This window comes from Sporosarcina sp. P32b (assembly GCF_002743335.1).
Taxonomy (GTDB): Bacteria; Bacillota; Bacilli; order Bacillales_A; family Planococcaceae; genus Sporosarcina.
The window spans coordinates 1-57,671 of record NZ_PDZB01000012.1; the positions used below are offsets into that span (position 1 = coordinate 1).

General features: G+C 42.4%; 56 protein-coding genes and 2 riboswitches (1 of these 58 running past the window's edge). Of the genes, 20 read left to right on the forward strand and 36 right to left on the reverse strand.

Going from position 1 to position 57,671, the window contains the following annotated elements; translation table 11 throughout:
* Positions 1–182: hypothetical protein (locus CSV64_RS16860; protein WP_233191838.1), on the forward strand; the 182-nt coding region annotated here is incomplete at its 5' end.
* A gap of 339 nt (positions 183–521) precedes the next feature.
* On the opposite strand, the gene CSV64_RS09595 is transcribed toward CSV64_RS16860, so the two are convergent.
* The 4 genes from CSV64_RS09595 to CSV64_RS09615 form a co-directional block, all read right to left on the reverse strand.
* On the reverse strand, positions 522–983 hold the full coding sequence (locus CSV64_RS09595; protein ID WP_099634232.1) for a DinB family protein: 462 nt from the start codon (positions 981–983) through the stop codon (positions 522–524).
* A 55-nt stretch (positions 984–1,038) separates the two neighbouring features.
* Positions 1,039–1,401: a hypothetical protein gene (locus tag CSV64_RS09600; protein ID WP_099634233.1), complete on the reverse strand. Its 363-nt coding sequence runs from the start codon at positions 1,399–1,401 to the stop codon at positions 1,039–1,041.
* Positions 1,402–1,548: 147 nt separating this feature from the next.
* Entirely contained in the window at positions 1,549–3,747 is a 2,199-nt protein-coding gene (locus CSV64_RS09605) for a sensor histidine kinase (protein WP_099634234.1), read from the reverse strand.
* A gap of 156 nt (positions 3,748–3,903) precedes the next feature.
* Entirely contained in the window at positions 3,904–4,593 is a 690-nt protein-coding gene (locus CSV64_RS09615; RefSeq protein ID WP_099634236.1) for a response regulator transcription factor, read from the reverse strand.
* A 296-nt stretch (positions 4,594–4,889) separates the two neighbouring features.
* On the opposite strand from CSV64_RS09615, the gene CSV64_RS09620 reads away from it, so the two are divergent.
* Positions 4,890–5,069 (forward strand): hypothetical protein, encoded by a 180-nt coding sequence (locus tag CSV64_RS09620; protein WP_233190429.1) that lies wholly within the window; start codon positions 4,890–4,892, stop codon positions 5,067–5,069.
* Positions 5,070–5,180: 111 nt separating this feature from the next.
* Here CSV64_RS09620 and CSV64_RS09625 read toward each other — a convergent pair whose 3' ends face one another.
* The 6 genes from CSV64_RS09625 to CSV64_RS16745 form a co-directional block, all read right to left on the reverse strand.
* Complete coding sequence (locus CSV64_RS09625) at positions 5,181–5,879, reverse strand: ECF transporter S component (protein WP_099634238.1); 699 nt, start codon at positions 5,877–5,879, stop codon at positions 5,181–5,183.
* Positions 5,855–7,525, reverse strand: a complete 1,671-nt coding sequence (locus CSV64_RS09630; protein ID WP_099634239.1) for an ABC transporter ATP-binding protein — start codon at positions 7,523–7,525, stop codon at positions 5,855–5,857. Before CSV64_RS09630 ends, CSV64_RS09625 begins: the two co-directional genes overlap by 25 nt.
* Entirely contained in the window at positions 7,507–8,385 is an 879-nt protein-coding gene (locus tag CSV64_RS09635; RefSeq protein ID WP_099634240.1) for an energy-coupling factor transporter transmembrane component T, read from the reverse strand. Before CSV64_RS09635 ends, CSV64_RS09630 begins: the two co-directional genes overlap by 19 nt.
* 82 nt (positions 8,386–8,467) lie before the next feature.
* The gene (locus CSV64_RS09640) at positions 8,468–10,822 is read right to left on the reverse strand and encodes an S-layer homology domain-containing protein (RefSeq protein ID WP_099634241.1); all 2,355 of its coding nucleotides are present in this window, start codon (positions 10,820–10,822) and stop codon (positions 8,468–8,470) included.
* 79 nt (positions 10,823–10,901) lie between these two features.
* Positions 10,902–13,010 carry a DUF4430 domain-containing protein gene (locus tag CSV64_RS09645; protein WP_099634242.1) on the reverse strand — a complete coding sequence of 703 codons (2,109 nt, stop codon included), beginning with the start codon at positions 13,008–13,010 and terminating at the stop codon, positions 10,902–10,904.
* 143 nt (positions 13,011–13,153) lie between these two features.
* Positions 13,154–13,338: riboswitch (cobalamin riboswitch) on the reverse strand.
* Between the two features lie 140 nt (positions 13,339–13,478).
* Positions 13,479–13,655: a hypothetical protein gene (locus tag CSV64_RS16745; protein WP_099625366.1), complete on the reverse strand. Its 177-nt coding sequence runs from the start codon at positions 13,653–13,655 to the stop codon at positions 13,479–13,481.
* Between the two features lie 369 nt (positions 13,656–14,024).
* On the opposite strand from CSV64_RS16745, the gene CSV64_RS09655 reads away from it, so the two are divergent.
* Positions 14,025–15,515, forward strand: a complete 1,491-nt coding sequence (locus CSV64_RS09655; RefSeq protein ID WP_099634243.1) for a glycine betaine uptake BCCT transporter — start codon at positions 14,025–14,027, stop codon at positions 15,513–15,515.
* A gap of 40 nt (positions 15,516–15,555) precedes the next feature.
* On the opposite strand, the gene CSV64_RS09660 is transcribed toward CSV64_RS09655, so the two are convergent.
* The 7 genes from CSV64_RS09660 to CSV64_RS09690 all read right to left on the reverse strand — a co-directional run bounded on the left by CSV64_RS09660 (position 15,556) and on the right by CSV64_RS09690 (position 21,043).
* The gene (locus CSV64_RS09660; protein WP_099634244.1) at positions 15,556–16,836 is read right to left on the reverse strand and encodes an O-acetylhomoserine aminocarboxypropyltransferase/cysteine synthase family protein; all 1,281 of its coding nucleotides are present in this window, start codon (positions 16,834–16,836) and stop codon (positions 15,556–15,558) included.
* Positions 16,837–16,995: 159 nt separating this feature from the next.
* Positions 16,996–17,099: riboswitch (SAM riboswitch) on the reverse strand.
* 248 nt (positions 17,100–17,347) lie between these two features.
* Complete coding sequence (locus CSV64_RS09665) at positions 17,348–18,124, reverse strand: sulfite exporter TauE/SafE family protein (protein ID WP_099634245.1); 777 nt, start codon at positions 18,122–18,124, stop codon at positions 17,348–17,350.
* Between the two features lie 57 nt (positions 18,125–18,181).
* Positions 18,182–18,409, reverse strand: a complete 228-nt coding sequence (locus CSV64_RS09670; protein WP_085427863.1) for a sulfurtransferase TusA family protein — start codon at positions 18,407–18,409, stop codon at positions 18,182–18,184.
* Positions 18,410–18,466: 57 nt separating this feature from the next.
* Positions 18,467–19,588, reverse strand: coding sequence for an MBL fold metallo-hydrolase (locus CSV64_RS09675; RefSeq protein ID WP_099634246.1), 1,122 nt, complete (start codon positions 19,586–19,588; stop codon positions 18,467–18,469).
* Positions 19,585–20,163: a sulfurtransferase TusA family protein gene (locus CSV64_RS09680; RefSeq protein ID WP_099634247.1), complete on the reverse strand. Its 579-nt coding sequence runs from the start codon at positions 20,161–20,163 to the stop codon at positions 19,585–19,587. The genes CSV64_RS09675 and CSV64_RS09680 overlap by 4 nt, the downstream gene beginning before the upstream one ends.
* 45 nt (positions 20,164–20,208) lie before the next feature.
* A complete protein-coding gene (locus tag CSV64_RS09685; protein WP_099634248.1) occupies positions 20,209–20,688 on the reverse strand; it encodes a DsrE/DsrF/DrsH-like family protein in 480 nt (159 codons plus the stop codon).
* Positions 20,689–20,779: 91 nt separating this feature from the next.
* Positions 20,780–21,043: a metal-sensitive transcriptional regulator gene (locus CSV64_RS09690; protein WP_085427859.1), complete on the reverse strand. Its 264-nt coding sequence runs from the start codon at positions 21,041–21,043 to the stop codon at positions 20,780–20,782.
* Between the two features lie 287 nt (positions 21,044–21,330).
* Between CSV64_RS09690 and CSV64_RS09695 the strand changes: the two genes are divergently transcribed.
* Together CSV64_RS09695 and CSV64_RS09700 are read left to right on the forward strand one after the other, a co-directional pair.
* A complete protein-coding gene (locus tag CSV64_RS09695; protein ID WP_099631988.1) occupies positions 21,331–21,552 on the forward strand; it encodes a DUF2187 family protein in 222 nt (73 codons plus the stop codon).
* A gap of 107 nt (positions 21,553–21,659) precedes the next feature.
* Positions 21,660–22,316, forward strand: coding sequence for a substrate-binding domain-containing protein (locus CSV64_RS09700; protein ID WP_158233025.1), 657 nt, complete (start codon positions 21,660–21,662; stop codon positions 22,314–22,316).
* Here CSV64_RS09700 and CSV64_RS09705 read toward each other — a convergent pair.
* Together CSV64_RS09705 and CSV64_RS09710 are read right to left on the reverse strand one after the other, a co-directional pair.
* Complete coding sequence (locus tag CSV64_RS09705; protein ID WP_099634250.1) at positions 22,299–23,186, reverse strand: DMT family transporter; 888 nt, start codon at positions 23,184–23,186, stop codon at positions 22,299–22,301. The two genes, CSV64_RS09700 and CSV64_RS09705, sit on opposite strands and share 18 nt — an antisense overlap.
* Complete coding sequence (locus CSV64_RS09710; protein ID WP_099634251.1) at positions 23,183–24,100, reverse strand: LysR family transcriptional regulator; 918 nt, start codon at positions 24,098–24,100, stop codon at positions 23,183–23,185. The genes CSV64_RS09705 and CSV64_RS09710 overlap by 4 nt, the downstream gene beginning before the upstream one ends.
* A gap of 113 nt (positions 24,101–24,213) precedes the next feature.
* Between CSV64_RS09710 and hutG the strand changes: the two genes are divergently transcribed.
* From hutG to CSV64_RS09730, 4 genes are all read left to right on the forward strand, one after another.
* The gene (hutG, locus tag CSV64_RS09715) at positions 24,214–25,173 is read left to right on the forward strand and encodes a formimidoylglutamase (RefSeq protein WP_099634252.1); all 960 of its coding nucleotides are present in this window, start codon (positions 24,214–24,216) and stop codon (positions 25,171–25,173) included.
* Entirely contained in the window at positions 25,170–26,360 is a 1,191-nt protein-coding gene (gltS, locus tag CSV64_RS09720; protein ID WP_099634253.1) for a sodium/glutamate symporter, read from the forward strand. The genes hutG and gltS overlap by 4 nt, the downstream gene beginning before the upstream one ends.
* Positions 26,361–26,989: 629 nt before the next feature.
* Positions 26,990–28,216 (forward strand): peptidase T, encoded by a 1,227-nt coding sequence (gene pepT / locus CSV64_RS09725; protein WP_099634254.1) that lies wholly within the window; start codon positions 26,990–26,992, stop codon positions 28,214–28,216.
* Between the two features lie 4 nt (positions 28,217–28,220).
* Entirely contained in the window at positions 28,221–29,174 is a 954-nt protein-coding gene (locus tag CSV64_RS09730) for a DMT family transporter (protein ID WP_099634255.1), read from the forward strand.
* 49 nt (positions 29,175–29,223) lie between these two features.
* On the opposite strand, the gene CSV64_RS09735 is transcribed toward CSV64_RS09730, so the two are convergent.
* From CSV64_RS09735 to CSV64_RS09750, 4 genes are all read right to left on the reverse strand, one after another.
* The gene (locus CSV64_RS09735; protein WP_099634256.1) at positions 29,224–30,117 is read right to left on the reverse strand and encodes a DMT family transporter; all 894 of its coding nucleotides are present in this window, start codon (positions 30,115–30,117) and stop codon (positions 29,224–29,226) included.
* A 250-nt stretch (positions 30,118–30,367) separates the two neighbouring features.
* Positions 30,368–31,396: an ABC transporter substrate-binding protein gene (locus CSV64_RS09740; protein WP_199168492.1), complete on the reverse strand. Its 1,029-nt coding sequence runs from the start codon at positions 31,394–31,396 to the stop codon at positions 30,368–30,370.
* A 74-nt stretch (positions 31,397–31,470) separates the two neighbouring features.
* On the reverse strand, positions 31,471–32,250 hold the full coding sequence (locus CSV64_RS09745) for an ABC transporter ATP-binding protein (protein WP_099634257.1): 780 nt from the start codon (positions 32,248–32,250) through the stop codon (positions 31,471–31,473).
* A 5-nt stretch (positions 32,251–32,255) separates the two neighbouring features.
* Positions 32,256–33,074 carry an ABC transporter permease gene (locus CSV64_RS09750; RefSeq protein WP_099634258.1) on the reverse strand — a complete coding sequence of 273 codons (819 nt, stop codon included), beginning with the start codon at positions 33,072–33,074 and terminating at the stop codon, positions 32,256–32,258.
* 107 nt (positions 33,075–33,181) lie between these two features.
* Here CSV64_RS09750 and CSV64_RS09755 point away from each other — a divergent pair, with 107 nt between their 5' ends.
* Entirely contained in the window at positions 33,182–33,889 is a 708-nt protein-coding gene (locus tag CSV64_RS09755; RefSeq protein ID WP_099634259.1) for a hypothetical protein, read from the forward strand.
* Positions 33,890–33,926: 37 nt separating this feature from the next.
* Here CSV64_RS09755 and CSV64_RS09760 read toward each other — a convergent pair whose 3' ends face one another.
* Positions 33,927–34,205 carry a hypothetical protein gene (locus CSV64_RS09760; RefSeq protein WP_099634260.1) on the reverse strand — a complete coding sequence of 93 codons (279 nt, stop codon included), beginning with the start codon at positions 34,203–34,205 and terminating at the stop codon, positions 33,927–33,929.
* Positions 34,206–34,302: 97 nt separating this feature from the next.
* On the reverse strand, positions 34,303–35,382 hold the full coding sequence (locus tag CSV64_RS09765) for an AI-2E family transporter (RefSeq protein ID WP_099634261.1): 1,080 nt from the start codon (positions 35,380–35,382) through the stop codon (positions 34,303–34,305).
* Between the two features lie 255 nt (positions 35,383–35,637).
* Between CSV64_RS09765 and CSV64_RS09770 the strand changes: the two genes are divergently transcribed.
* Complete coding sequence (locus CSV64_RS09770; protein WP_099634262.1) at positions 35,638–37,287, forward strand: SLC13 family permease; 1,650 nt, start codon at positions 35,638–35,640, stop codon at positions 37,285–37,287.
* A 48-nt stretch (positions 37,288–37,335) separates the two neighbouring features.
* On the opposite strand, the gene CSV64_RS09775 is transcribed toward CSV64_RS09770, so the two are convergent.
* Positions 37,336–38,532, reverse strand: coding sequence for an MFS transporter (locus tag CSV64_RS09775; protein WP_099634263.1), 1,197 nt, complete (start codon positions 38,530–38,532; stop codon positions 37,336–37,338).
* A gap of 145 nt (positions 38,533–38,677) precedes the next feature.
* Between CSV64_RS09775 and CSV64_RS16970 the strand changes: the two genes are divergently transcribed.
* Entirely contained in the window at positions 38,678–38,800 is a 123-nt protein-coding gene (locus tag CSV64_RS16970; RefSeq protein WP_255397532.1) for a hypothetical protein, read from the forward strand.
* 153 nt (positions 38,801–38,953) lie between these two features.
* Complete coding sequence (locus CSV64_RS09780) at positions 38,954–39,163, forward strand: CsbD family protein (RefSeq protein ID WP_099634264.1); 210 nt, start codon at positions 38,954–38,956, stop codon at positions 39,161–39,163.
* Between the two features lie 98 nt (positions 39,164–39,261).
* Here the strand turns inward: CSV64_RS09780 and CSV64_RS09785 are convergent, their stop codons facing one another.
* Positions 39,262–39,732, reverse strand: a complete 471-nt coding sequence (locus tag CSV64_RS09785; RefSeq protein ID WP_099634265.1) for a YflT domain-containing protein — start codon at positions 39,730–39,732, stop codon at positions 39,262–39,264.
* A 157-nt stretch (positions 39,733–39,889) separates the two neighbouring features.
* Between CSV64_RS09785 and CSV64_RS09790 the strand changes: the two genes are divergently transcribed.
* The 3 genes from CSV64_RS09790 (at position 39,890) to CSV64_RS09800 (ending at position 41,518) form a co-directional block, all read left to right on the forward strand.
* On the forward strand, positions 39,890–40,195 hold the full coding sequence (locus CSV64_RS09790; protein ID WP_369823515.1) for a DUF3243 domain-containing protein: 306 nt from the start codon (positions 39,890–39,892) through the stop codon (positions 40,193–40,195).
* Positions 40,196–40,211: 16 nt separating this feature from the next.
* Positions 40,212–40,451 (forward strand): hypothetical protein, encoded by a 240-nt coding sequence (locus CSV64_RS09795; protein WP_099634266.1) that lies wholly within the window; start codon positions 40,212–40,214, stop codon positions 40,449–40,451.
* Between the two features lie 155 nt (positions 40,452–40,606).
* Positions 40,607–41,518 carry an EamA family transporter gene (locus CSV64_RS09800; protein ID WP_369823516.1) on the forward strand — a complete coding sequence of 304 codons (912 nt, stop codon included), beginning with the start codon at positions 40,607–40,609 and terminating at the stop codon, positions 41,516–41,518.
* A 76-nt stretch (positions 41,519–41,594) separates the two neighbouring features.
* Here the strand turns inward: CSV64_RS09800 and CSV64_RS09805 are convergent, their stop codons facing one another.
* The 3 genes from CSV64_RS09805 to CSV64_RS09815 all read right to left on the reverse strand — a co-directional run bounded on the left by CSV64_RS09805 (position 41,595) and on the right by CSV64_RS09815 (position 44,106).
* Positions 41,595–42,224, reverse strand: a complete 630-nt coding sequence (locus CSV64_RS09805) for an alpha/beta hydrolase (RefSeq protein WP_099634307.1) — start codon at positions 42,222–42,224, stop codon at positions 41,595–41,597.
* Between the two features lie 171 nt (positions 42,225–42,395).
* On the reverse strand, positions 42,396–43,073 hold the full coding sequence (locus tag CSV64_RS09810) for an ABC transporter ATP-binding protein (protein WP_099634268.1): 678 nt from the start codon (positions 43,071–43,073) through the stop codon (positions 42,396–42,398).
* 1 nt (position 43,074) lies between these two features.
* Positions 43,075–44,106, reverse strand: coding sequence for an ABC transporter permease (locus CSV64_RS09815; protein WP_099634269.1), 1,032 nt, complete (start codon positions 44,104–44,106; stop codon positions 43,075–43,077).
* Between the two features lie 168 nt (positions 44,107–44,274).
* Between CSV64_RS09815 and CSV64_RS09820 the strand changes: the two genes are divergently transcribed.
* Positions 44,275–45,225 carry an ABC transporter ATP-binding protein gene (locus CSV64_RS09820; RefSeq protein ID WP_099634270.1) on the forward strand — a complete coding sequence of 317 codons (951 nt, stop codon included), beginning with the start codon at positions 44,275–44,277 and terminating at the stop codon, positions 45,223–45,225.
* On the forward strand, positions 45,218–46,735 hold the full coding sequence (locus CSV64_RS09825) for an ABC transporter permease/substrate-binding protein (RefSeq protein WP_099634271.1): 1,518 nt from the start codon (positions 45,218–45,220) through the stop codon (positions 46,733–46,735). Before CSV64_RS09820 ends, CSV64_RS09825 begins: the two co-directional genes overlap by 8 nt.
* A gap of 261 nt (positions 46,736–46,996) precedes the next feature.
* On the opposite strand, the gene CSV64_RS09830 is transcribed toward CSV64_RS09825, so the two are convergent.
* Complete coding sequence (locus CSV64_RS09830) at positions 46,997–48,238, reverse strand: acyl-CoA dehydrogenase family protein (protein WP_369823517.1); 1,242 nt, start codon at positions 48,236–48,238, stop codon at positions 46,997–46,999.
* Between the two features lie 404 nt (positions 48,239–48,642).
* Here CSV64_RS09830 and CSV64_RS09835 point away from each other — a divergent pair, with 404 nt between their 5' ends.
* The gene (locus tag CSV64_RS09835) at positions 48,643–49,245 is read left to right on the forward strand and encodes a hypothetical protein (RefSeq protein ID WP_099634272.1); all 603 of its coding nucleotides are present in this window, start codon (positions 48,643–48,645) and stop codon (positions 49,243–49,245) included.
* Between the two features lie 51 nt (positions 49,246–49,296).
* Here CSV64_RS09835 and CSV64_RS09840 read toward each other — a convergent pair whose 3' ends face one another.
* A complete protein-coding gene (locus CSV64_RS09840; protein WP_099634273.1) occupies positions 49,297–49,734 on the reverse strand; it encodes a GatB/YqeY domain-containing protein in 438 nt (145 codons plus the stop codon).
* A 297-nt stretch (positions 49,735–50,031) separates the two neighbouring features.
* On the opposite strand from CSV64_RS09840, the gene CSV64_RS09845 reads away from it, so the two are divergent.
* Complete coding sequence (locus CSV64_RS09845; protein WP_099634274.1) at positions 50,032–52,224, forward strand: DNA topoisomerase III; 2,193 nt, start codon at positions 50,032–50,034, stop codon at positions 52,222–52,224.
* A 416-nt stretch (positions 52,225–52,640) separates the two neighbouring features.
* On the opposite strand, the gene proS is transcribed toward CSV64_RS09845, so the two are convergent.
* From proS to CSV64_RS09865, 4 genes are all read right to left on the reverse strand, one after another.
* Positions 52,641–54,077: a proline--tRNA ligase gene (gene proS / locus CSV64_RS09850; RefSeq protein ID WP_099634275.1), complete on the reverse strand. Its 1,437-nt coding sequence runs from the start codon at positions 54,075–54,077 to the stop codon at positions 52,641–52,643.
* A 159-nt stretch (positions 54,078–54,236) separates the two neighbouring features.
* Entirely contained in the window at positions 54,237–55,526 is a 1,290-nt protein-coding gene (locus CSV64_RS09855) for a cation:dicarboxylate symporter family transporter (protein WP_099634276.1), read from the reverse strand.
* A 98-nt stretch (positions 55,527–55,624) separates the two neighbouring features.
* Positions 55,625–56,500, reverse strand: a complete 876-nt coding sequence (locus CSV64_RS09860; RefSeq protein ID WP_099634277.1) for a response regulator — start codon at positions 56,498–56,500, stop codon at positions 55,625–55,627.
* Positions 56,497–57,671, reverse strand: partial view of a sensor histidine kinase gene (locus CSV64_RS09865; protein WP_233190431.1) — the 3' portion only. 100 nt of this gene lie beyond the right edge of the window; 1,175 of the gene's 1,275 nt are visible here — the last part of the coding sequence; the start codon falls outside the window, past its right edge; the stop codon is at positions 56,497–56,499. The genes CSV64_RS09860 and CSV64_RS09865 overlap by 4 nt, the downstream gene beginning before the upstream one ends.

Here is a 57,671-nt window from a genome sequence, read left to right on the forward strand (position 1 = left end):
CTGCTGTGGTAGGCGTAGCGAGGAGACAAAGACAGGCGAACTTCCTGTCTCTGGCTCCTCGCGAAAGCCATCCACCAGCGCCGAAGTGGGGACAATGGACTCGCCACTTACATAGGCAGCTAAACCACAACCTCCAGATTAAACACGAAACGAAAAATGCATGTGCAAGAACCACAACTTAATGCCGCTTATTACGCACTCTAAACAGAAACGTAATCTGATAGCACTTCAACGAGTAACAACAACTACCCGAACTGCCCTACCCACAATCCAACGAAGGCGACTGCTGTGGTAGGCGTAGCGAGGAGCCATCCACCAGCGCCAAAGTGGCGACAATGAACTCACCACTTACATTGCCAGCTAAACCACAACCTCCTGGATGAACAGGAAAAAGAAAAGCACCTGCAAGAACCACAACCCAACGCCGCTTCTTACTTACCACCTAAATAAAATCCCTATTCCAACACAAAAAAAGCCGCTCAAGAAATCCATTATGATCTCCTGAACAGCCATATTCGAATTTATTTATTCACCTTAAGTAAACCATCTATCAAACCAGCATGCATACCTTCATGCCATGTCAGAAGCTGAAGAACTTCTTCGACAGTTTCCATCGTAAGGAACTTGCCAATAGAAATAGGCGTACTCAATCGATGCGCAAGCTGTTGTTCAGTCAGTTGCGAAATGCGCTTGCCTTGATCTTTCATCGCAGCAAATAACTCCTCTTCTGCTGGCGGAATGCTCGGCCAAGTAGATGGACTCGTACCCGGTGCAAAGAATTCTGCCCATTCCAACTTGTCGACTGGGTAGTCATTCATTGCACGGTTAAGAAGATCTTCAGTCAAAGAATAAATATGTCCTACATTCCATCGGATGGTATTAGAAAAGCCTTCAGGTTGAACGTCCCACGCATGTTCATCTGCTCGTTTAATGAGGCCTAACGTATAACCTCTTGCCATTGAAAACTGTTGCAACGTACCCATTCATTCCACCCTTTCTTCTAATCTAAAAACAGCCTTGCACTTAGGCAGGCTGACTTTACGATGGATTTTCTTCTTGCTTTTTAATATTCTTATGCTCATTCCATTGGTCATGCGCTTCGTGGTTGTATTCACGATTATATTCTTCCTGATCACCATACGGGAACTTTTCACCGGGTGTTAGATCATGATAGTTTTGGCTGGGTGATTTATTTTGACTGTAAGCGGAGGGTTTATGTTCTCCTGTTTCATCTTGAGCATTTTCTCTAAATGCTACACTTGAATCAGAATCTGCAGGATCGGCGAGAGGTAGTTCATCTGGTACTACTACATCTTCTACCACACACTGTTCCTCATTAATTTCTTCTAATTTCGGAGTTAAATCTTTTTTGTTTGGATACTTCCCGTCAACGATTGTCATATAACCATTCCTCCCTTTCATGCAATCTAGAATCAATAGACCGCACTCTCTATACATACCCTTATTCGCCATAAACTAAACTAATTCCTTTTTTAAATAAAAAAAAGAGTAAGACAGGTATTTTATCCCATCCTACTCCGCGCCAATTTACCCACCTACGACATCAATCGTCACTTTGAATAAATCCCCATCGACTTCCACTTCCATTCGACCGCCATGTAGCTCGACAATAGACTGAGCAATAGCCAATCCTAAACCGGAACCTTCCGTCTGTCTGGATGCATCCCCTCGCTTAAAGCGTTCGAATAACTCATCCGTAGTGTCACCAAGTTCATATCGCGCAACGTTTTTCAACACGATACGCGCATTCGATCCCACTTGCTGAAGATTGACGTATACTCTCGTACCTGGCAATGAATATTTCCACACATTGATCAGCAAATTATCGAGTACTCTCCACCATTTTTGTCCATCGACCAGCGCGTAGACTGGCTCTTCAGGTAAAGTAGTCCGAACATGCAAATCTTGTTCAACAAATTCTTCCGCATGTTCTGCCAACGCTTGTTGAATCAATTGATTTAAATCCACACGCTGCTTCACCATTTCTAAATTGCCACTTGCCATTTTTGACACTTCGAATAAATCTTCAATGAGCGTTTTCAAGCGCTGTGATTTCTGATCTAAAATGCCCACGTATTTCGCACGTTCTTCTGCAGTTAACGACTCATCTTTCAATAAATCTGTATACGTAATAATGGAAGTGAGCGGCGTCCGTAAGTCATGGCTAACATTTGTGATCAACTCTGTTTTCAATCGCTCGCTTTTCGCTTGTTCATTGATTGACACACGAACACCTTCGCGAAGATTATTCAAATTCGTTGCATGTTTTGCAAGCTGTGATTTCCCTTTCACGGGTATCGCCTGCGTCAGATGTCCCGCTGCCATATCGTTCGTTGCAGCCAATATACGATTCAAATAGGCTGTTTTTTTCACGTAAATGAATAATGCAGGTAGCAAGACAAATAATATACAGAAAGCGTAAATCACGAGAAGCTCCGGTTGCATGAATCCACCCACCAAGCCTACACCGGCAAGGAAAAAGATCATGAGCAACAACGATAACTGTACACCGATTGTACGATTATTGAATGTGTCTCGAACATCTTGCGTAAATTGCATCGTAAAACTTTCACGCCAATCCTTCATCAGCCGCCCAGGTTCGCGGTATAGCATAAATAAGTGAACAGCCTGAAACACCAACAGTGCGGTAAACAGTACACCAATCAGGAAGAAGCTGACCGCCATATTACTGATAGTCCCCAAGTTTAGATACATAAACTGATTAAAGATATTGAATATAGTCGATTCGAAATAAAGAGTTAGAATAAATGCGGTTAGTAGCAAAAGAGCTACTTTCACATCTATTTTCCAGCGTGAATACGTAGCAGCAAATCTTGGCTGAAGCACCCATTCTTTCTGGAACTTTATAATTGTAAACAATGCCGCGAGCGCTAGCACACCGAGAACCCACAATCCATAGATCATATACTTCCCACGGATGAATTGATCGTTTTCCTTAGCCATTGCCCCTGACACTGCAGCATCTGAGGGAATAATAACCGTACCTTCAAAATATTGTGGAGGATTGCTAATGCCCTCTACACCATCATCTGTGAACATCGATGGTTGTTCCATGGAATAGTCATCGTACCCATTGTCATACACGGCCGAATTCGCCTTGAAATATCCTGTAGCATCTGTAAATTGTTGTTGGAAGAGGGACGTGACCTCGACATCTCCACGCGTAAATCGCTCACCTGTTTCAACATTCACGAGATCATAGGAAATGGGAATATTCATTTCTTGATTATTTTCTGTCTCCCTAATCTGACTAGCTAAAGCTTTTGCCTTTTCCGAGCGGATTTTGTCTTCTACATAACTATCGCTATCAAAATTCTTTTGGATTTCTTCTAGTTTCGTATTTCGCTCTTTAACTAAAGCCAATAGCAACGTTTCATTTTTCTCGCTTTTCGCATCCGCAATTCGTTCTGCATATTGTTGCTGGATATTATCAAGCTGTTCAGAAAGTGTACCGTATCGCTGTCGGTATTCTTCAATTTCATCAGGTGAAACCGTTAATTCCTTCTCTGCTTTTTTCAAGTCGATGGGATTGAGTACAGTAGAAGACAGATTATCGTATACCTGTTCCATTCTATAGGTGAAATCTTCTTGGTCGGTAAACGATTTACCAACAAGCTGCGGTGCGTACTGAATGATGGACGGCAACGCAATCAATACAAGTGTCACGAGCGCGGACCAGATGACCAATTTTATATTTTTATTCATCACACGGTTCCTCCTCTAATAATTCGGCCAAAGTAATGGGTTGCCAAGTGTAATCGTTCCCAGCCGTCTAGGAATAGATCAACCGCAAAAGAAGCGCAATACAGTAGACTTCCGAAAGCTAACGCAATAGCAATAAGTGACCCAACTAAGCCGTTTCTATTTTTCGATTTTATAGCCAACGCCCCACACCACTTTCACATACCGCGGATTTTTTGGATCCGCTTCGATTTTTTCTCGGATTTTTCGTATATGCACCGCTACGATATTCTCCGCGTTATATGCTTGTTCATTCCACACGCGTTCATAAATTTCGTTGATTGAAAATACGCGTCCTGGATGTTTCATCAGTAGCTCTGTTATTTTAAATTCAATTGGAGTTAGCCGAACAGGCGTCCCTTCTACCGTCAGTTCTTTCTCTTCTTCATTTAAGACAAGACCATTTACTTCAATGACTTTTTGCCCTTCATACGTCCCTAACTGCACATACCGGCGAAGCTGAGACTTCACACGAGCCATCAACTCAAGCGGATGGAATGGCTTCGTGACATAGTCGTCCGCCCCCACTGACAAGCCGTGGATTTTATCCGAATCTTCCACTTTCGCACTCAACATAATAATGGGGATATTTTGCACTTCCCGTATCTTGAATGTAGCCGTAATTCCATCCATATTTGGCATCATAATATCCAAAATCAATAAATGGATTTCATTCAACGAAAGCAACTCTAACGCTTCTTGACCATCTTTCGCCTTCAGTACACGATATCCTTCATTTTTCAAATAAATCTCAATTCCCTCGCGAATTTCTTTGTCGTCATCCGCTACAAGCACTGTAAACTCTGCCATGTACGTCACCCCGTCTCACTAATAACTTCATTCTATCACCCCACTCTTAACAAAGACTGAGGATAAATATGAAGAAATTCTTAAGATGTTTTCGAATGAATTCTTTTGCGCTCATTAAACTGCCTTAACCGCTCTTAAAAATCCACAAGTGCTCATAGAACACGGCCAAGCGCTCTATCATGCCACACAAGTGCTCATAGAACACATCCAGCCGCTCTATGCACCGTCAAAACCGCTCATAACTGATGTATAATCCTCAATAAGAATGCCACACTCATATAATGGAGGTGGCGAATATGCCTAATAAGAAGAACAAGAAGAAAAATGAGCAGATGCGCGAGGAGTATGGCGCAGGTTATGATCTGAGTCCTGATGATTTTGATGTAATTGGACAGAATGATGCGGCTAAAAAGAATAAAACGAATTCAAAGAAGAATAAGCAGACGGAAGGTAATCAACCATTTAATCCTTCATGATTTTTGAAGGAAAACGCATAGTTATCGAATACAATCATTCTTTTTCATTCATCACACACAAAAAGAGCAGCCAATTTTGGCTACTCTTTTTATGTGTATTATGTATTCTAGTTATCCGGGTTGCTCATACAGCAATCCATACTTCCGCTGAATACGTTGTAAGATCTTCATCCAACTAGCTCCAAATATGACAATGAAAAATACATTGGATAAGGCATGTGCCAGGTCAAAGTAGATACTCGATGCAAAAATCCCGGCAACGTATTTCCAAGACAACGCTTCGATATTTCCTACGATTACCCATGTATTCATGAACCAGCCGAATATATAGCCCCAGACGAAACCAAATGTACATTTTCCCCACAGCGTCCTCATAAATGCTGTATTCCGAAATAGTCCCGCAGTCATTCCCATCATTCCCCACGCATACATTTGCCAAGGTGTCCAAGGTCCTTGACCGAGGAAGAAGTTCGAGACAATCGCCGCGACCGCTCCAACGATGAAGCCCGACTCCGCACCAAATACTAACCCCGCCATAATGATGATGAACGAAGTCGGCTGAATGCTGGGTAGTCCAGCGAATGGAACACGTCCAACTGCCGCAATCGCTGCAAGCATCGCTAGCAAGACGACCTCTCTTCCCCCTACATCCCGCCACTCAAAACGGGCGAAAAACGGAATCATAATGGCCGCGATCATGATCAAGCTAAGTAACAAATACGCTCTATAATGAAAGAACACGATTGAAACGACAAGCAAAGATAATAATACAAATGAAACAATTACTAAATACTTTCGCGAACGGCCCATGTCGCCACAGCCTCCTCATACGTCAAAACTTCAGGCTGTTTCGTTTCCCGCGTCGCACGATTAATCGCCGTCGTGTAGAAATAATTGCCTTTGAATAATTCATCCGGTGTACCGTCCGCCGCAATTTCTCCGTCAAACATCATCGCACACCGTTGTGCATAACTCGCCGCAAAGCCAATGTCATGCGTCACCATGAAAATCGTCAGTCCGTCTTGCTGCAAACTATACAATAACTCACCTAAATGCTTCTTGGAAACAGGATCCATTCCCTTCGTCGGTTCATCGATAAACAACATCTCGGGTTTACCTAACAAAATACAAGCAAGTGCCGCTTTCTGGACTTCTCCACCTGAGCAATCATACGGATGACGCGTACGTAAATGGGAAATGTCGAATGCTTCGAGTATATGATGCATCCGCTTAGTTAAATCAGGTAGTTTCAAACGTTCACCAATACTTTGCATTTCTTCTTCAATCGTTTGCTGGACAAAATACGTTCGCGGATTTTGTGGCAAATACGCAATTTTTCCAAGCCACTCAGAATCCTTCATTTTCTTCATATCCTGCCCATTCAAATAGACTTTGCCACGTTGCGGTTTTATACTGCCGAGACTTGCGCGTAAAGCAGTTGTCTTTCCACTGCCATTTCCTCCAACCATCGCAAAAAACTGACCTTTCGGGATGCGTAACGTAAAACTTTTCAAGACGAATGGTGCTTTCTTTTGATACTGAAAAAACACATCGTCCATCTCAAGTATCCATCGCTCTTTCGATTGATTTAATTGCGCCTCTACAGGCACTATTTCATGCTCGTCACGACCGATCCACTGTTTACATTCTTTCACCGTCAAAGGAATTGCCGAAACGATAGGCATCTCTTCGAATTCCATATAAAGCCGTGCGAATGCAGGTAAGTACGGAAAGAACTGTGTTGCGCAATCCGCATATAACGCTCCAATGACTTGACGACTGTCTCCCTCGTACCGAACTTCACCTGATTCCATCAGTACGACCCGGTCCGCCACCGCATATAATTCTTCCAAACGGTGTTCGACTAAAACAATCGTCATGCCCGTTTCTTTATTCAGACGCTCAAGCATCAGTATCAACTCTTTTGCTGCTACCGGATCAAGTTGTGATGTTGGTTCATCGAGCAATAGCACACGCGGCTTCATAAGGAGTACCGACAGTAGATTCAATAATTGCTTTTGACCACCCGACAACTCAGAAGGCTTTGCGCTCAGCAAGTCTTCCACTCCGAAAAAATGCACCATTTCCGCTACCCGCTTACGCATTTCAAATGTAGAGTACCCTAAGTTCTCTAGCCCGAAAACAATCTCTTGCATCACTTCATCCATGACGATTTGATTGTCTGGATCCTGGAACACATAGCCGACTTGCTCGACCATCTGCCGCTCTCCCCACTCATGGATCAACTTATTTTTATAGAGAATTTCCCCTTCAAGTTTTCCTGTCGGCGTCAATTCCCTCTTCAATAACTTCAACAAAGTCGTCTTACCACTACCGCTTGCGCCTCCAATAACAAGGAACTCGCCTTCATTGACGGAAAGTGAAATGTCCTTTAGCACATGCTGATCTGTGTTTGGAAAAGAAAACGAGACGTGATTCAAATTGAATAATTCCATTTCAGTTGTTCTCTCCCTTCTACAAATACTGGAAACAGTGCGACGGCCATGCCACAAGCGAAGACGACCCAATCAAGCAATGATAGATGCAATGTACCAAGTTCCGGATAAATAATAATCTTTCCATAGCCCAACAATCCACCCGTGCCGCATATGACGAAAGCTACGAGTAAATAACTCAACCAACGTTTATCAGACTTCGTCATGCGATATGGAATATACGGACATCTTGTACCGGATCCATATCCACGTGCTTTCATAGAATCTGCTGTCTCTACAGCTTCTTCCAATGACCACGATAGTAGAATTTGTAACATCGACATTCCGCTCTTCGCACGTTCACGCAATGTTCCTTGTGTCATCGTCATGCCCTTCAGACGCTGAACATCCTGAATTTCAGTCAATCGCCTTTTTAGCAATGGCACAAAACGGATGGACATCATAATTAGAAATGCAGTCCTCGGTAGAATTCTTGCAAAAATGTATAATAATTTATTCCCGTTTAAGACGATATTCAATGAAACGAATAATAGTAGAATCATCAACAACGACATTGCGGTCACGACACCATAGAGCATCACTTCTAGTGTCACTTGTTTTCCAAAGAGATCAAACCATACATGCGTCCCTCTTGAATTAATCAAGGGATTGACTACAATAATTAGCACAGTCATAGTCATCATCAACGGTGTCCACTGCTTCATCGCTTGTCCGCCGTCATGTGATAAATTGACCCCAATTAATGCCAGGCAACCGGCTAGTAAAAAGATCGGATGATTGAAGAACATCGCAAAAAAACCAAGACAACTATAATAAAAGAACATCACGAAAGGGTGAATTGCCTGTATTCCATTGCCCATAACCCTTCCCCTTCCTACTCCCTCAACCTACTACACGTTAAAGACAGACAATCTTGCACCACGCGGGTGCAAGATTGTGTGATCATTTTGTATTCAAAAACTCCATTAACATTTTCATAGCATGTGCACGAGACGTTGAGTTACTTGGCATAAAGTTGCCGTTCTCTCCTTTTGCCATTTTCAAATCATATAGCATGCTCATTGCTTTCACAGCTTCCATATTGTATAAGCGAATATCACGGAAAGGTGCTATTTGTTCGAACTTATACATTTCGCCATTCTTCACTTCATACGCACGGTATAACATAAGCGCCATTTGTGCACGTGTCACTTCTTGTGCCGGCATGAATTTACCGTCTTTTCCTTTTACCAAACCATGATGATACGCAGCTGCAATTTCTCCTTGTGTACTTGAGGCATACTTTTGTATATCAGGGAATGGTGCTTTCTTGTCCGTCTTCAAATCTAATGCACGAACCAAAATAGATACTGCTTGCGCACGAGTCAGTGATTGATTCGGCTTAAACGTTTGATCTTTATAGCCACTCGCAATCCCTAGCTCCACTGCTTGATTAATATAATCCTTTGCCCAGTGTGTTTGAATATCCGTAAACTGTGGAGTTGGATTCGGTTCTGGTTCTGGTTTTGGATCTGGTTCTGGTTTTGGATCTGGCTTTGGATCTGGCTTCGGATCTGGATCCGGTGTTGGTTCAGGATCTGGCTTTGGCGACGGAATGACAGGTACTTCCGTGAAGTTGTACAATACACCTTTGCCTTTCGTGAACAAATCAAATGCTACTAAAGCTTGCAATGCTTGCTCCGTTGCCATTGCATTCGAACGGCTATCTCCTGCTGTATGCTGGAAGCCACCGTCAGATGTTTGGAAACTTAACAGGTGATCAATTAAGTTGATACCGTTCTTCGTAAACATCGGTATACGTGGATCAATTCGATTTGCAGTTAGACCGATGATAACTTGCGATGTCGCTTCGCTTGAAATACCTCCAACGAACGCTTCGTCGAATCCACCAGTTGGACCTTGTTCATCCGCTAGGAATTTCACTGCACGATCCATCGCTTTACGAACTTCCGGCTTATCTGTATAAGGTGCAATTCCAATCAATGCCATCGCTGTAATATCATAGCTTGTTGAGCCTTCTTTACTCGTTGACAAGCTCCACGATCCGTCATCTTTCTGATATTTCAATAGCTCTTCAACTAGGCTCTCACGTGTCCATTTCGAGTTGCTTGGCACTTGGTAACCTTTTGTATCAAGGGCAATCAACGCAAAAATGATCCCGTTATTGCCTTGGTATGTCAGGCTATCCGCACCCGTCATATGCTTTTCACTATTTAAAATTTTATCGATTAAGTTAAAGCCCTTGCCATCTGCATTCATCGGATCAATACCGATTGCTGCAGCGGCCATCGTTAAACGTTGTACATCCGTAATCTTCATACGACCTTTGCCGGACCTACTAATCACTTGGTCTTGCAAATGTTCGTAGAATTCATTTGTATAAGAAGCAGGTACTTTCTTGCCCGCTTTCACAAGTCCGATTGCCTGCCACTCACTATCGATTGGTCCTGCAAGCATTTGTGCACTCGCCTGGTTAATGGCTGAAGTAACAAGCTTTGAGTAATCTTTAGTTGATGGCGTTTCGGGTGTTGGATCTGGTTTCATTACCGGAGGCTTCGGTAATGGATTTGGATTTGGATTTGGATTTGGATTTGGTAACGGGTTCGGTTCAGGGTTAGCGATTGGTGAATATGTCACCTTCACTGATTTTGTCACTTTATCATTTTTCGCATCCGCGGCCTGTAAGACGATGTTATTCTCGCCACTCTGCAATAGCGCATTTACTGTGTTTCCTGTCACAACTGCCGGCTTGCCGTTTACGGTGACTGTCGGTTGAAGTGCTGTTCCGAAATAACTCGCTGCATGTACTTGGAATGAAAGGCTAGACTTCGTAACTGTTGCTCCCGAAGTAATTCCTGACACTGAAATCTTCGGCTCCAAGTCTTCACGGAAAGGAAATAGATCAGCGTTTAGATCCTTACCTAAGTCCGTCGTATATTTCCACTCCACTTTATCGCCAGGGATGAGCTTGATGACGCCCGCTCCGCGATTTGGAAAGATACCGTTGACGCTGTACATCCAACCACTGCCTTGTCCGCGGTCGAATTCATATACATTATCTATCCCCTCTACATATGCAGTCGCGCCTTCTCCGCCACTGTATTCCATTTGAATGCCTCTTGATTCAACATTTCGTTTCAATACACTTAAAACCGTATCGCCTTCCTGTACTTCGACGGTAGACAACGGCATAGGGATTTCTGTATTAGAAATTGTAATGGAATGTTGCAGCGTCTGTGTTGCTTGATTTTCATAAATCGGTGTCGGGTGCTCTGCAAATGAAGGTGCAACCGGCATGAGGATAGCGGCACTCGCTAATGCGAATGCTGCTGTTATTTTTGTGAAGTTTTTGATGATAGAAATAAAGCATACCTCCTTATTTAATAATGAATAATTTACGAGCAGATTGTTTTATTGTTATTCCTTCTGCAGAGACTGGATCAATTACGACTAAAGAATATAACTGACCTTCCATATAGTCTGTTTCAGGTGTCACAGTAACTGTTACACCATTTGCTTTCACTGTGGCTGGCACACGCTTGCCTGTAATGTCTTCTACATAGATTTTATTTAAATTCACTTTCGAGTCTTGAATTTCTCTGTTGAACGTGACTGTAAACGTATGAGAAGGTTCTACTACTTCGGCATCGAAATAACGATATGGACGATCATTATCTACAATAAATACTTTTTTCGTTCCTTCAGGAATTTCCGTTTCTTTCTTCGTTCCATTTTCTCCAGCTTGCACAACATAATATCCTTCAATCATTTCCGTGTTTTCAATAAAAATAGGAGACCAAATTTCATTTTTATTTTTCTGTACCTTTAGAAGGCTGTCATTAAGAATCCCTTGAAGAGTTGAATGACTTGAAACTTCAAGTTGCGTTGATTTTTCTGAGAAGTCATATAAACGCCCTTCACCTTTTGTAAATAAATCAAATGCTACAAGACCTTGAATCGCTTGTTCTGTAGCCATTCCGTCTGTCGAACCCGTTAAAGTATGCTTGAAGCCCCCATTTTCTGTTTGGAAGCTTAACAAATGATCGATCAAGTTGATGCCATTCTTTGTAAAACGTTCTCCTTGGGGATCGATGTTATTTGCTGTCAGTCCAATGATCACTTGCGAAGTGGCTTCACTAGAAATGCCACCTACGAACGTTTCGTTAAATCCACCAGTAGAACCTTGGCTTTCTGACAAGAAAGTAACTGCTTTCTCGACAGCTTTTTTAACAGCTGGTTGCTCATTGTATGGAGCTAATCCAATAAGAGCCATTGCTGTCATATCATAACTCGCAGTCCCTGTATTACTTGTAGCTAAACTCCACGCACCATCAGCCCTTTGATAGCTTAAAAGAGCCTCAACTATCTTTTCGCGGTTCCATTTTGCATCTTTTGGAACTTCATAGTTTTTCGTATCGAGTGCAACTAATGCAAAAATCAAACCATTCGTTCCTTGGCGAGTCATCGTATCAACATTTCTAATACTTATACTGTTATAAATTTTATCCAGTAAATCGATACCATTGATATTTTTAGGATCTCTCCCTATCGCTGCTGCCGCTATCGTCAAACGTTCTGCATCTGTTATTTTTAGACGTTCCAAGTTCGCAACGATTTGTTGTTGGACATTTTGTTCGAATACTTCTTCATAACTTTCCGGTACAGTTGCTCCGGCTTTTGCTAAACCAACTGCCGTCCATTCGCTCGAAACAGATTTACTCAGTATATAATCTGTGACTTTCTTAATTGCTTCAGGTACGCGTTCTTGACTCGCAACTACTGTAATTTGTAATGCATCTGCCGCTTTCCCTACCACAGCTGCTTCTGTTGCAACTAGTGAGAGGTTTTCACGTTCCACTTTGCCTTTTAATTGAATCGTAATTTGCTGATCCGTATTTTGGGTGATTGTAGAAATTGTTAAATTAGATGGTTCGACAGTCCAATTCGCCGTCTCTAGCGCTGCTGACGTAAAAGTATCTCCTATTAGATTCACAGTAATTGCGGGATTATCACTATGTTCTATAACCTGTGTAGACGTAGACATAGCGGCCCAACGACCATAGAAGAACTTCACCACGTCAGTATTTTTCAAGACATAAGCAGCGGCTCCAACAGAAGGAGCTTGTCCGTTTACTGTATAATTCCAGCCATCCCAACCGCCTAATGTTCCTGCTTCTTCATTATCAATTGATGTTACATACGCCCCGAAATCACTTTCTTGCACAGTATATTTTATGCTCTGGCTATTCAGTGCCTTCTTCAATGCATCTAATGCATTTTGTCCTTCTGTAACTTGAACCGCTTCTTTTAAAATTCCTCCCGATAAACCTTCTACTTCGACATCCACTAAGTAGTTAGCGGCTTGTGGGCTTATATTACTTTGTTGAACATCCGAATTCGCTAAAGCAACTAAACTCGTTGCAGGTAACAGCATCGTTACTGCTAGTAAAACACTTGCAATGATAGATACATAACGCTTAAACAAATGATTTCCCCCTTATCCTAGTTTGGTAATTGAACGTAAAAAAGCCCTTGCCTCCAGAAAGAGACAAGGGCACTATGTATAAGCGGACTTCAGTTAATGACTTATTACATCCAATACAATATGCATACCTCTTCCTGGGAGGCGTAACGCATGGTATTTTGGCAAGTCTCCTGACTTATGGATCATCACATCTTCAACCTTCCCAGTATTTCACCAGTGGTGTTTTGAAGATATTTCCCATTTACAGTGGCCGGACCGTACAGGATTTTCACCTGTTTCCTTTTTCATCTTTACAATAATGTAAAGAACCAAAATATTCTATTCAATTTTACATTAGTATATCACATGCTCACCTGCTACTTTTTATTATTTCAAAAGAATAGTATAAAAGACCGATGAAAGAATCTCTCATCGGTCTTTTTGTAAATATTATTTATTTCATCACGTGCTATATAAGTGAGTGAATGCTTACAGCTCCTGATAATCCCGCTGATAGACTCCGCCATCTTTCACTTCTGCATGATAAAGTGCTTTCAATGCAAAGCTTTTCTCTAGCTCATGCTCTTTCATAATCTCTTTCAATCGCCTGTTTAACTCTGGGCTATGCTTTACGAGCTGAAGCATCTTAGGTTGTGAATATTGCACGAAAATCCCCTCCTCATTTCATTTGTTTCTATAGTATAACATGGCTACGGTTCTTGGTGTATGAAAGGAAATTGTTCTTCTAGCTGGAAATCACCCTCAACTTTCATGTATACTGACACAAGCACAAGCTAATGACTATGGGCAAGTAAATGAATTGCGCTACAGAACCAACTTACATATTGGACGAGAAGGAATTTTTCTCGTCTTTTTTATTTTCACTAGTAATGATTTTGTCAACAAACCGCCTTTTATTTAGCGTTTACATGGGCGATTAAATGGGTAATGTGAAGTGTATGTGTGCAATTTTATTGTGCTTTTCGATTATGTACTTAGCTCATTTCACAAACTACATTCAAAAAAGGAGGACCTATGAAAAAAGTATCATCAACATTTTATATTACATTAGCAGCGGTCGTATTGGCAGTCGGTTATGGTGTAATTGCTCCCGATCACTTTGAGGCTGTCACGCTCGTTATAAGAAACTTCATTTCTGATTCATTCGGCTGGTATTACTTACTGACAGTTTCTATGTTATTCTTCATCTCAGTTTATTTGATATTCAGTCCACTCGGCAGGATTCGATTGGGGAAAGACAGTGATAGACCGCAGTTTTCTATGTTCTCTTGGCTTGCGATGCTATTTTCCGCCGGTATGGGAATTGGACTCGTGTTCTATGGAGCTGCAGAACCTCTTTCACATTATGCAGTAAGTTCAGCTACTGCACCTACTGAAACGAAAGAAGCGTATAAAGAAGCGATGCGTTCAACATTTTTCCATTGGGGCTTCCACGCATGGGCCATATACGGTATGACCGCTTTAGCACTAGCTTACTTCCAGTTCCGCAAGGGTCAGCCTGGATTGATTTCCGCTACACTTCGCCCAATTTTCGGTAATCGTGTAGAAGGTAAACTCGGAACCGTCATTGATGTCTTTGCAGTTTTCGCTACTGTCTTCGGCGTCGCAACATCACTTGGATTTGGAGCAGTCCAGATCAACGCAGGTTTGAATTACTTATTCGGTGTACCGATCGGTTTCTGGTCTCAATTTATTATTATTGGGGTCGTAACTGTATTATTCCTAATATCCGCATGGAGCGGTCTTGGAAAAGGTATTCGTATTTTATCAAATACAAATATGGTATTAGCTCTTACACTGTTGGTCTTTATCATTGCACTCGGTCCAACATTGCTGATCTTCAATATGTTCACTGATTCTATCGGAGGTTATTTAGAGCACCTCATTCGTATGAGTTTCCGTACAGCACCACTTACACCTGAAAATCGTTCATGGTTGAATGACTGGACACTATTCTACTGGTCTTGGTGGATAGCGTGGTCACCATTTGTCGGCATGTTCATTGCCCGTGTTTCGAAAGGTAGAACAATTCGTGAATTCATGATCGGTGTGCTTGTTGTACCGACAGTATTGAGCGCCATTTGGTTCTCAGCATTTGGTACGACAGCTATTGAAACACAAAAGGCAGGCATTATCGATCTAGCCTCAACTGCAACAGAGTTGACGATTTTTGAGATGTTCAGTGGATTGCCTTGGTCATTCGTCATTTCAGTTGTCGCTATTTTGCTGATCACATCATTCTTCATTACATCAGCGGATTCAGCTACATTTGTACTCGGCATGCAGTCGTCATATGGTTCATTGACTCCACCTAATAACTTAAAAGTTGTCTGGGGTGTCATTCAGTCTTCCATTGCGATTATTCTATTATATGTTGGTGGGTTGGATGCTCTTCAAAACGTCATCATCATAGCCGCCTTACCATTCTCCATCATACTGATCATGATGGTCGTCTCGCTATTCAAATCCTTAAAAGAAGAGCGAAAAAAAGTAAAACGAAAATAAAAAATGAACACTGCGCACATGCGTAGTGTTCATTTTTTTATTAGTTTGAGGCTTTTTCGATTGCTTGTTTCAAGTCTGCGATAATGTCGTCTACCGACTCTAACCCTACAGACAAGCGGATTAACTCCTCGCTGACGCCTGAATTTTTCAAGTCTTCTACGGACAACTGCTGATGAGTAGTAGAAGCCGGATGAATGATTAGTGATTTTGCATCTCCCACGTTCGCTACATGAGACCAGATTTCTACATTGTCGATGACTTGTCTTCCTGCATCGCGTCCACCTTTGATACCAAATACGATTATTGAGCCATACCCGTTTTTCAAATGTTTATTGGCCAATTCCGCCGTTGGATGATCTTCTAGACCTGTATAGGTTACCCATTCTACAGCTGGATGTTCTTGCAGGAAGGCCGCAACCTTTTGCGCGTTTTCATTGTGGCGAGGCACGCGTAAATGAAGTGTCTCTAAACCTTGCAACAAGTTGAACGCACTGTCCGGCGACAAGCATGGGCCGAAGTCTCTTAGCAATTGCACGCGCAATTTCGTTGCGAAAGCCGCTGCTGCCGTGTCGATTCCGTAACGTAAGCCGTTATACGATTCATCCGGCTCTGTAAAGCCAGGGAATCTACCTTGTGTCCAATCGAATGTCCCTGCATCTACTGCTACACCACCGATAGTCGTACCGTGTCCGCCAATCCATTTCGTTGCTGAGTGGATCACTACGTCTGCACCATACTCGATAGGGTTTGATCCATATGGAGATGGGAATGTGTTGTCTACTAGCAATGGGATTCCATTTTCGTGTGCAATGTTCGCAACAGCTTCCACGTCAAGCACTTGCAAACTCGGGTTACCGATTGTTTCTGCAAACAAAGCTTTCGTTTTATCTGTAATGGCCGCTTCAAAGTTCTTAGGATCCGAAGCATCCACAAACTTTACGTTGATGCCGAAGCGCGGTAATGTTACGGCAAATAAATTATATGTACCACCGTAAAGATTACTTGCTGCAACAATTTCATCGCCCGCTTCAGCAATATTCATAATAGAGAATGCGATGGCTGCCATTCCCGAAGCCAACGCGACTGCCGCTGTTCCGCCTTCTAGCTGTGCGACACGTTCTTCGAAAACTGCTACTGTCGGGTTCGTAATTCTTGTATAAATATTACCTGCTTCTTTTAAGCCAAATAGGTTTTGTGCGTGTTCCGTGTCTCTGAATACATAAGAAGTCGTACGATGAATCGGTAAAGCCCGTGAGCCTGTTTCCGGATCCGGTTTTTGCCCTCCGTGTAATAGTATCGTTTCTGGCTGTAAATTCGTCATAACCATTCCCCTTTTTCATGTATTGATGGAACACCGAAACGCCCCGAATATCTTTTCTCTGGGACTAGACAAGGAAAACGTAGGCGTGTGATTCACTATTTTTATATAGAAAAAGCCCATCTTCCATAATAAGAAGAGGGCTCTGCTTTCGCTCATTCCCCCTTATCTTCCAAACTATTGAAAGTTTGTAGGAAGTAGCACCTTTGCTTCCGCCGGTTGCCGGGCATCACAGGGCCTAATCCCTCCGCCGCTCTTGATAAGAGTGTGTCTATTCGTTTTCCATCGTTGAAAAATAGTATACGGCTATTCCTAGTCTATTGCAAGGATTTAATAGAATGTTTAGAAATTAGCATTACTTTCATAATATTGAAAGGAAATTGTGAAAGGTTAAGGCACATTTGCTCTACATTCCAGGCGCAAGTGTGAGTTCCATGATGATTTTACTTGCGACTCCACTCAAAAAATCGCCAGCGACATGTTCTGTGAACGATGTGCTGGCGATTTTGCTTGATTAGAATATGTCCCACCATATTTTCACAGCGGAGGCCATGATGAGTGTGGCTAGGATGCTTTGTAGTACTTTGGTGTTTACTTTACGACTAACTTTCACACCAATCGGAGCTGCGATAATACTTGCAACGATCATGACGAGAGCTGGTCCGTAGGGTACTTGCCCTGTTAAGAGCTTGCCTGACGCTGAGCCGACGGACGACAATAGTGTAATCGCCAGTGATGTAGCGATCGTCACGCGTGTGGGAATTTTTAGTATTACAAGCATAATCGGTACCATGATGAATGCACCGCCAGCTCCGACAATCCCAGCCGCCAAGCCGACGATAAAGGCTGCACTGGAAGCTACGAAGCGATTGAATGTAATTTCATCAATCGGCTGATCGTCGAGACCTTTTTTTGGAATAAACATCATAATTGCTGCCATAACGGCTAAAATACCATAGACGACGTTGACGGTAGCTTCTGAAAGCATACTAGAACCTGCGCCACCGATCACACTGCCAACTAATACACTGATTCCCATATAAAGAACAAGTGGTTTCAAAATTAGATTACTCTTTCTATACGCTAAAACTCCGGAAAGTGACGCAAAGAACACTTCCACCGCAGTAATCCCCGATACTTCATGTGGCGTAAACGCAGTAAACCCAAGTAGTGCAGGAATAAATAACAACATTGGATATTTGACAATCGCGCCCCCGATTCCCATCATTCCGGAAAGGAACGAGCCGACGAGTCCAATGAGGAAGATCGTAATAATAAATGGAATAGTCATGATGTTCTCCCTTCTTCCTGATGAAAGAGGGAGACAGCTATTCCCTCTATCCTAAGTTTACCCTTTTTGGATCCAAAATTTAAAGACATCGGACTCTTGTTGCTGGTCTTTTATTTCATGATTACCAGAAGCCGCCCATGCTGTCAGGTCGGATACCGATCCTTTATCTGTCGTATGAATCTCCAGAACATCTCCTGTTTGCATATCCTTCATTGCTTTCTTTGCACGTACGATCGGCATTGGACATGCCAGGCCTTTTGCGTCTAAAAATGTTGTTGAACTCATATTTATCTTCTCCTTTTAATGTGGGTTATTGTTTTACAGCTGATTTAAAATAACTATTTACCGTACCGCACAGCGATTCGGGCCAATCTCCATCTCACGTTGTGTTTCTTCGTCAGGTTGGATTTTCCCCATATTCATTTGACGTATTTCCTGATACGCGTTCGGTTGGGGAGGCAAGTTCCCTGTGACTAATTCTCTGAACTCTTTTTCATCTTCAATGTTCAAGCCATGGTTTTGCTTATACAACACACCGAGCTTTTCCGACACGCTACCATCTTCATTCAACTCATCGATAATCATGAAGTGTGCCGGTAAAACCGTTAGTTCTCCTGACAATTCCTTGTAACGACTATACAAAGACTCACGTAAGTCGCCCACCCAATCTTCTGCCAAACCTGCTAAATCTGGTCGTCCAATCGAATCAATGAACAAAATATCGCCGGTCATTAAATAGCTATCATCGACAATAAATGAAGTCGAACCAATGGTGTGTCCTGGCGAATAAAGTGCCTGAATATCAATTTTAGTATCGCCTATTTGAATCGATGTATCGCCTTCTAATGCAGCATATTCAAATATGACCTCTACCGCATCTTTTGGCGGTAGCCAGTACGTCGCTCCTGTCGCTAGTGCAATCTGGCGACCACCTGAAATATGATCCGCATGCAAGTGTGTGTCGAGTACATTTGTGATCTTCACACCGCGTTCCGTAGCAAAGTCCATGAACACATCTGTCATCCGCGTCGCGTCAATGATTGCCGCTTCTCCGCCTGATATGACCATATAAGAAAGGCACCCTTTACCAAGACGAACGAATTGATAAAGCTCGCCACCCGATTTTAAATCAGCAATCTTCACCGGCTCCAAATACTCGCTCCATGCTTTCATGCCACCTGAAAGATAACCTACTGAATAGCCTTCTTCTTCAAGGATTTCTGCCACCATGACGGACGAACCTTCTTTTGCACAGACCACTAGGATCTCTTCATCTTTTGGCAATTGATCTTCAATTTCTTCAATACCATCCAATAAATCAAAGTACGGCACATTCAAATGGCGCACTTGCTCTCCTTCGATTTTCCAATCTTCAAATGCAGTTTCATTTCGAACATCCAAAATGAATAATGACTCTTTCGCAATAACGCGCTTGGCTACTTCACTTGATTGAATGATTCTCATTTATTCATACCCCCTACCGTATTTTCTATTTCACCATTCCATTTTGACATACCAGGAATTACATTCGTGACATTTTCAAATCCCTTTGCTACTAGTTTTCGACACGCCATATCACTGCGGTTACCTGTTCGGCATACTACAAAGAACTTCTTGTCTTTACTCAAGTCCGCCATACGTTCATCCAGTTGGCCAAGAGGGATAGATAAGGCTCCAGGTATATGAGCAAATGCATACTCAGCTTCTTCACGAACATCTACTAGCACAGTATCAGGGTGTTGCAGTTGGGCTAACAACTCATTATTATCGACTGTAACTGGATATTCTTTTTGTGACTGATCTTCTTGACCCGCTTTTCGTACGAAGTGGCTCCATACGTCGGCTTCTTTCACATTACCGACGTATTGATGCCCCACACTTTCCGCCCATGCTTGTAAATCTGCAGTAGTACCTGAATCTGTCGACTGGACTTCGAGCACTTGACCATCTTCCATCTCTTTCATCATCTTTCTCGTCTTCACAATCGGCATCGGACAAGCAAGGCCTTTTGCATCTAACACGTTATCTGACTGAATCATTGTACTCCTCCTATACACCATGGGGTATTTATTTATATAAAAAAATTAAATAAACAAGTTCACTTGACCGTCTTGCGCCTCACCTAAGTAAGCCGCTACACCGCCATACTCGACTTCTTGTAGAAGCTCACCTTCATTCAGTCCTAGCAAATCCATTGTCATCGTACAGGCAATTAATCGCACGTCCTGCTCTATTGCCATATCAATCAATTGTGGTAATGTCATCGCGTTATGCTTTTTCATTACTTGCTTGATCATCTTAGGACCCATTCCTGCAAAGTTCATTTGGGATAACCCCATTTTATCTGCCCCACGCGGCATCATTTTCCCGAATGCCTTTTCAATAAAGCTCTTATTACTTTTAATCGGTTCGTCTTTGCGCAATGCATTCAATCCCCAGAATGTATGAAAAATTGTTACTTCATGATCATACGCTGCTGCACCGTTCGCGATAATATAAGCCGCCATCGCCTTATCATAATCTCCACTAAATAATACAATCGTTGTTTTCTTTTGCTCTGTCATGTTCTCGACCCTTTCTATTTGAAAAATCCTTTCACCGAATACCTATGGGGGTATATTATATGTTATAAAAAAAAGAGTCAAGTGATGTTGCTCATCGACTCTTTACTAGAAGATCTACCGCTTCACTAATGATGGATTCATGTGTACGCTCATCTGCTTCATCTAAGTTTTCAATACAGGCAATCAAATTGGAGCTCACGATTACACCAATTGTACGGTCAATAGCAGAACGACTGGCCGATAATTGCGTGATCACTTCTTTACAGTCCTTGCCCTCTTCCATCATACGCAAGACACCTTTGATTTGACCCTCGAGACGTTTTAATCGATTTTTGACTTTATCATCGTATTCCATATCGCTCAACCTCCTTACTGTTAGCTTTATATTATACCCCCTGAGGTATAATGTCAACCAATTGATTTGTATGTCGTCAGTACGATTCTATCTTTGACAATAGGACCAGTCAACTTCCAGAAATGTTTCCTGGCAAAACTTGCTCATTCGACATAATTCTAGTATGATGAATAATTTCCCGAAATGTGTTATACTAGTTCTAGTAAGCTATTGTACGCACTTTCCGTCTGATTTTAATGACAAATTACGACAGACTAAATTCCATACTACTGAAGGAGTTGATTCGATTGGCATTCCCACGAAAAGATCGTCCAGTTTCTGATTTTGTAGCATCACGGTATGTAGACGAAGTCATATCTTTCAACCGTAATGAACATGAAGTTTCCGGAACTATACACAAGATTCTCGAAAACTCCGTCATTGTGAAGATTTCTGAAGAAGACGCAGAAAATATTGGAGCAGCTTCCAACATGACTGTCGTTGCACACAAAAATTACACAGTTCAATAATTGTTTGTTCGATGCCTTGCAGATTAATGCAAGGCTATTTTTTCACATAAAAACCAGTCACAGCCGCAGGTCATTCACTAAAAAAACGTATATTGGAGATGATTGATTTGATTAATCATACAAATATAGATTTAACGCAAACAACCTCACTAAAAGGGACTTTACGTATTGGCGCTTCGCCAGTTATTTCGCAAGCTATTTTACCCGACGTACTCACTCGGCTACACGCGAAGTATCCCGACATGCGACTCGAACTAACAACTGCCCCTTCTTCTGACATTGCGCGATTACTAAAAAACCATAAGGTGGACGTTGGTTGCAGTGAACTTGACAACCTACCATCGTCTGAAGCATTTATGCAAGACGAACTAGTACTTCTTGCTTCTTCTACGCATCCACTTGCACGTAAGAGAAGCTCGTCCATCCTAGATTTGCAAAATACACATTGGATTTTACCTGATACGGAAGATCCTAGCCGTCTATTAATTGATCAATCGCTTAAACAGTATGGAGTACAAGTACAGCCTACTATTATGAGCTCGCCGGAAAGTATCAAACAAGCCGTTCTTAGTGGGCTAGGCATCGCTATTATGTCGCGCCACAGTTGCAAACAGGAACTCGCAAAAGGTGATCTAACCATACTCGATTATAGAGTTGCGCCAATCAAACGTGCTTTTTATACAGGAACCCGCTCTAAGACGAATGAAGTACAAGCATTCCTCAGCGAACTCAAAGCCTATTGCCGTCTATGGCAAGTCAACTAGCCCTCTTCTAAACTCTCGTTTGCTACGCCAGTTCACAAGGAATATTCCTAGACTGATGAGCATGCCTCCTAAAATCAATGACATGGATAACTTCTCATCCAACAGAACCCATCCCGACAATGTCCCGAAGAATGGTGCCAAAAACAAAAACGCGCTCGTTCTCTCGGGATTTCCTGTCTGCAATAAATAAAACCAAATAGAAAACTGTACAATGGATGCGGCAATCGCAAGCCATCCTAAAATCGCCAATGACAATGGATTCGCTATGAAAAACGGTTCTTCGAGTACAAAACTCGCTATAAATAAGATCAATCCACCAAATAGCATTTGATATGCAGTCATCACCCACGTATCAAAACGATGGCCATGTACTTTGACGAGCAATGTCGCACAAGCCCATGCTACTGCAGATAAAACCCCTAACACCGTACCAATCTTCCAGTTTAAATGACCGCCCATTGTAATGAATACCCCAAACAAACCACAAATAACGCCAACCCATTGTTGCAAGCGGTAATGAATTTTCAATACTAGCGTCCCGATGACAACGACAAGCAACGGATTTGTAAATGTTAAAATAGATGTTTCACCTGACGTGATCGTACGAAGTGCCATAAATATACATCCCATGACGGCAGCTGTCTGCAATGAACCAATCAGCACAAGCAACTTCCACTCTCCAAATGTTTTCGGATGTGGCTTTTTTAATATCTTTACTACCACTGCCATGATGACGCCTGCAATCGTAAACCGCATTGCCACTAGCAACAGCGGTGAAGAATATTCCAATCCAATTTTCCCAATAGCAAATGACGAGCCCATTAAAGCGGTCGTAATAACGACTAATATGCCGAATAAAAATTTATTCATTCAGTTTCCCCTTCCTCTTTCGACTTTACAGAGAGGGCACGCCGCATTTGCATACTATCGATCAACACCTCAATAGCTGGTGGCATATAACGCTTTTCCAAATAAGTTAGATACACTGTACGGGCTAACGTCTTTGAATTGGTTGTTTTAATGACAATGGTCGGATCAGGCCCGTGCGCAAAATACTTTTGTGGAATAATCGAAATTCCAATATTCTCCCGTACAAGTTCTACAATCGTTTCAAAACGCTCTACTTCGTAACATATATTCATTCGCACGCCTTCTTCGGCAAACGCAGCAAAAATATCTTGTCTCGTTTGCAACCCAACACTAGTGACAATGAATGCCTCATCTTCTAAGTCGGCTAGCGTAATGGAATCCTTGCCCGCCAGGCGATGTTCAGGATGCATGACAACTGCTAATTGCTCTTGGTACAAAGGTATTGAGACAATATCCGAAGCTTCTATAAATTGATTGGTTAAACAGACATGGACAGCGTACTGACGGAGCGCTCGCTCAACATCCCCACGGCCTAATACTTCTATTAACTTCACATGCATCGATGGAAACTCCTGGCGATAGGCAAGTAATATAGAAGGAAGCCAATTTTTCACCGATTCAATCATCCCGATCTGCACACTTCCACTGCCTGTCCACTTCACTTCTTTAATCTCTTGCTGTAAAATATCCGCCTCATGGAGAATATGTAGTGCACGCTCATAAATTACGCTACCCGATTCCGTGAGTTGGACACGTTTAGTCGTTCGTTCGAGTAACTGAAATCCGACTTCTACCTCCAAGTTCTTGATCGCTTTGCTGAGCGAAGGCTGCGAAAGGTGAAGTTTTTTAGCCGCTTCAGAAAAGCTGGATTGTTGCACCACCATGACAAAATACTGCAATTGCTTAAATTCCATTCATCTCACCTCCACTTATAGCCTGCATGCATGAATATATGAAAAACATGTATTAGAATTAATAAGTACAAACCAGTATAGTTAGAATATCACGTTGGAAAGGGTGAAGTATATTGTTAATTCCATCAAATGAAAAATACTGGTCAGGTCGTACTGATAGCGAGACTGACAGAGCTGCATTCCGAATGCATCAAATCATCCAATTTTCCGAATTAAAAGAAAGCGCTACCAATAAAACTTGTACCCTCATCGGATTTTCTTCAGAAGAAGGTGTACGTCGAAATAACGGCAGACTCGGTGCTGCAGAAGGACCGAATGCCTTACGTAACGAACTAGCGAAACTACCTTGGCGTTTGCCTGCTGATCGTCAACTAGTTGATGTAGGTACTGTCGTATGTGAGCAAGGTCAGCTAGAACAAGCGCAAGCTGAATTAGGCACAGTCGTTCAAAAGAGCCTTCTCCATCATACGAAGCCCGTTATTTTAGGCGGCGGACATGAAACCGCTTACGGTCATTATACAGGAGTTCGAGATTTCCTTGGCCCTGACGCAAAACTCGGTGTCATAAATATTGATGCGCACTTCGATTTGCGTGGCTACGATGAACAACCTTCTTCAGGCACGATGTTTAAGCAGATGCTCGACGCCGATCCGCATGTTGACTACCTCGTGCTAGGTATTCAAGAATTTGGCAACACGGACGCATTATTTGCAGAAGCCGATGCAAAAGGCGTGACATATGTCACAGAACAAGAAATTTCGACAAGTCCTTTAGACGATACATTACAAAAAATACAGTTATTCATTGATAAACAGGATGCTATTTTGTTAACATTGTGCTCGGATGTCCTGAACTCTGCGTATGCACCAGGTGTAAGTGCGCCTTCTCCCTTCGGATTGGATCCGTTGATAGTACGCTCTTTCATTCAGACTGTTGCATCACATAAGAAAACCCTTTCATTCGACATTTCCGAAATAAATCCGTCACTTGATCATCATAATCAAACGGTTAAGCTGGGGGCCTATCTTACAAATGAAGCAATCTTTGCATTGCTGGGAGGTCGAATCATATGACAATTGAGCTAAATCAAATCTCTACGCTGTTTTTAGCGTTAGCTCTCCTAACACTGGGTACGATGTTAGTCCGTAAAGTCGGCTTTCTCCAGAAATTCTGTATACCTGCCCCTGTTGTTGGCGGTTTACTATTCGCGTTTTTAGCGACTATTTTAAAGTACTTCAATTTACTAAGTTTTACATTGGACACATCATTGCAAAATTTATTTATGTTGACGTTTTTCACAACAGTCGGTCTTGGCGCTAGTTTTCGTCTGATCCGTCTAGGCGGAAAATTATTGATGATCTACTGGGCAGCTTGTGGCTTCTTAGCACTAGCTCAAAATGCCATAGGTGTCTCCATGTCCTACATATTCGGTTTGCATCCGTTGATCGGTATGATGGCTGGTGCTGTCTCCATGGAGGGCGGGCACGGTGGTGCAACTGCTTACGGGGAAACGTTAGAAAGTCTAGGGATTGATTCTGCATTATCTATCGGTATTGCAGCAGCTACTTTTGGACTCGTAGCAGGCGGTCTAATCGGTGGTCCAATCGTTAAATACTTGATCAATAAATATGATTTAAAATCTACGGAAGTCGAGCATGAAAAAGCATATTCCGTGGAATCATTAGAAAAACCAATCAACACAGATAACTTCCTAACACAGACGTTATTGATTACTCTTTGTATCGCAGGCGGTACATTGATTGGAGATTTATTCTCTAGCGCAACTGGTTTCGTCATGCCAGGATACGTAGGAGCGATGTTCGTTGCAGTGATCGTACGAAACATTGTGGACCGTGTGAAAGAAGATGCAGTTCATATGACAAGCATCAATTTGATCGGCGACGTATCACTCGGTATTTTCTTATCGATGGCGTTAATGAGCATCAAGCTGTGGGAAGTTGCAGATTTGGCACTTCCATTGTTACTAATCGTCTTTGTACAAGTGATCTTCGTCGCGTTGTTTGCGATCTTCATCCTGTTCCGTTTACTCGGTAAGGATTACGACGCAGCGGTTATGATCGCTGGTTTCGCAGGCCACAGTTTGGGTGCGACGCCAAATGCGATGGCCAACATGGCAGCTGTTACAGGACGCTATGGCCCGTCACGCAAAGCCTTCTTGATCGTGCCTATCGTAGGCGCCTTCCTCATAGACGTCGTCTCGATGCCGATCATCATCACTACGATTAATATATTTGCTTGAGCGTAAATGAAAGCAAAATCTAAATCTAACGTTTTCTACACTTAAGATATTACTTGTGAGTGCGAAGGGATTGAAGCTCCAGCTGGGGACGCTTTCCGGAGGGCGTGGCTTGAGCCTCCTCATCGCAAAGTGCGCTCCTGCGGGGTCTCAAGGCGCACGCTGATCCTCCCGGAGTCGCCCCAGCTTCCGCTTCAATCCTACCTAACGAGTGGGGGTACTTATATCGCTCATTGTAGGTAGTGTGTGAATTATTGTTGTGTTCCAACTTATTTAAGTTCAAGGACTGATCAAGTTCTAGATCAAAACTAATTACAAGGCTAGTTTTAATGCACAACAATAAGTGTCAACCACTTGCTATGCAAGGGATTGGTGCGTAGGAGGGGCGACTCCTAGGGGATCAGCTCGACAGATGAGACAACCAAAGGGAGCTCGCGACCTGGTTGGCTCATCGCGAGCCCTCAGGAAAGCGTCCCCTCCGTAGCACCAATCCCAACCCCAACACCAATTAACCTTACACCATTTCCAAGAACCGACGCTCTCGGTTCTTTTTTCATTCGTTTTAAGCGAAATATTCACACACCTCTGTTAAAATGAAAACATTAATTCGTCTCTTGAGAGGAGCCTGCTACATGAAAGAAGAACTGATCGAACGACTCATCCGCTACGCTAAAATTGACACTCAATCCGACGCTGCTTCGGACACGACACCGTCCACCGCAAAACAATGGGATCTGCTGCGGGTGCTTGAAAAAGAAATGACCGACATCGGTCTTGAGGAAATCTCGGTGGACGAAAACGGCTACCTATTCGGCACCCTACCAGCTAACACTGACAAACAACTGCCAACAGTGGGCTTCCTAGCGCACGTCGACACCGCGACTGATTACACAGGTACAAACGTCAACCCTCAGCGCATCGACAACTATAACGGTAAAGATATTTCATTGAATGAAACAACCCTTATGAGCGTACAAGCATTTCCTGAGCTTAACAACTACCTCGGCCACACGTTAATTACGACGGACGGTACGACTTTACTTGGTGCTGATGATAAAGCCGGTATCGCGGAAATTATGACAGCTATGCATTATTTAGTTGAACATCCCGAAATCAAACATGGCAAAGTGCGTGTCGGCTTCACACCTGACGAGGAAATCGGACGTGGCCCCCATAAATTTGACGTAGAACGATTTGGCGCAGATTTCGCTTATACAATGGATGGTGGACCGCTTGGAGAACTTCAGTATGAAAGCTTCAATGCTGCAGGCGCGGTAGTCACGTTCAACGGAACGAATGTGCATCCAGGAACTGCAAAAGACAAAATGGTCAACTCCCTATTGATTGCGGCAGAATTTCATCAAGCTATGCCGGAACATGATATCCCGCAAGAAACAGAGAACTATGAAGGCTTTATTCATTTGATGGAAGCGAACGGTTCCGTAGAAAAAACTACCTATCAATATATTATTCGTGACTTTGACAAGAGTTCTTTTGAATCACGCAAACAACTCTTACATGACACTGCTACGCATTTAAAAGAGAAGTATGGTGAACATACGATAGAGTTGACAGTAACGGATCAATACTTCAATATGGGCGAGAAGATTACCCCTGTTATGGAAATCGTCGACGTAATGGCGGATGTCTATCGTAGTCTCGATATTGAACCAAAAATCGCACCGATTCGTGGCGGGACGGATGGTTCACAACTTTCCTATATGGGAATGCCAACGCCAAACATCTTCACAGGCGGTGAAAATTACCACGGTAAATACGAATTTATCTCAGCGGACAATATGGTGAAAGCTACACAAGTCATTATTGAAGCGCTAAAACTTCAAGAACAGCGAGGTTAAGTGTATGAGGGCAATTGGAATTGGCATATTATCCGCCCTCTTTTTCGCGGTGACATTTGTGCTGAATCGGTCCATGGAACTCGATGGTGGTAGTTGGATGTGGAGTGCATCATTGCGTTATTTCTTCATGGTGCCATTCCTAGTGGTCATCGTAGCCATGCGTGGGGGCTTATCTGGCGTAAAACGAGAGATGACTGCAGCGCCTTGGCTCTTTTTCATCTGGAGTTTCGTAGCATTCGTGCTGTTTTATGGTCCGCTGACGTTTTCAGCCGGATATAGTCCGGGGTGGCTCGTTGCGGGAACATGGCAAATGACCATCGTTGCGGGTGTGTTGCTAGCACCCTTCTTTACATTTCAAACTACGACAGAAACTGGTGAAATGCGCACAATCCGTCACCGCATTCCTGCGGTATCATTGGTCATTTCATTGATCATCTTAGTCGGTGTTGTGCTGATCCAGATTCCACATGCAGGGAGCGTCTCGACGAAAACGATACTTCTTGGTACCTTGCCGCTAGTCATTGCTGCGTTCTCCTACCCGCTCGGCAATCGAAAAATGATGAATCTAGTCGGTGGACGGCTCGATATGTTCCAGCGTGTACTGGCGATGACACTGATGACGATACCGATTTGGTTACTACTAGCGGGCTATGCAGTGATAACTGTCGGCTTGCCTTCTCTAAGTCAGGTCGTGCAGTCATTAATTGTCTCAGTCAGTTCAGGCGTGATCGCCACTTCACTATTCTTCATGGCGACGGATATGGTGCAACATGATCAAGGCAAATTGGCAGCTGTCGAAGCTACACAGTCCGTCGAATTAATTTTCGCCATGCTTGGTGAGATGCTATTGCTTAGCTTGCCATTGCCGGGCGCACTATCATTAGTCGGCGTGCTAGTAATTATCGGAGGCATGTCGTTGCATAGTTATCAAACTTCATTGGCCGCAAAGAACGTGTAGAAAAGGGTTGTCCGATGAGTCAGTTACTGACTTGTCGGACAACCCTTTTTCAAACTTCACGTTCTTTTATTTGTGGTGGAATGCGTTTTTTCAATAGTTGTGGTCTGACTTCCGACAATAAAATCGCAATAAAGATAATGAGTGCACCCAGGAACATGCGGAACGTCAATATTTCATAGGCAAGGGCTACAGAGAAAATCATGCCCCAAACTGATTCTGTTGATAATATAATGGCTGCTTTCGTCTCCGATAAGTGTTTCTGCCCAACTGTTTGCATCAAGAATGCCAGAGTCGTAGAAAATACAGCTAAGTACAGCACCGAACTTATACCCTGTGGTTCCAAGGAAAATGACATCTCGCCCATTCCGATGACGGTTACGCAACTAATCACGGCGGCGACAACCATTTGCAATAGCGTTAGCAAAATAGCATCTTCCGTGCGGACAAATCGTGCCGTGTAGAAAATATGAAATGCGAACATCACAGCACAACCAAGCGTCAGTAAATCGCCTATGTTAATAGTGGTTGACCACTGCAACGATAAAACCGCCACTCCAATCAGTGCCAATACTGCTCCAAACAATTCAAATGTATCCAGCTTCCGCTTATATAAAATCCACGCGATAAACGGAACTATCACTACATTGACACCGGTTAAAAACGCATTTTTTGAAGGCGTTGTAAACTGTAAGCCTACGGTCTGCAATGCAAATGCCGCATACAGCAAAACGCCAAGCAGTGCGCCTTTCCATAAAATCGACTGATCTATTCGAAGTAGACGTTTATGAAAGACGATACTAAGTAACAGCGCCCCTATTGTAAAACGTACAGCTAAAATTTGATACGGTGTGTAATATTCTAAAGCGAGCGCGCTCATCACAAAGCCGCTCCCCCAGATGATAGCGGTGATCGTCAATCCAATCTCACCTATGTATTTCCTCATGTCCTTCACCATACTTCCACTAGTCAGTGCTATTATTTTAGCATGATTTTCTGTCAGATTATAGCTGAATTCCTACAAACTCCAAATACAATCCTTAATTCAAAGAACATCGATAAATGGTATTCACTCAGACTTTAAGGGGCACACGTTCCTTCCAAAGCGCCAATCGCTAACAGTCTTGCTACATCAAAAAAGAAGCCATCACTAGAAGTCACAAACATCATGACTTCTCGGACAGCTCCACCAACTATCAATCTTCGTATAACCCAATCTCTTTAATCGCACGCTCGACAAGTGACGGATCAACAGACTTATCGAAGTCGATTTCACCACGTATCGCCCCGTTCGCTTTGTACATCTCATACTGTTTTTTAATATCATCAATAAACATCTTGCCGTTCGGATCGAGTCCCGTCACGAACACTCTTTCCCATAACTCAGGATCTTTTAGCGCCGTGTGTTTCACCATGATGTCTATAATCTCATCTTTACCTTGATCTTTAAAGAACGCGTCGTTATAGTCACGCACCCCTTTTAGATAGGCAGCCATAAAGCGTAACGATAATTCTTCATTCGCCATGAATTGCGGTGAAGCCAACACCATAGCGATCTGCGATTCAGGCGCGTAATCAGTGGCGTCTCCGAAACGTACGTGAAAACCTTTATTGACACCCTGCGCGATAAGCGGTTCAATATTCAACGCAGCATCAATTGTTCCTGAATCAATCGCTCCAAGCATCGCACCGAAGTCCGCGATATGCACATATTCTACATCCTCTTCCGTCAAGCCTGCATGCTTCAGCATCTCTTCATAGATATACCCATCAATGGAGTTACGGGACGATACCGCAATTTTCTTTCCTTTAAAGTCGCTGTACTCCTTGATTTCATCAACCATATGATTACCGATAACAAAACTGAAATAGGACTTGCCGGGCATATTATGGCCTTTATCCGCGATGATTCGTACGTCAATTCCCTGAGCGATCGCGTTAAAGAATGATGCGGTCGAAACGCCACCTGCGATATCTACTTCGCCAGCGGCTAGTGCAGGCAACATATCATCGCTGTTTGCAAAGTCCGCAAAATCTACACGTATATTATAGTCATCAAAATAGCCCTTTTCTTTCGCAATATAGAAACCTGCTCCAGAAGCAGCTCCATCTTCCGCTATGAATACTTTCGCCTGCTTTTCAAGTGGTGCCAAATCACCTGATGCCGGCTTGCCATCATTTGTTACGGGTTTCACTACTTCTTTCGGAGAACATGCCCCCATCATCAATACGATCGATAATAGGCTGAACAATCCCGCCTTCTTTATCCACTTCCCCACATCATCTCTCCTTTTATCACTTATTCCCTTGATTTTAGTACTTCCTCTTGCAAGTGACGCCATATATCAATGAATTTTGCGGCCATTTCTGGATCTTTCCGCACATCCTCCATCTTCCTCGGCCTCGGCATATCGATAATGATTTCTTCAATGATCTTCCCGGGTTGGGCTCCCATCAACAGAATCCGATCACTGAGCAATAATGCTTCATCGATACTATGTGTAATGAACAACACGGTTTTCTTTGTCTCTGCCCAAATACTTAATAACTCTTCCTGTAATATAAAGCGATTTTGTTCATCGAGTGCACCGAACGGTTCATCCATCAATAAAATCTCAGGATCATTCGCAAAAGCCCTCGCAATACTCACGCGCTGCTTCATTCCGCCAGACAATTCCTTTGGGTAGAGCGAAGCAAAGCGTTCCAACCCCGTCTTCTTCAAGTAAAAGTCCGTTCGTTCAGTAATGAAGGCTTTTGGTAAGTTTCGCATTTTTAACCCAAAGGCTACATTTTCACGTACCGTCAGCCACGGAATAACACCGCGTTCCTGGAATACCATCGATTGCAACGGCCGGTCGTTCGTTTCTGTTGCAATCGTAAAACTTCCGACACTCGGCTGTTCCAGTCCAGCCAGAATACGTAACAGCGTCGTCTTACCGCATCCACTCGGACCAACGATACAAACGAATTCTCCTTCATCTACCGTTAGGGAAATATCTTCAAGCGCGATGACACTGCCCTGTTTCTTATAAAAAGCTTTCATTAACCCATCTACTGTAATCTTTGGCTTCCCCTCCATTTCATTCACCTCCATGGCAATAATTTATTTTGAAGCGCGCGCAGAATAAGCGAGAATAAATAACCGAAAAAGGAGATGAGTATTAATCCCACATACATTTCGGGCAATAAGAAAGCTTTATAGGACGTCCATATCAAATAACCAATCCCAGAAGTTGCTCCCATCATTTCTGCTGCCACGATCGTCAATAGCGCAATTGCCTGCCCCATCTGGATTCCTTCGAGCATGACAGGAAGTGCTCCAGGAAGCGCAATTTTAAAGAAGAAATTCCATTGGCTCGTTTGATAGTTATTGGCAACATCCAAATAAATTTTATCAATATTCAATACACCCGCCGCCGTATTAATGACAACTGGGAAAAACACACTCCCGGCAATCGTCACGACCTTTGACAAATCTCCAATTCCAAATAAAATAATGATGATTGGCAATAATGCCAACGTCGGAATCGGCATAAGAGCCATGACAATCGGTTGAACGAAATGCCGGATTGGAGAATATAATCCCATCAATAAACCGACAATGATCCCAGGTATAACGCCTGCCAAAAATCCAATGAAAATCCGATATAATGAGACACCAACATGTTTCGCCATCACGCCGCTCACAACCATGTCATAAAAGGTTTGCACAATCGTACTGGGCGGCGGGAAAAAGCGAATATCCAAGATACCCGTTCTCGACATCACTTCCCATAGCACCAGCAGGAATAACGGTGACACAATCGTCAACAACTGCTTGCCGCGTTCTTTGCGTTGCCGCAACTTCCATTCCCTTTGCTCCACCTCAAATGATTCATTGCGAGCCAATTCTTGAGTCTCCACTCTTCACCACCTCTTCACTGCCTATTGTATGTAAAGGCCTAGTAAACTGGTTGGGCAGGTATCACGTTCGGGTTGTTTCCACAAAGTAGTTTGATTATACTGAAGCTATGACTACACTTACATCAGACCAAATCAGAGAATTGAATAGTTACAGTGTCTACTTGGAACAGCCAGCACATCCCGTATTCACGCTAGCGGACGTACTAGATTCCTCAAAAGTACAGAGTATCGTCCAAGTCGCCCAGACCGTCAGCCAAAGTCCGAATGAAGTCGTCGCTACTTCGTTCTTTGTACGCCGACTCGGTATGTTTTTCGCCATGCAGCTTTATAATTTAGCTGCATACGATGAAATGTGGAACGGATTGGCAGAAAATTTACGGTTCGGTGCCCGGGAAGAATTCGGTAATAAGACGATTAGCATTTTTGTCGATAGCGCAGATTGGGAAATAACCGATGACGAAAACCGACAAGCGCATATTCGTCGAGTGCTGGATGATGCACATGCAGTGATTACATCATTGCGTAGCGTGGTGCCCATATCTCCACTTACCTTATGGGAGAATATCTTCGGCTTCTGGCTCTGGCAATATCATGTATTATTGTCTGATCCAGGATCGGAAATGGAAGCAAGAGAAGATTTGGAGACACTAAAAAACGACACCACATGGACGGGTATCGCGGATCACTCACGTTTCGCAAGCTATTTAAACGGTGCCGAACCATCCGCCTTATTGAATACGACAGTTCGCAAAACCTGCTGTTTCTCTAAAGATGTACCCGGGTTGATGCGTTGCGGCTTTTGTCCATTACCGTGAAAAAACAGGCTTTCGCTCAATACGCGAAGGCCTGTTTTCAACGTTTTCGGTAAGCATGATAGGATTGTTTCGTCGAATAGATAATGCCCATTGCCGCACCACTATAAAAAAAACCCATGAATATTCCTGCAGACAAATTCTTTGGATGACTGATGAATATAGATATAGCGAGCGCAACTACCGTGGCTACTGTAGAAAGCCAACTTAGCGGCACTTTAAAAAACCACTTGGCCATCAGTACCACAACCAAAACAACTGGAACACCCCACATCGCATCCCACACATTGGTATGAATAACTGGAAATTCCGTCAGCATCCGCTAACACCCTTTCGTTTTTGTTAGGATGTGCAGTTTTGCTTTATTTATCCACAAAAAACCTCCTAGACAAAAGACTAGGAGGTTATTTTTATCGCTACACATTCTTCGTGGCGGCTTCACTAATTTCTTTTCGCATTTCATAAATATTTTGCACAATCACTTTACCGACTGCATAGGCAGGCACAGCTACTAAAATCCCTAGGAATCCTGCAAGACTTCCCGCCACTAATAATACCGTAATAATCGTTAGTGGATGAATATCGAGTGATTTCCCCATAACGTTCGGCGTAATTAGATTACTGTCGATTTGCTGCGCGACTAGCGTAACGACTCCGACCCAAATAACTAATTTAGGTTCCTGTAAATACGCAATAACTAAAGCAGGAGCGACCGCAATCCATGGCCCGATAAACGGAATGATATTCATGAACAAAGCAAGAATTGCCAGTAGCAACGCGTACTCAAGTCCTATGATGGAGTAACCAATCAATATAATCACTGCCAAAATAGCACTGATGAGTAATTGTCCTTGAATATAAGAACGTAAAACTTGATCAATATCTTCCAACGTCTTCTTTACCCATATACGTCGCTTACCGGAGAATACATTGTAAATTCTCGGAGCAAGTTTTTCATGATCCTTCAACATAAATAGGAAGAAGAATGGTACAAGTAACAATAACGCTACGGCTTGTACGAATGACTGCACAAATTGTACGAACCATTTGCCAAATGTTACTGCGAACGTTTGAATGGATTCGACTGCTGAATTCAAGGATTCCTGCAATCCTTCCGGTAAATTATCTTTTTGATTAATCGCTTTATCTTTTAGCTGCTCTAGCTGATGGGTGAGAGCTGGCCCATTATCTACCAAATTATTCACTTGTTTTGTCACCATCGGTCCAATGATTGCGACTAAAATCCAAATAACAGCTACGAGTATGAGCATAATCGTTATAATACTTCCCCATCTTGGCATCTTTTTCTTTTCCAAGTATTGCTGGATCGGTACTGTTATGTAATAAAGCAGTCCACCGAAGATTAATGGCATGATTATCGTTTGTAAAATGACACCAACTGGTCTGAAGATATAATTTACTTCTAAAAAGAATTTCGTGATTAACAATGCCAGCAATATACCGACACCTACCTGAAACCACACCTTTTTCGTCAAATGCTCACTTCCCTTCTATTTTAATTTATATAGTTAGCTTTATTATACTAGGTTGGATCACTTGTGTCGAAAATTCTTTCGGTCTTTTGCTATACAATACCTCTTTATTTTCACACTGTATTGCAACAATAATTGTCTAACTATGCGAAAAAGTCTTAATTCCCCTTGTCCTAGCCGAAATTACTCGGTAAAATGGTTCTGTCTTGATATATTACAATTCTTCAAGAAATAAAACGTAGAAAGGAAGGGATCTTAATGTTACAACAGACTTGGAATCGTCTTTGGTCGTTACATGATCAAGTTAAAGATGTCTTCCGCTTTTTCACTGCACCCGACTCTTCCGAAATGGTAAAAGGTGGACAAGGTGGAAAAAAGATCGGCGTGAATCACGAAGGTGGAGGCAGAGACTTTCGCAGTTATTCAGCTACACAGCTCATTGGACTAGTACTTGGTCCTTTACTCTTTTCCCTTATTTTACTGTTCTTCAAACCTGCTGATTTATCTGCAGCCGGTATCGCTATTTTAGCTAGTACCGTATGGATTGCGGTTTGGTGGATTACGGAAGCTATACCAATTCCAGTTGCTTCCTTACTACCACTCGTTCTGTTCCCTATGACAGGCGGCCTAGAAATGAAAGACACGGCATCTTCTTATGGAGATGAAACGATTTTCTTATTTATGGGTGGATTTATGATCGCACTCGCACTCGAAAAATGGAATTTACATCGACGAATTGCACTAACAATTATTTCTGCCATCGGTACAAATATGGACAAAATTGTTCTTGGATTTATGGTAGCTACCGGATTTCTGTCTATGTGGATTTCTAATACCGCAACCGCGATGATGATGGTACCGATCGGTCTGGCGATCATTACACAAGTATCGGTTGCCTTGAAAGACGATACTTCTATCGATACGTCTAAAGAAAACTTTGGTTTCGGCAAAGCGTTGATGCTCGGTATTGCCTACTCCGCTTCATTAGGCGGGGTTGCAACATTGATTGGTACTCCTCCGAATACACTGCTTGCAGGAGCTGTCAATAAAATCTATGGCATCGAGTTGTCATTTGGCAAATGGATGTTATTCGGTGTACCTTTCGCGTGGGTATTCATCTTACTAACTTGGTGGTATTTAGTGAAAATTATCTATAAATCCCCAGTCAAAACATTACCCGGTGGACGTGAAGTCATCGATAACGAAAAGAAACTGCTTGGACGTCCTTCTATTGAAGAGATTATGGTCTTCATCATCTTTGCATTAGCTGCTTTCTCATGGATTACGCGCTCGTTCTTCCTATCGAAATTTATTGACGGCTTAAGTGACGGTGTCATTGCGATTGTGTTTGCGATGATTTTGTTCATCATTCCGTCTGTCAATAAAAAAGGTGATCACTTGCTAGATTGGAATACGGCAGTTAAATTACCTTGGGGTATCTTACTTCTATTTGGTGGTGGACTGGCCATCGCAGCTGGCTTTGTCAGCAGCGGTCTGTCTGAATGGATCGGAGCTCAGCTAATTGGATTGAAAGGTGTGCCGCTCATTGTCATTATTTTAATCGTGGCAACACTGGTCATCTTCTTAACGGAAATCACATCGAATACCGCAACAGCTTCCATGATGTATCCAATCATGGCTTCATTGGCACTTGCACTCGGTTTCCATCCATACGCATTGATGATTGCAGCAGGTGTAGCAGCATCTTGTGCGTTCATGCTACCCGTTGCCACCCCGCCGAATGCGGTCGTTTTCGGATCAGGTTATCTGCGGATTCCTGATATGGCAAAAGCCGGCTTCGCACTGAATATAGTCGGAGTCGTGCTAGTAACACTTTGTATTTACTTCTTGCTTCCATTACTATGGGGCATCGATTTACAAACCATTCCAGAAGTATTTAAAGACTAAAACAAACCAGATGCCAGGATTTATTCCGAGCATCTGGTTTTTCATTTACTATGCTTTACTCAACACTCTGCGTCGTAATCGGATTAGCAGTACGTAGACTACGGGCACCACCGCTGAAAAAATAGCGAGACCTGTCCAACCAGAATACTGCCAAATGGGTGTTACAAGGGTACTTCCTGCCGCCATCCCAATATAATAAGAAACGAGGTACAAGCTGGATGCACTTCCTTTATGATGCGTTGCTTCTTTACTTACAGAAGCCGCAGTTAAAGAATGGGCAGAGAAAAAGCCGAGACAGATCACACAATAACCGATAATAATTAGTGGTAATGTAGTTGGAATAGTTAGAAGGCAACCGATTGCCAGTAGAATAACACCAACAAAACGGACAGGATTCATACCTACTTTACTGGCAATGGAGCCAGCCAGCGGTGCTCCAATAATGCCAAATGCATAAGCGAAGTAGATGTAAGATACCTCATCAAGCGTCATCGAAAATGGTGAAGCCGTCAAATGGAAAGGCAGAAACGTCCACATACCGGTAAAGCTCAGTTGCAGTACAATACCAAGTCCAAAGACAATTAGCAAAGCTGGATTCTTTAAATGAATACCGAAACCTTCCATGTCTTTCTTCATTGACTCTACACTCGGCACGAAGTGAATGGATTTCGGCAAAAAGAAGAGTAAGAAAATGAATACCGCCACGCCTATGATCGTTAGGAGTTGAAGTGACAGTTCCCATGACCAGCGTTCTGCCAAATAACCTGTTACAAAACGACCAAGCATTCCACCTGTGCCATTGAATGAAATATACAGAGCAGTTGCCACGCTCACTACCCGCTCATTGATTTCTTCATTAATATAAGCGAGTGCGGCAGCCAATACACCGGCCATCGCAAAACCCTGTATAAAACGGAGTACAAGGATAATAGTAAAAGAACTCGTCAAAAACATAGGAATAAATAATAATGCCGTGACTAATACAGAGATTTTCACAAAAACGGATCTGCCCAGTCGGTCAGAGTAAAACCCGAGAATCACCAATCCGAAAATCAGACCTATTGTATTGACGGACATAGCTAAACTGGCAGTGGATACTGAGACATTAAATTGCTTTGTTAAAATAGGTAGCAAAGGCTGTATAGCATACATTGCGGCAAAGATTAGCACTGATGCAATGCCTAGCCCAATGACAATGCGCCAGAATCGAAGCTCGCGAATTGTTGATTTTGCTTGTAACTTCATGATGACACTTCCAGTCCCTAAAATGTGAATAATGAAATTATATCACTACACTAAAAGTTTAACAGGAAATAGTAAAGTACTTATTAAAATTCTCTGTATATTATTTGTTTGAAAAGCCATCCTACCATTTGGAGGTGTTAGACAAATGAACAAAATGGCGATGACAGCTGTCGGACTTGGTGCACTTTACCTCATGCGAAATAAGCAGTCACGGGAAAAACTTATGGAGCAAATTAGTAACCTTTCAGGAATGAACAGTAATCCGTAATGCCAATCATTTGCATACACCCGAAAAAAACCGGAACCTCTAGAAGGTTTCCGGTTTTTCATTCCCTTAGTAATCTTTCCGACATTAATTCAGATGTTTTCTCTTTTTGAAAGTGGGTATTTATATACTAACAAACGAAATGGAGGAGATAATATGAGTAACAAAGATCACGGTACAGAAGATAAATTAAAAGGAATTGGCAACAAAGTTAAAGGTAGCGTAAAAGATACCGTAGGCGATTTAACTGACAACACTAAAATGCAAGCTGAAGGTAAATGGGACAAAGCAAAAGGCGCTGCACAAGAAAAGATCGGTGAAGCGAAAGAACACTTCAGCGACGACGAAGCACACCCAGGAAAATAATATGTGGGATAACCCAGTCTGTTGCTCAATCAGCAGGCTGGTTTTATATAGGCATATAAAAAGAAGGATCTTCCATTACGATGGGAGATCCTTCTTTTTCATAACTGGTCTGTACCTATTCGCGGACTATTTGGAATAGGGTTGCCTTCTTCATTCGAATTGCTATCCAGATTTTCTCCGCTGTTTGTTTGCTGTTGAGCACTATCATGTGGATCTATGGACCGCGCTCGTTCTTCATCTGTCAGTTGATCGACAAACAACGCGATCCCGCCTTCTTTTAAATCATTATAAAATGTCTTGGATTCCTGTTTTGTAAAACCCATTTTAATAAAGATCGTCAGCATTTCATCTTTACTATTGAACAAACGACGCGTATGATCCCAAAACGATCCTTCCTGAATACCAATTAACTCAATTTCAGAATCACTTTCCAATACTTTTAGATCATCCCGCACATTAGAGACCGCACACATATGATGTTTCTTAAAACCTTTCGCTTCCAGTTCAGTTATTTTATAAAGGACATTGTCCACTGAATGAAATGTGCCCTCGTATTGTTTATTAGCCATTATCGCACCTCCCTTTCACGAACACTATGCTATACTTCTACCCACTGAAGAACGACTTCACACATGATTCTAAATACTTTGCCCGTATCTTCCCATGCATAGTTCTTCATTTCTTGTACAAGCTATTTGTATCACAGTGAAAAGGAGTGGTTGATTAGTGGATATAAAAAAGAAGCTGGAATCTGAAGCTTCAAACATGGGCGGAGAAAAAAAAGAGCAGATTTTGCAGAACTTCAATCATTTTAAAGGGTATCTTGCCGAAAAGGTGGAAAAGGGTGAAAATCTTGGATTGAGTAATGAACAATTGGCGAAGACAACTGAATTTATTTCCAATTACTTATCACGCCATGAGGAACCGAGAAACCGTGAGCAATACTTATTACAGGAATTGTGGGATTCCGGCTCTAAAGAGGAGCAACATTCTTTGGCACATATGCTTCTGAAAATGGTTCGCCAAGCATAATAGGAGGCGATAAGACGTGGCATCAACAGAAAACCCAAGCCCAAAATATCATCCGAATACGTATCGTTTGATTCAGACACATCCTGAAAATCTACAGACCAATACAGTTAGTTTGTTCGATTTGCATGAAGATATGCAAACAGTCGACTCCATTTCTTTACCTGATCAGCGAAAAGATCTTATGAAAGAAAAAATCAACCACTCCCCTCGTTTTAGTGGCGGTAGCTCGTCTAACGACTATGGTGCACCCCACTGATTTACCGATAAAAGCTGTACAGTGAAAACTTCACTGTACAGCTTTTCCCCGTTTATTTGCAGTGCTTGTCGATATTTCCCGGGAAATGCAGAAACTATTATGCAGTCCGAATATTCATTTCCATGATATACTATGATCCGACGGAAATGGAGGTTATGCGGATGAAACCCTGGATGTATCCGCTGCTCGTTGTATTTGGAGCTGCAAGTTACGGAATTTTATCAACAATTATTAAATTAGCTATTCAAGATGGCTTCACCGCTTCAGAGGCAGTGACGAGCCAATATTATACAGGTTTTCTATTAGCACTTATTATTTTTATCTTAGTTAAACGTGGCGTCCCGACACTTCGTGGAAGTTTTCCAGTCTTAATTGCAGGATTACTCACAGCGATTACTGGAACGGTGTATGGAAAAGCAGTTGAATACATGCCCGCTTCATTGGCGGTCGTATTACTCTTTCAATTTACATGGATCGGAATGCTGTATGAATGTATAGGAGCGAAGCGTCTACCCAAACAATCTGAAGTGGTGTCGCTTGTCTTTCTATTCGGCGGAACAATTTTAGCTGCTGGATTGATTGACGTCGATGTAAGCGGGATTCCATGGCAAGGTTGGGCGTGGGGACTTGCTGCCGCCTTTAGTTTCGCGGCATTCGTTACAGCGAATCAGAAGCCAGTGCCTGGGATGGATGTAGTGACACGGTTGTTCTTAATGTCATTTTACGCAGCCATTGTTATTACATTTTTCCAGTCTCCAGAAATTTTATGGAACGGTATGTTGGGTGATGGTTTATGGATTTATGGTGCCATTTTAGGTGTGTTCGGCATCGTTCTGCCCATTTTCTTGTTTTCAATCGGAGTGCCGAAAGTCGGTGCGGGTATGTCTTCTATTTTAAGTGCTGTTGAGTTGCCTGTGGCGATTATCGCTTCGATGCTGTTGCTTGGCGAAAGGTTAACTTTATTGCAGTTTCTCGGCATTTTCCTAGTGTTATTCGGGATGACTTGGCCTGCCATGTTGCAACGTTTTGCGATAAAGAGGAGATTACGGTTAAGACAAGCGGAGTAAACAGAAAAATGAATAAAACAAACGAGACTTCACTGGATTAGTGAAGTCTCGTTTGTTTTGTATACCGACCAAATCATTATAGCGAACGTATAAACGTCACCAAGTCTTGCTGATTCTCTGGCGTTACGCCATGTCCGTCAGCATATGTCTTAAACGTAACATTTGCTCCGAGCGATTCGAAATACTCCTTGCTTTCCACTCCCGATTGGGATGGAATGACGTAATCATAGTCACCATGGGAAATGAATATATGTTGATTTTCCACAGACTGTATTGCGTATTCATTCTTGACGAAATCAGGTACGTACCCGCTAAGTGCCACTACGCCATGGGGTGAAGGTATCAACGTTACCCCCAATGCTTGTGCAAGTACAGCTCCCTGGCTGAAACCGATGACCGTCAAATGCTCGGGGTCTAGATCATACTCCTGGATGGCTTCGCGAATGAATGATTGGATGTAGACGAGTACTTTATCGAATACTTCACGAACCGGCTTTCCTTCTTCTTCAATTGTGAAAAATGCATAGCCTGGCTTATGAACGATGGGTCCTCTCAAACTGAAAATATGATGGGTATCTTTAAAGTCTTTGACTAGTTGTGGTAAATCTCCTTCATGACTCCCCATTCCATGAAGTAAAAATAGTGCAGATTGTTTCTCTGCTGCATTCGTTGGCTTTGTATGTGTAAAAGTAAATGGTGATTTCAAAGTCATTCTCCCCTTTTCTCTTCATTATGCCACTAGTTTACCATAGAAAAAAGCGCCTGCCACTTTATGCGACAGACGTGTTAAACAGCTCGTTTCATTTCTGGGTTGGCTAATACTTCATCCTAGTTGATTATGCCATTTTTAATTTGATCACGCGTTTGGTAAACTCTTTTATTCCACTATATAACCATCCCGCATTGTAATTACCCGATCAACATACGGTAGCATCTCTTCGTCATGCGTCACCATCAATGTCGTCAACTTTAAGGTGCGTGTTAGTTCCTGCAGTAATTCCATCACACCTTTTGAGCGTTTCGTATCAAGACTGGCAGTAGGTTCATCGGCAAATAAGATCTTTGGACGATGGATGATTGCACGTGCAATCGCCACACGTTGACGCTCGCCTCCTGATAAGGAAGAAGGATACGACTCTTTGCGGTGCTCCATTTCAACTAACTTCAACATCTCTTCTATTGCATTAGTCTGTTCCTTTTTGCTCATTTTTGTTTCTGATACATCAAGCATCAACTGCAGTTGCTCTTCTACCGTCAAAAATGGAACTAAGTGAGATGACTGAAAAACAAATCCGAAGTCTGTCGCCCGAATATGGCGAACCTCTTCCGGACTCATCTTCGTCATGTCTTTTCCATCAAACATAATTTCACCGGTGGATGCTTTTTGCAATCCTGCCGCGATAGTTAGAATCGTCGATTTACCAGATCCTGAAGGTCCGATCAGCGCGGTTATTTCTCCTTCTTTTAAAGATAAATTCACACCTTTTAATATCTCTTCTTCAACTTCTCCATTAGAGAAGGTTTTCTTTACTTCATCTATAATAAAGGCAGACATATTACATCTCTCCTTGTTGAATCGCTTGAAGCGGTTCAATATTTTTCACTTGGAATCCTGAAATAGTAGCACCGATAAAACCAACCACCATAAATACTGCAGATAACATCAATACAGTATCCATCGTTAAGTGGAACGGCATGCCTTCAGGGGCAATCAAACTAAATGCTTGGCTGAGTGCAATCGACAACGCGAGTGAAATAGCGGTAATAACTAGCATCTGATACCAAATCATCTTAAATAATGATATCGTCTTCATACCGATTGCTTTCAATATGCCGTACAATCCGATTTTCTGAACGTTCATCATATAGAAGAAAATTGCAAATAGCATACCGCTAATAATGACCAAGAACCAAACGATCATATTTAATGACATCTGCTCTGCATTGTAACTTGGAATGGCATTTAAGAATTCTTTATTTGAAAAAGAATCTAATGCACTAAGTGTCGGTGCATCTTTACCTGGTATGAAAATCGTTTGCATTTCCATCACTCGATAAATTTCCTGGTAGTTCGTCATGTCAATGAAAGCAACGGGTGCGTGACTATACTTTTGCTGGTCAACAAATCCTTTAACGATGAATTCTCCACTGAATTGATTATTCGTTAAGACGTCACCCACTTGAATTCCATCTTCTTGTAAAGAACGATCCAGAACAATCTCACCTTCTTTGACCTTTTCGAACAGCGCTGAATCAGTAGAGGTAACGAATGCCAGACTATGCTGTTTATCGTCCTCGTCATTGACGAATCCCATCTGAACCGAAAATGCAGTTGCTTCAGGATGGTCTATTAGGATTTGTTGCTGAACTCCTTCATCAATTTTCGAAAGATTATAGGTTTTATCTGCATCTTTATCTAAATAAAATTGCCCTTGCGGTAAGTCTTTAATAAGCGCTGCATTATCCTGGGATAGTCCATTTGCCAGTCCGGAAATAATAAATGTCAAGAAGCTGACGAGGAATATAATGGATCCAAGAATCAAGAATCTAGTTTTGTTTTTCTTCATTTCTTTCCATGCAATTTTCATATTGATTGCCTCCGTGTTTTTCTTTATACTCTTATCTTACCGTGCGAAGATGAACGGAGAATGAACAATACATTACAATGCACTTTTTTTCATTCTGTTTTAAAAGAGATATGACTTCCTATTTTTCTATCACTATGTGAAAATTGTAATAACGAAGGAGGGATTTTGATGATTCGTTTTGATGAAGTAACTAAGAGTTATGACATGTCACGTTTAGCCGTAGATTCAGTGAGTTTAGAAATTGAACGTGGAGAGTTTCTTGTGCTAGTCGGACCAAGTGGTTGTGGTAAAACAACTACACTTAAGATGATTAACCGATTGATCCCACTGACAAAAGGGACAATTTGGCTCGATGGCAAGCGGATCAGTGATTATCCGATCCATGAACTCCGATGGCAAATCGGTTATGTGTTACAGCAGATTGCGTTATTTCCGCATATGACGATCGAGGAAAATATTGCAGTTGTTCCTGAACTGGTTGGGTGGAAAAAGAAAGACATCCGTGCACGCGTAACGGAACTACTTGAAATGGTTGGGTTAGATCCCCAAGTGTACAGGAAGCGTAAACCGCATGAATTATCTGGCGGTCAGCAACAGCGGATCGGTGTCGTGCGCGCACTTGCTGCAGACCCAGACATTCTATTGATGGATGAGCCATTTAGTGCACTAGATCCAATCAGTCGCCTAAAGTTGCAAGATGATTTGCTAGAATTACAAAATCGAATTCAAAAAACTATTGTCTTTGTCACACATGATTTACAGGAAGCATTTAAACTAGGCGATCGTGTCTGCATTATGAATCAGGGCAAGATTGAACAAATTGCAACACCACAAGAGATCCTAACTAAACCTGCTTCACCGTTCGTGCGCGAGTTCACAGCATCCGCTGCAGCACGCACATTTTCCATTAAGGATCATATAGAAGAGATTCCAACAGATCTTTCGCTAGCTTTTGCAATCCCAATTGATTCTGAATGGGGCCCACTCTTGCAGTTCTTAGCTTCTGAAGATCAAGTGGCGATTAAACAAAATGGACAAGTCATTGGAATGGTTACCCGAAAAGGAATTCTACAATTTCTAGCGGAGCAATCGCTCAAGGGAGGAACGTCTAATGAATAATTTTCTAGATGTTTTTCAAAACAGACGTGGTCAATTACTGGAAGCACTGATCGAACATATTCAGATTTCATTAATCTCCTTATTAATTGCGGTGGTCATCGCAGTTCCACTAGGAATCTATTTGACAAACCGGCGAAAAATAGCGGAATCTGTCATTGGTGCAAGCGCTGTATTGCAGACGATTCCTTCTCTCGCATTACTCGGTCTATTGATTCCGTTATTCGGTATAGGGAAAATACCCGCTATTATTGCGTTAGTAGTCTATGCATTGCTGCCCATTTTGCGCAATACATACACGGGCATTAAAGAAGTCGACCCTTCACTTCGAGAAGCAGCGACTGCAATGGGAATGAATACACGAAAGCGGCTAATGAAAGTTGAATTACCGCTTGCGATGCCGATCATCATGGCCGGTATCCGCACATCGATGGTATTAATCGTTGGAACCGCAACATTAGCTGCTTTGATTGGCGCGGGTGGTCTAGGTGATTTGATATTGCTTGGAATTGATCGCAATAACCCTTCACTAATCGTACTAGGTGCTATACCCGCAGCGTTACTTGCGCTCTTCTTTGATTTCCTATTAAAGATATTCGAAGGGCTTTCATTCAGAAAAGCTATTACCGCATTTGCCATTTTCATTATTGCGGCTGTCTTGATGATTGCGGCACCATTTATAGGAGGTAACTCCAAAAATGAAATAGTCATCGGAGCCAAGCTTGGCGCAGAACCTGAAATTCTGATTAATATGTATAAATTACTAATCGAAGACCAAACCGATCTGTCCGTCGAATTAAAACCGGGCCTCGGTAAAACGTCCTTCGTCTTCAACGCCCTGAGATCGGGAAGTATTGATTTGTATCCTGAATTTACGGGTACCGCTATTTCTGAATTCTTGAAAGAGCAAGCCGTCAGCAATGATCGTGATGAAGTATATGAGCAAGCACGAAAAGGACTAGATGAACAATTTACTATGACGCTCCTAACACCAATGTCCTTCAATAATACGTACACACTTGCTGTCTCCAAAGCATTCCAAGAAGAGTACGGACTGAAAACAATATCTGATCTGGCCGCAGTCGAGAAAGCCGTGAAAGCAGGCTTCACTCTCGAATTTAATGACCGTGAAGATGGATACCTGGGCATCCAGAAGCTTTATGGCATCACGTTCCCTTCTATCCAAACGATGGAACCGAAGCTACGCTATCAGGCAATAGAAGCAGGCGAGATCAATTTGATGGATGCCTATTCGACAGATAGCGAACTACGAGAATACGAAATGTCCGTTCTTGAAGACGACAAAGAACTGTTCCCTCCATATCAAGGCGCACCATTACTTCGTAAAGAGACGCTGAAAAAGTATCCAGAGCTTGAGGATGCGTTAAACAGCCTCGCTGGAATCGTGACAGATGATGAGATGCGTGAAATGAATTATCAAGTAAATGCGGAAGGTGCCAACGCAAAAGAAGTAGCAGAGGCATTTTTGAAAGAACAAGGTTTGTTGGAGTAAACGTGTGGGTGGCGTGACCGACCGCCGTACGTATTGAGCGGTTATACGACCAGTATGATCGCCTACGGAGCATGATAGAGCGGTCGTGCGTGCTGATAGAGCACTCAGACACTGTCTTAGAGCGGTTGACCGAACACTATGATCGCTTAATACGAATTAATGAGCGAAAGCGCACAACACTCTTCTACCCACTACAAAATATCAAAACAAAACAGTCACCTGCAGATATACCCTGCCGGTGACTGTTTTGTTTTGATTTAATTAATCCATCCAAGGAACTTCGATCATTGTACGGCCGATCCACTCACGCAGCACTTCGTTTGTTGGTCCCATAATAGCACCAGCACGTCCATCGCGTACGAACTTCTCTACCTGACCTGTCATATATCCACGGCCACCAGACACTTGCAACGCGGAATTGGTAACATCAATTACCATATCTGCTGCATGCGTCTTCAGCTGCCATAATGGATATAAACACTCCGATAATTCTTTACCTTCTTTATTGCAACGATCTAGCGCTTCTGCTGTACGATACAACATACTACGTGCGCTATCCACTTTGATCTGCGCCTTCGCCAACTCATGACGAATGACTTGGTAATCTGTAACGGATGATCCCGTATCCGCGTGTACTCTGCGTTTAGCACCATCTGTTGCCATATTCAAAGCACCTTGTGCAATACCAACCCAACAAGCTGCTGAACCTAGTAAGAATAGAGGATCAATCGTGTTGTCGTTGAAATAACCCATGCCACCTTCGCCACCGATACGGTTTTCAAGAGCTACTTGCACATCTTTAAAGTTCATCGGACCGCTTGCGTTTCCGCGTAATCCCATTGCATCGAACGGGAATGCTTCAACTCCCGGCTGATCATTTTCGACCAATAAAAACATTAAATTATCCGGATTATCTGTTTCAGGAGATGTCGTTGCAACTAAATAAAAGTCTGCTTCTCCACCACTTGTAACGAATGACTTTTCAGCGTCAAGCAAATAACCATTTACATTTCGTATCGCTTTACTACCGATATTCCAGAAGTGACCCCCTGTCGCTCTTTCACTAAACGCTAGGCCACCGATTTGTCCTTCACGCAAGCGTGGTAATAGACGCTGACGCTGTTCTTCTGTTCCCGCTTCATAGATCGTATGCGCTGTAGTCATATGCATAACCCAGCACATCGTCGTAGATGGGCAATAATGCGCAAAGCTTTCGGAAAGTACTGCAAATGCTGTGAATCCGTCTTTCAGACCACCCGCTTCAACCGGGATGGTAACAGCCGAATAACCAGACTTCGCAACTTCACGTAAACTTTCACGTGGATAACTTCTCTCTTGATCAGAAATAAGTGCACGCGGCAGCAATTCTTTCTTGCCTAACGCATGTGCAGCTTTTTGTAATTCTTCATGCCCTTCTGGACAAGTCCACCATTCAGGAATTTGCATAATTCCATCTTGTTGTTTTTGTTTTTCCATCATAGCACTTTTTACCAAAATTACCACTCCATTTTATCATTTACCTACTTTTCTATTAGCAAGCAAGCAGGCTGTTCTCTATCAACATTATCACGTTTTATTAAATAGTAAAGATTGATCCATAAAATAACTACCTTTTTTATTTTAAATTAAAATAAAATATCTAATGAATCCATTCAATTTATCATAAATATTTGTAGCGTTCTCTCATAAATAAAATGCATAAAACATTGAAAACACTATACTGCATATGATGTAACAGTCATTTCAATTCCTTAATATCCATCCGAACCTTAATCACTTTTTTATTCAAATATTACTTATTTGATAAATTTAGACACATTTATATTAAAAGCTATAAAAACACGCAAGTATTACGGGCAGTACGGTAAAATGCTATAATAAATTATAAAGAGAAGGAGGCGTATGCGATGAAAAGATGGATGAGTATAACGATTTTAAGCTGCCTATTATTTCTCAGTGCATGTGCAGCAACCGACACGAATAAATTGACGATACCTGAACTTACAGATCGTGAAAAACAAATACTTGAAACAGCTGCTAATACTGCATTTGTCTTTGATTATACAGCCGATCAAAACTATAAAAAGGTTACTCTTTGGGTAGAAAAATACAAAAAAGGGAAGAAAGTTGCAGAACCGATCAGCGAGCTATCCACTCCAATGCCCGGAGAGTCAACGAAGGGTAGCATCGTGTTGACAGTCACACAAACACTCGAAGAAGAACTATTATTCTCAGCAAGTGTTAGTGACGCTAAGGGCGCTGCAAGTGTTAGTAATCAAGAAGAACTGAAGGCATTGAAGGACATGGCCACTTTATTTAATACCAATCCACAAGAAGGTTTACTTCTATCGGATAATATGTTGTTGGCGGGTATCATCTACACATCTACAACAGAAGGTTCGCCAACAAGCACATTGTCGTCCGATTTCTACGAACAAAAAGAAGGATACTTGGATGAATTAAAAGAATACGACGTAGTATACGTTTTACGGGCTTCATTTGAAAAATAAAAAAACTGGACGACAAGTTCACTACTTGTCGTCCAGTTCTTTATTCATAATTCAATTCTGTAAATACTCTTTAACTGCCTGCGAAACTGTCTTTCCTTCCGCACGACCAGCCACTTCCTTCATTACAACGCCAATTGTCTGACCCATTGACGCGTCTTTTGAAATACCTAATGAAGCAATCAATTCTTTTACTTCTTCCACATTCATCTGTTTCGGCAAATAAGATTCCACAATCGCAATCTTCGCTTTTTCTGCTTCCACGATGTCTTCACGATTAGCTTTTTGACCTTCATCGAGCGATTGTTTGGTTTGCTTAAGCTCACGCTGAACGATTTTGATTTCTTCTTCTTTCGTCAGTTCGCGCTTTAATTCAATCGATTCATTTTGTAGACCTGCGCGCAATAAATTAATGACACCCTTCTTCATTGTGTCTTTTTCCTTCATCGCTGTTCTTATATCGGCCATTAAACGATCTTTTAATTCTGACATGGAAATCCCTCGTTTCTATAGTGTTACTTACAGTATACAAAAAAGTCATACGTTCAGTCTTGTATTCTTACTCCGTCTGAAATACCGATCTCTTTTTCGAGGTCAGCTTTACTTTTCGCTTTGCATCTTCTATATCTCTCTTAATGAACTCACAAAACGTATACGTCCGCCTTAATTGACGAAACTTCCGCTCTGGTTTACACTTTTTAGTAAGTAACTCCTTCATATAGCATAAGGTCCGAAACCTTATCTGTTGGGGGAGTTTTTCGACATGTATGTAAAAAAGGAGTTCATTATATGAAAAAAAGTGTAGTACTGGCGGAGAAACCTTCCGTAGCACGGGATATTGCCCGTGTGCTGAACTGCAATAAAAAAGGTAACGGCTATTTAGAAGGCGATAAGTATATCGTGACGTGGGCGCTCGGACACCTAGTGACGCTTGCTGACCCAGAAAATTACGATACGAAATTCAAGACATGGAAACTCGATGATCTGCCGATGATGCCCGAGGACTTGAAACTTACGGTCATCAAACAAACGAGTAGACAATACAATGCCGTAAAAGCGCAACTGCTTCGCACGGATGTTTCAGATATTATTATCGGTACAGACGCTGGACGTGAAGGAGAATTAGTTGCTCGTTGGATTATCGAAAAAGCGAAGGTTAAGAAGCCAATCAAACGACTATGGATTTCATCCGTCACGGACAAAGCAATTAAAGATGGTTTCGCGCAGTTAAAACCAGGTAAAGCGTATGAAAATTTATTTGAAGCAGCAGTCGCACGTTCTGAAGCCGATTGGTATATCGGTCTGAATGCTACGCGTGCACTAACAACCAAGTTTAATGCACAGCTTAACTGCGGACGTGTACAAACACCTGTCGTCGCAATTATTGCACAGCGTGAGGAAGAGATTAATACCTTCCGCCCCAAAACATTTTATGGTGTCGAAGCGCAATCTGACTCGAAACTAAAACTGACTTGGCAAAATGCAAAAACAAGCGATACTCGTTCATTTGACCGTGACAAACTATCAGCTATTGTCAAAAAGGTCGATGGGAAACAAGCGGTAATTGAAAATGTCGAGAAGAAAGCAAAAAAAACATTCTCACCTGGTCTGTACGATTTAACTGAATTACAGCGTGACGCCAACAAAATGTTCGGATACTCAGCAAAAGATACACTTAACATTATGCAGAAATTATACGAACAGCATAAATTACTAACCTATCCACGAACCGACTCACGTTTCCTTTCAAGCGACCTCGTTGCAACACTTCCTGAGCGTTTGAAAACAGTGGGTATAGGTGAATACCGTACACTTGCGAATAAAATACTAAAGAAACCAATCAAAACGAGTAAATCATTCGTTGATGACAGCAAAGTATCTGATCACCACGCAATCATTCCGACAGAAGAAATCGTATTTCTTGATAAATTGTCTGATCGCGAGCGAAAAATTTATGATCTGGTTGTCAAACGTTTCTTAGCTGTTCTGTTCCCAGCACATGAATACGAACAAATAACAGTTCATGCAAAAATAGCAGATGAACGGTTCTCAGCACGCGGTAAAACGATTTTGTCTGCTGGTTGGAAAGAAGTTTACAATAATCAATTTGACGAAGAAGAAGTTGAACAAGATACGAAAGAACAACTGTTACCTAAACTCGCTGCAGGCGATAAGCTCGACATTAAACTTATTAAAGAAACATCGGGACAAACGAAGCCCCCTGCCAGATTCAATGAAGCTACTTTATTATCCGCCATGGAAAACCCGACGAAATATATGGGCACACAGGATAAAAAATTGGCTGACACATTGAAATCCACAGGCGGACTCGGAACGGTCGCAACACGTGCTGATATTATCGACAAACTTTTTAACTCCTTCCTGATTGAAAAACGCGGGAAAGATATCCACGTCACGAACAAAGGAAAACAGTTGCTCGAATTAGTACCGGATGAATTGAAATCTCCTTTACTGACAGCTGAATGGGAACTGAAGTTAGAGCAGATTGCCAAAGGTCAACTGAAAAAAGAAGATTTCATTAATGAAATGAAAGGCTATACAAAAGAAATTGTTTCAGAGATTAAAGCGAGTGAAGCAAAGTTTAAACATGATAACATTTCCACGAAAACATGTCCTGACTGTGGGAAGCCGATGCTTGAAGTAAACGGTAAGCATGGCAAGATGCTCGTTTGTCAGGATCGTGAGTGTGGCCACCGTAAAAATGTCTCTCGCGTCACGAACGCACGTTGTCCACAGTGTAAGAAGAAGATGGAGTTGCGCGGTGAAGGTGAAGGACAGATCTTTACATGCAAGTGCGGATACCGCGAAAAGCTCTCGGTATTCAAGGCACGACGCGAGAAGGATTCAAAAGGCAAAGTGAACAAGCGCGATGTGCAGAAGTATTTGAAGAAGAACGACGAAGACGAACCGGTAAACAACCCATTCGCAGATGCATTGAAAGGTTTGAAACTGGACGACTAATTTTAGAGGGATAGGCTGATATTTGTGTTGGGCATTGAAGTTAGTATTGTAATTACTCTGAACCTCAGTACTTGAACTTAAATTAGTCAAAACATAACCAAAATTCACATGCAACCTACAGTGAGCGATCTAAGTACCTCCATTATCAACGTAGGATGGAAGCGGTAGCTGGGGGCGACTCGGGGAGGATCAACGAGAGCGGTAGCGAAGGACGGCTTTTGCGAGTAAAAGCGTAGCGTTAGGAGTATGCACTTTTATAAGTTGCATTTAAGTAAGCCACGCCCTCCGGAAAGCGTCCCCAGCTGGAGCTTTCATCCCATCACACTCACAAACTCACTCTCTACAGCATTTCAACTTAACATCACCAAAAAAGCTGTCTCACGAAGTTTTCGTGGGACAGCTTTTGATTTTTTCTATTAGTAAGCCCTCGCAAACCAAACCGTATGCTTCGACTCATTTCCACAATTAATACAAGTGGACTTCTCTGCTGGTGGGTCAAACGGAATATTACGTGTCGTAAATTTCGTTTCATCTTTGACATGTTCTTCACATGCATCATCGCCACACCAGCCTGCAAGGATCCAGCCTGGAGTTACTTCGTTAGTCGCACTCTCTTCAATATGCTTCTTCAACTCATCTAGCGTATCGATGTTCGTATGAGAATTTTCGTCACGGAACACACGAGCATTTTCAAGCAAACGCTTTTGCATCGTCTGTAGTTCTTGCTCGATGCTAGCTACAGCTTCAGCCAGACTAACAGCCACTTTCTCGCCACCGTCACGCGCTTTCATTAATGCTTGATCATTTTCAAGATCACGTGGTCCAAGTTCTAGACGTACCGGGACACCTTTTAATTCGTACTCGTTAAATTTGAAACCTGGAGACTGATCCGAATCGTCTAAACGTACGCGGATTCCTTTAGATTTTAACTCTGCATAGATTTCATCCAGTTTTTCCATTATTGCAGGATTCTTCTTCCAAGGTCCAACTGGGATTAGCACGACTTGTGTCGGTGCAACGCGTGGAGGCAACACAAGACCTTGCTCGTCACCATGGACCATGATAACAGAGCCGATCAAGCGTGTTGACGTACCCCAAGATGTTGTATGCACGAACTGGTGCTTGTTTTCTTTAGTTAAGTATTTGATATCAAATGCTTCTGCAAATTTTGTGCCGAGATAATGTGAAGTTCCGGCTTGTACTGCTTTACCATCTTTCATCATTGCTTCGATCGAGAATGTATCAATTGCACCCGCGAAACGCTCAGACGGTGTTTTCTGACCATCATAGACTGGAATCGCAAGTAAGTCTTCAACAACTTCTTTGTAGATTTCCAGCATTTGCATCGTTTCATGACGTGCTTCTTCTTCATCTACGTGTGCAGTATGTCCTTCTTGCCACAAGAATTCAGACGTACGAATGAATGGTAGCGTCTTTTTCTCCCAGCGGAATACGTTTGCCCACTGGTTGATCAGTACAGGAAGGTCACGATAGCTTTTGATCCAGTCAGAATACAAATGACCAATCATCGTTTCAGACGTTGGACGTAGCGCCAAACGTTCTTCCAATTTCTCGCCCGCGGCTTCTGTTACCCATGGCAATTCTGGAGAAAATCCTTCGATATGATCTTTTTCTTTTTCGAAAAATGACTCTGGAATTAGCATAGGGAAATAAGCGTTACGGTGACCCGTCTCTTTAAAGCGACGATTCATTTCATCCTGAATATGCTCCCAGATTTCATAGCCGTCCGGTTTAAACGCGATACATCCACGCACTGGTGTATAATCCATCAAATCCGCTTTCTGGATCGTATCGATGTACCATTTCGTAAAATCATTTTGCTGATTGCTCATTACTTTATTTCCTCCTTAGTAAAAACCGCACTCTTGTTATTCCATACTGTTAATCATATAACAAATCAAGCATTCCTACAATTGAATGCGGTCACAATGCATGTCTAACCTCTTAAACCCCATAAAAAAACTGCCCTCAATGAAGAGGACAGCCTGCGATTACACTAATTTTTCTTCTGCAAAGACAAATTGTGGTTCGCGCTCTACTTTCACAGTATCCTCACCGAAGCGACCTTCCCACTTCGACATGACCACTGTTGCAAGTGCGTTTCCGATTACGTTCACTACCGTACGTGCCATATCTAGCAAACGGTCAATTCCCGCGATAAACGCTAAACCTTCAAGCGGAATCCCTACTGTGCCAAGCGTCGCAAGTAACACGACAAATGAAACGCCAGGTACGCCAGCAATCCCTTTAGACGTAATCATCAACACTAACACTAACGTGATTTGCTCCATAATACTCAACTGAATGCCATACATTTGTGCAATGAACATAGCCGCCAATGCTTGGTAAAGAGTAGATCCGTCTAGGTTAAATGAATATCCTGTTGGCACTACGAAAGATACGATATCTTTCGGGCTACCGAACTTCTCCATTTTCTCCATCACTTTCGGTAACACCGTCTCCGAACTAGACGTAGAAAACGCTAGAATCAATTCGTCTTTCAAGATCTTCATGAAGTGGAAGATATTCACGCCAACCATCTTCGCGATCCCACCTAACACGACGATGATGAAGAATATCATCGTTGCATATACAAGAACCATTAATTTACCCATCGGAATGAGTGATTCTAAACCGAATTTGGATACCGTTACACCAATTAACGCGAATACGCCAAACGGTGCAAATTTCATAATCATATTCGTTACCCAGAACATTGCGTCTGCGACTCCTTGGAAAACATCCAGTACCGGTTTGCCGCGCTCCCCGATTGCCGCTACACCTAATCCGAATAACACAGAGAAGAAAATGATTGGCAACATATCACCATTCGCCATCGAGTCTACAATATTACTTGGTACGATGCCGACTAACACATCCATGAAGCCGCCATTTTGCACTTCTTCTGTCGTTTCTACATATTGCGAGATGTCACCTTTTTCAAGAGAAGACATATCGATGCCTTCACCTGGCTTGAAAATATTTGCTGACATAAGACCAACAATAATCGCAATCGTTGTTACAATTTCAAAATATAAAAGCGTTTTACCGCCAAGTTTACCTAATTTCTTAATATCACCTGTACCTGCAACGCCGATTACTAGCGTGGAAATAATAATAGGTACCACAATCATTTTAATCATATTGATGAACATCGTGCCGATTGGCTGTAAGTATCTCTCTACATTAGGATTACCATAGAAGATTGCACCGACTGCAATACCTAAAACCAATCCAATTAATATTTGGTAAGCCAAAGACAATTTAAATATCTTTTTCATCGATAATCCCCCTTAGATGTTCTCTGAAAACGCTTTCTTTCAGTAACTTATTCATATCTTACGGGGGCCCTACAAAATTCTACAACATCCTACAAAAACTATTTTCGTCCTTCTATTGTTTCCATATATAACACATGCAGAAACTTCTTACTGTTCACTTTGGCTGGCCTGATGTCGATACTTTCTTCTTGAATCTGTTTCATTCTCAGACTAATCTCTTGGAAATCAAAGAAGCGTGGGGCATAGTATTCGAATTCATCGATTGTATAATCTACCGCGCCAAGCGATGCTAAATGTTCCATTGCTGTAAGGATGGACCGTCGGATTCTTTGCTCCATCGCCTTACTTTCTTTGGAGATGTCTCCATCTGGCACACCCAGTTTTGTCAACGCAGCTTCATATAGTTCCTTTAGAGGCGGTAATTGAATAGCTCGCTGCTCATTCAAGACTTCCATGATGGCTACAATGTCGCGACTCGCGCTGTCACTGAAGATTCCCATATCATGTAGCTTCTTTAGAACAATATCTTTCACTGATTGCTGTGCTTTAGGTTGTTCAACAGAACCGAATTGCGCCAGTGATTCCCGAATCGTCAATAAGGAGTTTTTCAGGCGTAACTGTTCCGCTGTACGTCGCACGATACTTTGTACTTCTATTTGATTGATCGGCTTATGTATGAAGAATTCGACACCGACTTGATAGGCTTCGCCTACCATTTCTTTGTTCACTACTTGGCTTAGCATGATAAATTGTCCATTATAGCCTTGTGTTTTCAACTGTTGAATTGTTTCGATCCCGTCAAGTTCAGGCATCAATAAATCGATCAATACGACGTCTGGTGCAAGAGAAAGTATTTGAGGAATGGCTTTCACTCCACTTTCCGCCTCACCAATCACAATCCCTTCTTGCTCTGCCAATATATTTTTCAGCATTACACGGCTTGCTTTGTCGTCATCTACGATAAAATATCTCATGCTTCTATCTCCTCCATAATGGATTCCATAGGGATTTCCACTAGTACATTCAGTCCTTGATCGAGACGCTTTACCACAATTGTACCTTGCATCGCTTCGATAATTGCACAGACATGCGATAATCCGATACCTGTTGCTGCTGTTCCTTGATCCGTAAATTTCGTCGTATACCCTGGTTCAAATATGATGGCTTCATGTTCAAAAGGAATTCCTTTTCCGGTGTCACATACACTAAAGCGCACCGACTTTTCATCTCTCTCGACTGTAATGAGTACTTGACCTTTTTCTTCAATGGCCTCCACTGCATTCGCTGTCAAATTGTTCAATACTGCGAGCAAAGGGACATGTTGGCCTGTTTGAAGATCCCCATCAATTACTGTTTCCAACGTGCATTCTTTACCGATCATTTCACTGTACTTTTCATTCGCAGTGACGACCATATTGAGTAAATCAGACAGGTAAAACACTTCTACTTGTTGCCGTGTTGTCCACTTTGATAACCCTGCCAGAATTCGCTGAGAATCCTTTTTCACTTCATGGATTTCCTGCGCAATGTGTAACGCTTGGGTGCTAAGTTCCGGTTGATTCTCTTTTTTTAGCTTGCGGTATAAATCATGACTCGATGCAGTGATTTGTTCTATATGGTTCATGGACTTTTGTAAATACAATGCTTCCGCGTATAGCTCAGAACCTACTCCAAGCATTTCCTCTACACGCTGCTTCTCTTTTGATAATGCCACAGAACTATATAATCCCACCGTGAAGAAACTTCGCAATAATGCGACCCCCACTAGAATCCCCCACTCCTTACCATTAAGCAGTGAACTATGTAACCACCAGTTACGCAGTGCATGCTCTGATGTGTTGCTCACTACTTCAAATACGAAAGCCAATGCACCCAGTCGAAGTGGTAAAGATTTATACTTTTCAAGACCGACGAAATGCCAGCCGACCGCCACGATAAAGTAAAACAAAAAGACAGGTACATGCATTTGTAAACTCTCAAGCAAATCAACACCAAGCCATAGTTCCTTCGTTATGCGAAATACTACTACCGTAACGGCTGTAACGAATCCTGTGCGCAAGATAGAAACAGGTGGATAAATAAGAATCAATAAAAAGAATACTATACCGCCCAGCGCAAAACGGAACATCTCGTCGTCAAACGGCA

Excerpts from the sequence above, each read along its gene's own strand:
- CSV64_RS09615 (WP_099634236.1), bottom strand. The coding sequence starts at position 4,593 with ATGGCAGAGTTTACAGTGCTTGTAGCGGATGACGACAAAGAAATTCGC.
- CSV64_RS09740 (WP_199168492.1), bottom strand. The coding sequence starts at position 31,396 with ATGATGGGGGCATGTTCTCCGAAAGAAGTAGTGAAACCCGTAACAAAT.
- CSV64_RS09640 (WP_099634241.1), bottom strand. The coding sequence starts at position 10,822 with ATGCCGGTTGCACCTTCATTTGCAGAGCACCCGACACCGATTTATGAA.
- CSV64_RS09660 (WP_099634244.1), bottom strand. The coding sequence starts at position 16,836 with ATGACGAATTTACAGCCAGAAACGATACTATTACACGGAGGGCAAAAA.
- CSV64_RS09730 (WP_099634255.1), top strand. The coding sequence starts at position 28,221 with ATGAGGGCAATTGGAATTGGCATATTATCCGCCCTCTTTTTCGCGGTG.
- CSV64_RS09755 (WP_099634259.1), top strand. The coding sequence starts at position 33,182 with ATGACTACACTTACATCAGACCAAATCAGAGAATTGAATAGTTACAGT.
- CSV64_RS09825 (WP_099634271.1), top strand. The coding sequence starts at position 45,218 with ATGAATAATTTTCTAGATGTTTTTCAAAACAGACGTGGTCAATTACTG.
- CSV64_RS09675 (WP_099634246.1), bottom strand. The coding sequence starts at position 19,588 with ATGAGAATCATTCAATCAAGTGAAGTAGCCAAGCGCGTTATTGCGAAA.
- CSV64_RS09670 (WP_085427863.1), bottom strand. The coding sequence starts at position 18,409 with ATGAGTTCAACAACATTTTTAGACGCAAAAGGCCTGGCATGTCCAATG.
- pepT (WP_099634254.1), top strand. The coding sequence starts at position 26,990 with ATGAAAGAAGAACTGATCGAACGACTCATCCGCTACGCTAAAATTGAC.
- CSV64_RS09845 (WP_099634274.1), top strand. The coding sequence starts at position 50,032 with ATGAAAAAAAGTGTAGTACTGGCGGAGAAACCTTCCGTAGCACGGGAT.
- CSV64_RS09690 (WP_085427859.1), bottom strand. The coding sequence starts at position 21,043 with ATGGAATACGATGATAAAGTCAAAAATCGATTAAAACGTCTCGAGGGT.
- CSV64_RS09710 (WP_099634251.1), bottom strand. The coding sequence starts at position 24,100 with ATGGAATTTAAGCAATTGCAGTATTTTGTCATGGTGGTGCAACAATCC.
- CSV64_RS09685 (WP_099634248.1), bottom strand. The coding sequence starts at position 20,688 with ATGACAGAGCAAAAGAAAACAACGATTGTATTATTTAGTGGAGATTAT.
- CSV64_RS09810 (WP_099634268.1), bottom strand. The coding sequence starts at position 43,073 with ATGTCTGCCTTTATTATAGATGAAGTAAAGAAAACCTTCTCTAATGGA.
- gltS (WP_099634253.1), top strand. The coding sequence starts at position 25,170 with ATGACAATTGAGCTAAATCAAATCTCTACGCTGTTTTTAGCGTTAGCT.
- CSV64_RS09820 (WP_099634270.1), top strand. The coding sequence starts at position 44,275 with ATGATTCGTTTTGATGAAGTAACTAAGAGTTATGACATGTCACGTTTA.
- CSV64_RS09770 (WP_099634262.1), top strand. The coding sequence starts at position 35,638 with ATGTTACAACAGACTTGGAATCGTCTTTGGTCGTTACATGATCAAGTT.
- CSV64_RS09815 (WP_099634269.1), bottom strand. The coding sequence starts at position 44,106 with ATGAAAATTGCATGGAAAGAAATGAAGAAAAACAAAACTAGATTCTTG.
- CSV64_RS09620 (WP_233190429.1), top strand. The coding sequence starts at position 4,890 with ATGCCTAATAAGAAGAACAAGAAGAAAAATGAGCAGATGCGCGAGGAG.
- CSV64_RS09635 (WP_099634240.1), bottom strand. The coding sequence starts at position 8,385 with ATGGGCAATGGAATACAGGCAATTCACCCTTTCGTGATGTTCTTTTAT.
- CSV64_RS09760 (WP_099634260.1), bottom strand. The coding sequence starts at position 34,205 with ATGCTGACGGAATTTCCAGTTATTCATACCAATGTGTGGGATGCGATG.
- CSV64_RS09835 (WP_099634272.1), top strand. The coding sequence starts at position 48,643 with ATGAAAAGATGGATGAGTATAACGATTTTAAGCTGCCTATTATTTCTC.
- CSV64_RS09605 (WP_099634234.1), bottom strand. The coding sequence starts at position 3,747 with ATGAATAAAAATATAAAATTGGTCATCTGGTCCGCGCTCGTGACACTT.
- CSV64_RS09860 (WP_099634277.1), bottom strand. The coding sequence starts at position 56,500 with ATGAGATATTTTATCGTAGATGACGACAAAGCAAGCCGTGTAATGCTG.
- CSV64_RS09735 (WP_099634256.1), bottom strand. The coding sequence starts at position 30,117 with ATGAGGAAATACATAGGTGAGATTGGATTGACGATCACCGCTATCATC.
- CSV64_RS09705 (WP_099634250.1), bottom strand. The coding sequence starts at position 23,186 with ATGAATAAATTTTTATTCGGCATATTAGTCGTTATTACGACCGCTTTA.
- CSV64_RS09800 (WP_369823516.1), top strand. The coding sequence starts at position 40,607 with ATGCGGATGAAACCCTGGATGTATCCGCTGCTCGTTGTATTTGGAGCT.
- CSV64_RS09655 (WP_099634243.1), top strand. The coding sequence starts at position 14,025 with ATGAAAAAAGTATCATCAACATTTTATATTACATTAGCAGCGGTCGTA.
- CSV64_RS16970 (WP_255397532.1), top strand. The coding sequence starts at position 38,678 with ATGAACAAAATGGCGATGACAGCTGTCGGACTTGGTGCACTTTACCTC.
- CSV64_RS09665 (WP_099634245.1), bottom strand. The coding sequence starts at position 18,124 with ATGACTATTCCATTTATTATTACGATCTTCCTCATTGGACTCGTCGGC.
- CSV64_RS09630 (WP_099634239.1), bottom strand. The coding sequence starts at position 7,525 with ATGGAATTATTCAATTTGAATCACGTCTCGTTTTCTTTTCCAAACACA.
- CSV64_RS09780 (WP_099634264.1), top strand. The coding sequence starts at position 38,954 with ATGAGTAACAAAGATCACGGTACAGAAGATAAATTAAAAGGAATTGGC.
- CSV64_RS09600 (WP_099634233.1), bottom strand. The coding sequence starts at position 1,401 with ATGACAATCGTTGACGGGAAGTATCCAAACAAAAAAGATTTAACTCCG.
- CSV64_RS09745 (WP_099634257.1), bottom strand. The coding sequence starts at position 32,250 with ATGGAGGGGAAGCCAAAGATTACAGTAGATGGGTTAATGAAAGCTTTT.
- CSV64_RS09855 (WP_099634276.1), bottom strand. The coding sequence starts at position 55,526 with ATGAAAAAGATATTTAAATTGTCTTTGGCTTACCAAATATTAATTGGA.
- CSV64_RS09785 (WP_099634265.1), bottom strand. The coding sequence starts at position 39,732 with ATGGCTAATAAACAATACGAGGGCACATTTCATTCAGTGGACAATGTC.
- CSV64_RS09680 (WP_099634247.1), bottom strand. The coding sequence starts at position 20,163 with ATGATTCAGTCAGATAACGTGTTAGATGCAAAAGGCCTTGCTTGTCCG.
- proS (WP_099634275.1), bottom strand. The coding sequence starts at position 54,077 with ATGAGCAATCAGCAAAATGATTTTACGAAATGGTACATCGATACGATC.
- CSV64_RS09775 (WP_099634263.1), bottom strand. The coding sequence starts at position 38,532 with ATGAAGTTACAAGCAAAATCAACAATTCGCGAGCTTCGATTCTGGCGC.
- CSV64_RS09625 (WP_099634238.1), bottom strand. The coding sequence starts at position 5,879 with ATGGGCCGTTCGCGAAAGTATTTAGTAATTGTTTCATTTGTATTATTA.
- CSV64_RS09840 (WP_099634273.1), bottom strand. The coding sequence starts at position 49,734 with ATGTCAGAATTAAAAGATCGTTTAATGGCCGATATAAGAACAGCGATG.
- CSV64_RS09595 (WP_099634232.1), bottom strand. The coding sequence starts at position 983 with ATGGGTACGTTGCAACAGTTTTCAATGGCAAGAGGTTATACGTTAGGC.